Below are 55775 nucleotides of genomic sequence, written 5' to 3'. Positions count from 1 at the left end.
AAGGAGGCCACGATGGAACCGCCCGGGGCAAGCCCCAGTTCTGCCAGGGATTGCGCGGTCACGTAGGCCGCCAGGAAGAAGCCGCAATCCAGCTCCACCTTGAAAAAGGGTCCCCTGGGCAGGACCTTGGAAACGGTCCCGGGAAAGGCGTTCCGGGCACTGCTGGTTTTATCGGTTTGTAAAGACAGTGCCACGTTCTCGGGGCGGACGCCCACCAGGACCGTCTGGCCGGGCCGCGCTTCGCCGATGGCCAGCACTTCGTGGCCGCCCAGGCCCTTGCCGAGGCGCAGGGTCAGCAGGCCCTCGCCGCTGGCGGTCACCTGCCCCTTGAGGAGGGTCTCCATGCCCACGAAGGCCGCGACGAAGGGATCCTGCGGATGGTTCATGACCTCCCGCAGGCCCCCGATCTGGAGGAGGGTGCCTTCCTTCATCACCGCCAGCCGGTGCGCCAGGCGTGCGGCCTCGCCCTGGTCGTGGGTCGAGATCACGGCGGTACTGCCCGTCTCGGCGAGGATGTGGCCCAGATCGTCGAGCAGGCCCTCGCGGGCGGGCGCGTCCAGGGAGGCGAAGGGCTCGTCCAGGAAGAGGATCTCCGGGCCCAGGACGAAGGCGCGGGCCAGGGCGGTGCGCTGGGCCTCGCCTCCGGACAGCTGCCGGGCCGCTCGGTCCAGCAGGTCGCCGATGCCGAGGCGTTGGGCCCAGGCCTGCACCGCGGGCTCCCGAACCGCGGCCGGCACGCCGCGCAGCTTCAGGCCCGTGGCGATGTTCTGGGCCACGGTGGCGTCGAAGAGGAGGGGGTCCTGGAAGACCATGGTCAGGCGACGACGGAAGGCGTCCCGATCCGCCCGGGATCGGAGGGTCTCGCCCTTGAAGTGGAGGCTGCCCTCGGACAGGGGCAGGAGGCCTGCCAGGGTCAGCATCAGGGTGCTCTTACCCGCGCCATTGGGGCCCATGAGGGCCAGGACCTCACCGGCGCGGAGTTCCAGCGCAGGCACGTCGAGGACCTGGACGCGGCCCCGGTGGACCCGGAGGTTCCGCGCCTCCAGAACGGTCGCGCGGCTCATCGGGGACGGTTCCGCTGCTGGACATGGGTGAGCACGGCGTTGACCGTGAAGGCCAGGACCAGCAGCAGGATGCTGAGGGCGAAGGCCACCTCGAAGTTGCCCTTGCTGGTCTCCATGACCGTGGCCGTGGTGAGCACGCGCGTCTGGCCCTTGATGTTGCCGCCCACCATGATGGAGGCGCCCACCTCGGAGATGACGCCGCCGAAGCCCGCCATGACGGCGGCCAGCAGGGGCAGGCGGGCCTCCTTCAGCAGCAGCCACACCATCTGGGGCCGGGAGGCGCCCAGGGCCAGGATCTGCAGTCGCAGGCCGGCGGGCAGGTGCTGGAGGGCAGAGAGGCTGATGCCCGCGATGATGGGCGACGCGATGGCGGCCTGGGCCAGGATCATGGCCGAGGGTGTGTAGAGGATCTCCAGGAACCCGAAGGGCCCGTTTCGCCAGAGCAGCACGGTGACGAAGAGGCCTACCACCACGGGCGGCAGGCCCATGCCCGTGTTGAGCAGGGCGATGACCAGGCGCTTGCCCGGGAATTCGTTGAGGGCCACGGGGATGGCCACGCCCAGGCCGATCACCAGGCTGATGAGGGTGGCCAGGCCCGAGACCTCCAGGGAGAGCAGGGTGATCCGGAGGACCTCGGGATCCAGCGTGAGCAGCAGCTCCAGCGCCTTCCGCAGGCCCTCCCAGATCAGGTCCATAGACTCCTATTCTTGCTCGAGGAACGGGAACTTGATGTCCCGGGGTGGTGTGAAGCTCTCCTTGATGGTGCGCGGAGAGGTCCAGCGGATCAGGTTCAGGAAGCTCCCGGCCTTGTCGTTGGTGCCCGAGGCGCGGGCCCCGCCGAAGGGCTGGTGGCCCACCACGGCGCCCGTGGGCTTGTCGTTGATGTAGAAATTGCCGGCGGTATTGGCCAGGGCCTCGGTCAGCTGGTTGATGACGTAGCGGTCGCGGGCGAAGATGGCGCCGGTGAGGGCGTAGGGCGAGGTTTCGTCCAGGATCTTCAGCGTCTCGTCCAGCTTGGCATCGTTGTAGACATAGATGGTGAGGACGGGCGCGAAGATCTCCTCCTGCATGGTCACGAACTTGGGATCCGTGGTGAGAATGATGGTGGGCTCCACGAACCAGCCCTTGGACTTGTCGCCCTTGCCACCCACGAGGATCTCCGCGTCCTTGGAGGCCTTCGCCAGCTCGATGTATTTCATGGCGTTGTCGAAGGAGGCCTCGTCGATGACGGCATTGAAGAAGTTGCGAAAGTCGCGCACGTCGCCCATGCGGATTTCGGCCATCAGGGCGAGCAGGCGCGCCTTCAGCTCGGGCCAGCGGGACGCGGGGGCGTAGACGCGGGAGCACGCGGAGCACTTCTGGCCCTGGTACTCGAAGCTGGCGCGCACGATGCCGGCGGCGGTCTCGTCCACATCGGCGGAGGCGTGCATGAACACGTAGTCCTTGCCGCCGGTCTCGCCCACGATCCGGGGGTAGCCCTTGTAGCGCTCCAGGTTGCCGCTGATGGTCTTCCACATGCTGTTGAAGACGTTGGTGGAACCCGTGAAGTGGAGACCCGCGAAGTTGGGGTCCTCCAGCGCGATCTTGCCGATCATGGAGCCGCGACCGGGGATGAAGTTGATGACGCCGTCCGGCAGGCCGGCCTCCTTGTAGAGCTGCATGAGGTAGTAGTTCGACACCACGGAGGTGGAGGCGGGCTTCCACACCACGGTGTTGCCCATGACCGCCGGGGCCGTCGGCAGGTTGGCGGCGATGGCCGTGAAGTTGAAGGGCGTCACGGCGAAGACGAAGCCCTCGAGCGCACGGTAGTGGACACGGTTCCACACGTGGGGGTCAGAGATCGGCTGCTGCTTGTAGATCTCCTCCATGAACTTCGCGTTGTAGCGGAAGAAGTCCGCGGTCTCGCAGGTGCTGTCGATCTCCGCCTGGTAGGCGCTTTTCGACTGGCCCAGCATCGTCGCGGCGTTCAGGATGTAGCGGTACTTCCCGGAGATGAGGCTGGCCACTTTGTGGAAGATGGCGGCGCGGTCCTCCCAGGGCGTGGCCTCCCAGTCCTTCTTGGCCTTGAGAGCGGCGTCGATGGCCAGGCGGACCTCGGCCTCACCCGCCTCGTGGTAGTGGGCCAGCACGTGCTGATGATCGTGCGGGCAGACGGCCTTCTGGGTCTTTCCGGTGCGGACTTCCTGGCCGTTGATGATGAGCGGGATGTCGAGCTCAAGGGCGTACTGGCGCTCCAGCTCGGCCTTCAGGAGGGCGCGCTCCTTCGAGCCGGGGGCGTAGGCGAGGATGGGCTCATTGTGGGATTCAGGCAGGCTGAAGATGGCGTTGGACATGGGGCTTCCTCCGTCCGGCGGGCCTATTCCGGCTTGCCGGCATCAGGAAAGAATAACGGCGAGCCAAAAGTACCGATTCCGAATTCTTTGATGGTGGTCTGCACATCTTTTGACACCAGGAAGTCAGCAAATGCGCGGGCTCCGGGAGCATTCACCCTGGGATGCCGCGCGGGGTTTACCTCGATGACGTGGTAGACATTCAAGAGGGCGGCATCGCCTTCGCTGAGGACCTCCAGACCGAGTTTTTTGCGCAAGGCCAGGTAGGTGCCGCGATCTGACAAAGTGTAAGCCCGCTTTTCGGCGGCCACGGCCAGGGTCTGCCCCATGCCGAGGCCCGTCTGCTGGTACCAGGCCTGGCCCTCGGCCTTGACGCCCGCAGCGGCCCAGAGCTTCTTCTCCTGCGCGTGAGTGCCGGAGTTGTCACCCCGTGAAATGAACACGGCGTGGCCCGCGGCGATGGCCTGGAGGGCTGCGGCGGCGGCCTTCCCGCGCACGTGGGCGGGATCGGCGACGGGGCCGAGGAGAATGAAGTCGTTGTGCATGACGAGGCGACGGTTCACGCCGGAGCCTTCGGCCATCAGGGCCTTTTCCGCATCCGGCGAATGCACGAGCAGCACGTCCGCCTCGCCCTTCCTCCCCATGGCGAGGGCCTGGCCGGAACCGACGGCGATAGTTTTCACCACATAGCCCGTCTGCTTCTCGAAGCGGGGGATCAGCTCATCCAGCAGGCCCGAGTCCTGGGTGCTGGTGGTGGTGGCGAGGATGACGGCTTTCGTGACCGGGGGTCCGGCCTGGAGGCCCACGCAGGTCAGGGCGGCTGCCAGCAACCAGTCGCACCCGGGGAGTCTTGAGGTCCGCATGGTCGCCTCCGCAGCGATGGTTTCGTCAAGATACAACGATGAGATAGGTCCGTCCGGCCTGCCTGGCCGATTTGTGACGTCAGTCCAGCAGCCGCTTCCGGAAGGCCCGGACGTCGGCCTCGATGGCGGTGGCAGCCTTGGCCTGGATCGCCCGGAAACGCTTCAGGGCCTCTTCCCCGATGGGCGTCAGGTGGGCGCCACCGCCCTGGGTACCCCCCTTGGCCGCCAGCACCACCGGGGACCGGAAGCACTGGTTCATCTCGTCCACCAGCAGCCAGGCCTTGCGGTAGCTCATCTCCAGAAGGCGCGCGCCGGCCGAAATAGAGCCGGTCTGCCCGATGGCCTCCAGGAGGTCGGCCTTGCCCTGGCCGATGGCGATGTCGCTGCCGTAGGCGATGCGGATGCGGATGGAGGCGGCGGGAGAGGCGGGTTTGGCCATGGGGATCTCCGTCGGGGCCATTTCAGCACGAAGCCCAGCCATCGGACTCTGCTAGAAGGGAAGCATGGAACCCGTGCCCCAGGACAGACCCGCGCCGCGCACCCTCCTCCAGGTGCTCTGCCCGGAGTCGCCGCGGCACTTCCCCTGGGCGCGGCCTGCTCAGCTGGTGCTGCGCAGCCTCCACATCGCGGCCATGGCGCTGGTGCTGGGCGCCATTCCCTTCGGGGCGGGCTTCCACACCCTCCTGGTCCCGATCCTCCTTACGGTGGCCACAGGCGCGCTGCTCTTCGCCATCGACCTGGCCCGGGATGCCGCCATCCTTACCCAGGGCAGCGGCGTGGCCGTGCTGGTGAAGTTGGCCCTGCTGGGCCTGGGGGTTCTGCAGCCTGCCTCACGTCTGCCCTGGTACCTGGCCGCCACCCTGGTCGCCTCGGTCGGCTCCCACATGCCCGGGGCCTGGCGGCACTTCTCCTTCCTCCAGTGGAAGGTGATCAAGCATCCGGATTGAGGCCATGACCACTCCCGCCGAAGCCCTCCAGTTGATCCTCACCCGCGTGGCGCCCCTGCCACCGCGCACCCTGCCGCTGGCGGAGGCGCTTGGTCTGGCTGCGGCCGAGGCCATCACCTCCACCGAGCAGGTGCCCCCCTTCACCAATTCCGCCATGGACGGCTACGCGGTGCGGGCCGGCGACCTGGCCGCAGCCTCGCCGGAACACCTGGTCCGCCTACGCGTGCTGGGAGACCTCGCCGCCGGGGCCATGGCGGACCAGGCGGTGGCTGCCGGGACGGCCTGGCGCATCATGACCGGCGCGCCCCTGCCGGAAGGGGCCGACTCGGTGGTGCCCGTGGAGGACACGGAACGGGGCGCGGACTGGGTGGAGGTCCATCGGCCGCTCCGGAAGGGCATCCACATCCGCCTGGCCGGTGAGGACATCCAGGCGGGCCTGGCCCTGGTGGTGGCGGGCTGCGCGCTGCGCCCCGGCGACCTGGGCGTGCTGGCGGCGGTGGGCCTTTCCTCAGTGAACGTGCATCCGCGGCCGCGCGTGGCCGTGCTCACCACGGGGGACGAGTTGGTGGATGCCTCCGAACGGCCCGGCCCGGGCCAGATCCGCGACGCGAACATCCACGCCATCTGCGCCCAAGTGGCCGCCTGTGGGGCCATCCCGATCCCCTTCGCTCGGGTGCGGGACGACCGGGCCACGCTGACGGGTGTGCTTCGCGAGGCCCTGCGGGCCGACGCCATCCTCACCACCGGCGGCATCTCCGTGGGGGACTACGACTTCGTGAAGGCCATCCTGGAGGAGCTGGGCGCGGAGCGCGTCTTCTGGAAGGTGGCCCAGAAGCCCGGTGGACCACTGGGGTTCTGGAGGCTGGGAGACAAGCCCATCTTCGGCATCCCCGGCAATCCCGTGGCCGCCATGCTGATGGTGGAGGAGTACGTGCGGCCGGCCCTGCGGCGCCTGATGGGCTTCGCGAAGCTCCACCGCCCGGTGGCAGAGGCGCGTTTGGAGGGCGGCTGGAGCGGCAAGGCCGGCGACCACCGTACGACCTTCCTCCGGGTCATCGCCCGACGCGAAGCCGGTCACCTCCAGGCGCGGCTCACGGGCCCCCAGGGCTCCGCCATCCTTTCCTCCATGCTCCACACCAACGCGTTGGCGGTGATCCCCGCAGGCATGGATCTCGTGGAACCGGGCGGCGCGGTCACGCTCCACCTCACCGACGAGGCAGAGGACCACTAGGGGTCAGAGTCTCCGGATCGCGTTGGAAGAGAGCTGCCTCCCACCTGCGGCCCGTCTTCGGATCCCTCAGGGTTCGCTTGAGAACGAAGTCGAAGAGGAGCGGATTCCGTCGCCAGATCTCGTTGAGGGCCTTCCGCTCGTCGGGGGTGATCATCTTCAGCTGCACGAGACGGCGGGTCCAGATGATGAGGTTGACGCCAGGCAGGGGATAGTCGCTGCCGTTGAGCAGGCGCTGGTCAAGATCGGTGCGGGCGAGCAGCGTCCGCAGGGGCGCGGGTAGGCGGTTGATCTGAGTGATGGCGGACAGGTCACCGTAGAGGCGGCCCTGGTAATTTGGATCCGCCATGAGGCGCAGGAAGAGGTCGAAGTTCGTGGCGGTCTTCCCAGGTTGATCCAGATCCGCATTCCGCCCCAGGCTGGCGCAGTGGGCCACGATCACGGTGACGCCCAGGTCCAGGGGGCGGCGGAGGCGGAGGGGATTGCCCAGCGCCTGTGCCCCTTTGACCGCCACGGCCTTCTCCTCGCCGGCGTGCGTGAGCAGGACCATGCCGAGTTCCTGCATGCGGCGGTAGAAGGCGTCGTAGCGTGGGTCCGCGGGGTCGATGTTCTGGGCGTTGGGCAGCCACTTGAGCAGGCGGGCGCCCCGGGCAGCGCAGGCTTCCAGTTCCTGGATCGCGTCCTTGCGGGCCGGGTGGATGGAGACCACCGGCACGATGAGATCGGGTTGCAGCGCCGCCACCTCGAACACGTAGGCGTTGGGGACGTGGAACTCCGTGCGGACCGGATCTGGAGTGCCGTCGTCCCGGTAGGCCTGATCCATGGCCAGCAGGTGGATCTTCACGGGGCGGGGGAAGGCCCGGGCCCGGGCGATCAGCCTGTCCAGGTAGTCCCGGTCGAAGTGGGCCAGACCCTGCACGCCGGTGGCCTTGAGGTAGAGTCCGGTCTCGAAGCGCTTGAAGGGATGTCTGGGGCTGAGCTTCTTCGAGTTCACGGAGGTGCCGTCGCCGTCCTGCCCCAGGCCGATGGCGTGGACGTGCACATCCATCACGGGGCGCGCCGGATCCAGATCATCGAAGGCGCGATCGATGAGGTTCTGGGCCGCGGGTGAATAGGCCTGGCTGGCCTTCGGGGCTTTGGCCAGGGCCGGGAAGGCCAAGGCCAGGGCCAGAAGGAGGCAGAGTCGGGCTGGGCGGAGAGGCATCCGCCATTCTTAGCAGGCCTCGCCGCTTGAGCAAACGATGAAGCGCGGGTTCATGGCCTGCGCACCGCCGCGCGATGCTACAAAGGTTGGCGTGGCCGTGGAATCGGCTTCAAGGGAGGGCACCATGGCCATCCGGGTGGTTCGGCTGGGCAGTCCGCGAGTGCCGGGCGAGGGCCTGCGGATCGGAACGGTGCGCCGGCCCCCCCGGGGCGTGCCCAAGGCGGAGTTCGCCAGTCGGGATTACTACGACCTGTGGTTGCCTGAGGCGGCTCCCAGCGAGGAACTGGTGAAGCAGGCCCAGGCGGCGGAGAGCGACCGGGATTGGGCGGCGTTCAAGAAGAAGTACCGCACGGAGATGGCACACCCCGAGAAGGCCCGGCTCCTGGACTTGCTGGTGGCGTTGTCCCGGCAGGCGGATTTCTCCGTGGGCTGCTACTGCGAGGACGAATCGCACTGCCACCGCTCCGTGCTGCGGGACCTGCTGGCCGAGCGGGGTGCCGAGACCCGCTGAGAGGGCCGGGACGGAGACCATGGCACACTGAATCCCCACCTCGAGGTCCCCGATGGAAGCCCAGCTGTCCTTTCGCGAGAAGTACCATTTTCCTGCCAGCTACTGGAACGCAAACCTCACCGAGCTGTTCGAGCGGGCCGCCTACTACTCCATGGCGAGCTTCATCGTCATCTACCTCGGGCGGCTCGGCCTAGGCGACTACTGGCCCAGCACGCTGAACGGCGTGCTCTGGTTCCTGGTCTACTTCCTGCCAATCCTCAGCGGCACCATCGCGGATCAGATCGGCTTCCGCCGCAGCCTGCTCCTGGCCTGCGTGCTGCTGGTGGGGGGCTACTTCCTCATGGGCTATCCCGTCTGGTTCGGTGGGCAGACCCTGGCCCTGCAGGCCGGGAAGGAGGTCACGGCGGGCATGGGCGTGATGGTGCCCGTGGCGGCAGCCATCGTGCTGGTCGGCATCGGCGGCTCCTTCGTGAAGCCTTGCATCGCCGGCACCGTGCAGCGCACGCACCTGGGCAAGGCCACGCTGGCCTTCGCCATCTTCTACATGGTCATCAACATCGGCAGTGTATTCGGGCGCCTTACGGCCTTTTTCGTACGCACGAAGCTCGGCAAGCTCGACACCATCTTCCTCGTGTCCATGGCGGCTTCGGTGCTGGCCTTCCTGGTGGTGGCGCTGCGCTACCGGGATCCCGAATCGACGGTGGATCCCGGCAAGCCCCGGCGCACCATCTCCGAGATTTTCTTCGGCATGTTCAAGGTGCTGGGCAGCGGGCGTTTCGCGTTGTTCCTGTTGGTGAGCAGCGGCTTCTACTTCATCTACAACCAGGTCTACAACGTGCTGCCGCTCTACGTGAAGAAGACCGTGGAGCTGAGCCCGGCCATGGACCTCTACACCATGGCCAACCCCATCACCATCGTGCTGTTCCAGCTGCTCATCACGAAGCTCTTCGGCAAGCTACCCCCCATCAAGTCCATCATCGTGGGAACGGTGATCATCGGCCTTGCCATGCTCATCAACGTGGCCCCGCTCTACATGGCGGGTGGCGTGACCATGAAGCTTTGGCTCCCATTGGGCAGCCTCTTTATCGTGATGACCGTGGCCCTCATCGCTTTCGGCGAGCTGTTCGCATCGGCCCGTCTCTATGAATACATCGGCTCCCTCGCCCCAAAGGGGCAGGAGGGCCTCTTCCTGGGTTATTCCAATCTGCCCATGGCCATCGGCAGCCTGGTAGGGGGGCCTGCTGGCGCCTGGTTGTTCAACAAGGTGATGTGCGCCGGTGCCGTGCCGCAGGCGAACGGCCTGCTGAAGCTGGACCCCAAGGCCGCCGCCACCGGCTGGATCATCCTCACCCTGTTTGGCCTGGGCAGCGCGCTCAGCCTGTGGTTCTACAACCGCTGGTTGCAGAAGCAGGGCTGAAAGTACAAGGAACCGACATGAGCGGAGGAGAGCGGAGACAGAGAGGAAAGCGGAGAAAAATTGGCCGGTCTTTTCTCTGCTCTCCTCTGCCCCTCCGCTTATTGAATTCTTTTTGAGTGATAATGGATCCTCGCTCCGAGGTCCCCCATGTCCAAGAAGGAAACGCCGCTCTTCCCCCTGCGCAAAGGCCTGCACACGCGGCAGGCGCACGTGGACCTGCCTGCGGGGACCTTCGAGGAGGAACACGCGCGCAACGGGTTCTTCGGCCGCACCACGCACCTCTACCGCCTGCACCCGGTCACGGATTGGACCCGCATCGAGGGGCCTCTGCGGCCCCACAGCTACGACCTGAACGGCCTGGCGGATTCGGCGGACGCCAAGGTCCGGGCTTCCATGTTCGGCTCGATCGAGCCTACCTTCGCCCCCATCTGCATCCTCCACAACGGGGACGTGGCCCTGCACTGGGTGGCGCCCTCGGCCATGGACTTCTTCTACCGCAACGCCGACGGTGACGACGTCTACTACATCCACGCCGGCGGCGGGAAGCTGGAGACCACCTTCGGCGTGATCGACTACGCCACGGGCGACTACCTGGTGATCCCCCGGGGCACGACCTACCGTTTCCTCCCGGATGCCACGCCCCAGCGCTACCTGCTGATCGAGAGCTTCAGCGAGGTCACCATCCCCGACCGCAACCAGCTGGGCCCCAACGCCATCTTCGATCCGGCCATGGTGGACACCCCGGAGCTGGAGCCCTACGATGCGACTCCGAGGGAGTGGGCCGTCCACATCAAGCGGGAGAACCAGATCACGAAGGTCTTCTATCCCTTCAATCCGCTGGATGTCGTCGGCTGGAAGGGCGATCTGACCGTGTGGCGCATCAACGTGAAGGACATCCGGCCCGTTGTCAGCACGCGCTATCACCTGCCGCCTTCGGCGCACTCCACCTTCATCGCGACCAACTTCGTCATCTGCTCCTTCCTCCCCCGGCCCTTCGAGGAAGAAGAAGGCGCCATGCGCGTGCCCTTCTTCCACTCCAACATCGACTACGACGAGGTGCTGTTCTATTCGGCGGGCCACTTCTTCTCGCGGGACGGCATCGGCGCCGGGATGATGACCTGGCATCCCCAGGGCATCCACCACGGGCCGCACCCCAAGGCCATCCCCCTCAGCCGCACCAAGGACCGCACGGACGAGGTGGCCGTCATGGTGGACGCCTTCCGGCCGCTGAAGGCCACGCCCGCGGCGGAGCTGATGGAGAACATGAACTATTGGGCTTCGTGGAAGTAGTGCTGGTCTAAGGAGGCAACACTATGAAATGGGCTGTCATCGCCGTGCGCAGCCTGGTGGGGCTGCTGTTTCTCTTCGCATCCATCACGTTCCTGTTCAAGCTCATCACGCCGCCGCCGCCCACGGGTGCCATGAAGACCTTCAGCGACGGCCTGATGGCCTCCCGCTACCTCATGCCCACCGTGAAGGTCATCGAGTTGGCCTGCGGCCTGGCCTTCCTGTCGGGACGCTTCGTGCCTCTGGCCACGGTGTTGATCGCACCCATCATCGTGAACATCGTCCTCGTCCACGCTTTCCTGGGCCCGGAAGGGCTGCCCCTGGCCATCTTCCTCGTGCTGGCCAACGGCTTCCTGGCCTACCACCACCGGGAGAGCTACAGGCCCCTGTTCCGGGCCTAGCCTTCAGCGTATGCCGACGTGGGCGCGCACGGAGTCGATGAGCTTCGCTGTGTCGTAGCCCAGGCCATCCTTGAAGACCGTCACGACGTTCTCCAGGTCCTCGATCTTCGTCGAGGGGTCGCCCTTCACCACCACCAGATCCGCCTGCTTGCCGGGAGCGAGGGTGCCGATGCGCTCGAGGCGACCCAGGAAGGCGGCGCCGTTGGCCGTGGCGATGTGGATGGCCTCCACGGGGGTGAAGCCCGCCTCCACCAGCAGCTCCAGCTCCCGGTGGTCGCCGAAACCCGGCAGCACGCCGCCCATGCCTGTGGGATCGGGCCCGGCCAGCAGCAGGCCGCCGGCCTTCACGAAGGCCAGCTCGAAGGCCATCTCCTTCCGGAGGAGCTGCTCGGCGCGGCCGTTCGGCGCCGTTGGCACCTTGGCCCGGGCCGCCAGGTAGCTGGCTTTGGATTCCGCGGACATGGCCGCGAGCATCCGCGTCTGCAGGGGCGGCCGGCCGGGCACGCCCAGCTCGAAGACGGGGAGGGTGGAGGTGACGGCCACGTGCTTCGCCACCAGGTCCCGGATGAGGCCCTGCACCTCGGGGTCCGCCACGTTGAGCTTGAGCCAGGAGCCCCAGGACGCGGAGACCGGCGGGGCCACGTCAGGCTGCTTGCCGGGGGTGAATTCCGTATCCGTGTACACGGGACCATGCTCGAAGTCGTCGATGCCCAGGGCCATGGCCTCGGGCCAGGTGACGGAGCCCAGATGGCCCGTCACCTTGAGGCCGCGCTTGTGGGCCTCCTCGATGGCAGCGCCCAGGTCGGCCCGGGTGATGTTCATGTACGCCTTGAAGGAGGTGACCCCGGCGTCCGCCCAGTAGGCCACGAAGCGGCGGGCATCCTCGGGGCCGCGCAGGGCGTGCATCTGGGGCGTCATGGGCTCGAGGCCCTCGAGGTAGGGCCCCGTCACCTCCATCTTCGGGCCGGGCATGAGGCCCGCGTCGATCTGTCGCTTGAGGTTCAGGTCGGTGTAGGGCTCCAGGCTGCCGGTGGTACGGATGGTGGTCACTCCGCAGGCCAGGTAGAGGCGCGGGGCCGAGTAGGCGATCTCGGCGAAGAGCCGCCCGGGTGGCACGGCGGCGCCCTTTTCGTCGCTGTGGATGGAGTGGGTGTAGAAGAGGTGGTTGTGCATGCCCACCAGGCCCGGGAGCACCGTGTGGCCAGTGAGGTCCAGCACCCGGGCCTCCTTCGGGATCGCCACCCGGGAGGCCGCGCCCATGGCATCGATGCGGCCGTTCCGCAGGACCAGGGCCTGGTCCTCGAGAGCGGGCGCGCCGGTGCCATCCACGACCCGGGCATGCACCAGCGCCACCACCGGGGCGTCGACCTTGAGAAAGGAGCGGACCTCGGGGGAAAGGGCCTGAGCCCGGACCGGGAGCGCGCAGAGCAGGAAGGCGGCAAGGAGGCTTGCGTGGCGCATCGGATGCTCCCTGGGTCGAGACAGCCACGCTACTGGCGCCCAGGGGGACAGGCAAGGGAATTCGGGGCCCGAGCCTTGGTAGCCTGGAGGCAGGAGATGGCCGCATGGTTCTCGTCGATGGGATGTTCAGTTTCCTCCAGTCCTCGCCGGGAGGGGCCACGCAGCATGCTGGCCGGTTCCTGGGCTGGATGGAGCGGACCGGCTGGGAGAAGCTCCAGCACCTGTTCCTGGTGGCCCTGGCGGGGCTGGCCCTGCTGCTGGCCGTGAAGCTGGTCACCCGGGCCGTGCGGCGGGCCGTGGATGATGGCAACGAGGACGTGACCACCGACGCCGAGCGCCGGGCGGAGACCCTCGGCAGCGTACTCACCAACACGGCCCGGGTGCTCGTCATCGCCTTCCTCCTGCTGATGGTGCTGTCGGAATTCGGGGTGAACATCGGGCCCCTGGTGGCCGGCGCCGGCGTCGCGGGCGTGGCCCTGGGCTTCGGCGCCCAGAGCCTGGTGAAGGACGTCATCAGCGGCTTCTTCCTCCTGCTGGAGAACCAGTTCGGCGTGGGGGACATCGTGAACGTGGACGACAAGCACATCGGCACCGTGGAGCGCATGACGCTGCGCGTGACCCAGCTCCGGGATTCGGAGGGCCGCGCCCACTTCGTGCCCAACGGCTCCATCATTCGGGTGGTGGTGCTCTCCAAGGACTTCGCCCGGGCCCTGGTGGATGTGGAAGTGGACTACGACGCAGACCCCGACCGAGTTTTCGACGTGCTGAGAGAGCTGGGGCGGAAGCTGCACGCGGACCGCCCCGACCAGGTGCTGGAGCCGCTGGAGGTGAAGGGCGTGGAGGCCCTCGGGGCCAGCGGGTTCACCATCCGGACCTTCACCAAGACCGCGCCGGGTGCCCAGTGGGAAGTGGCGCGGGAACTGCGCCGGCGCATCCTCCTGGCCTTCCGTGAGGCCGGCATCGAGATCCCCTATCCCCAGCGGGTGGTGCACCATCGGGGCACCGCCGGGCTCGATCTGGACGCCGAGGGCTAGGCCCTCAGGCGCAACGCGGCCAGCCGCCAGGCTTCCTGCAGATCGTTCCGTTCAAGGGCCGCCTGCAGGGCCTGCTCCAGGTCCCCGGCGCCGTCAGGATCCCCGGGTCGCCCGGTCATGGCCTCCAGGTCCGGCAGGCCGGGGCTGTTGGCGAGCTGGCCCAGGTCGTTGGCGGTGAGGATGCGGCTCTGCTTCAGAGGTTCAGGCAGGGCGTCGTAGCCCAGGGGCCTCCCCGTGGGCTTGGGCACCTGGAATACGGCGGCCCCGCTGGCCCGCGTGTAGAAGGCGCCGCCGTTGCGGCCGATGAGATCGAGGGTATCCGGGTGGAGAAGGCCATCCACGAAGCAGTCCTCGCGCACGTGGAAGGCCAGCACCTCGCCGATGAGCATGAGGCCGGACCCTGGACCGCTGCCCAGTTCCACCACCTGCAGGAGGCGGCACTCCATCTGGAAGGGGCTCTCGGCCACGAGGGCGGGCCGCACGAGCTGCGCGGGCAGGGGTGTGAGGCCGCTCTTGGGGAACTCGTCCACGCCGTCCGGCCATTCGGCGCTGGCCACGTTCATGGGGTGCAGCATGGCGTGGCTCACGGCGGCGATGACGAATTCCCCCGTGGCCACGGCGTTCAGGTAGGTGTGCTTCACGGTGCCGTCGCGGCCCCGGCGGTTGGGCGCGAAGGCCACCGTGGGTGGGTTCGAGCCGAAGGCATTGAAGAAACTGAACGGCGACAGGTTCCGGATGCCGTCTTTCGAGATCGTGCTGGCCAAGGCGATGGGGCGTGGGGCCACGCCGCCGCAGAGCAGGGCGTTGGTCTCGATGGGCGTGAGGTCGCCGGGAAGGATGGTGCGCAGGGTCATCGCTGGTCCAGTCAGTCCCCGGCCTCGCCGCTGGGTGTACCGGCGTAGAGGTCTGGGAGGGTACCGCCCACCAGGGTCGGGGGCACATCCACCAGTCGTTCCGGGGCGTGGGTGATGGTGTTTACCAGGCGGCCCAGGCCCTCGATCTCCAGCACCACCTCGTCGCCGGCCTTGAGCCAGAGGTTGTCGGTGATCTTCGAGCCGTTCAGTTCCAGGAGGCAGCCCGTTCCCACAGTGCCGCTGCCGATGACCTCGCCCGGATGCATCTGGATGCCGTAGCTGGTGCGTTGGAGGATCTGGGCGAAGGTCCAGTTCATGCTGTCGGCGTTGCCATTCGACAGCCGATGTCCATTCACGTCGCAGGTCATGGAGGCGTGGAGCAGCTCGCCGGCGGCGGTCCGCTCCAGCTTCAGCTCATCCTTGGTCACCAACCACGGGCCCAGGCTCGTGGCAAAGTCCTTGCCCTTGCATGGGCCCAGCGAGAGCTTCATCTCCTCCATCTGGAGCATGCGGGCGCTCCAGTCGTTCATCACCATGAAACCGAAGATGGCCGCGTCTGCCTCCTCCAGGGTGGCGTTCTTCAGGGGGTGGCCCGTGACGATGGCCACCTCCAGCTCGAAGTCCAGGCGCATGAGGTGGTGATCCTGCACCCGCACTTCGCCGGGGCCCGTGACGGCCAGGTGGTTGGTGAAGTAGGTGACGGGGAAGAGGTCGAACTCGGGGATCATCTCCAGCCCGCGGTTGCGGCGCGCCGTGGCTACGTGCTGGCGGAAGGCGTAGCCGTCGCGCATGGACACGGGCCGCGGCACGGGGGCCAGCAGGCGGACGGACGTTTGGTCGATCAGGGCGGCGGCCGGCGGGGCAGCGGCGAGGGCCCGGGCCAGGGGCAGCAGCTCATCCTGGCGGCGGATGAGGGCCAGCATGTCCACGGCCAGGCGGGGTTCGGCGGCGGCGAAATCGAGGATACGGCCGTCCGCCATCACGGCGCCGATCTTCTCCGCATCGGCCTTCAGGAACGTCACCAGCTTCATCGGAATCTCCGCAAAGACCCAGTGTAATGCCGGGAAAACACGACTCTGGCATCGTCATTCGCCGGATGAGACGAGGTACACTTCGGGTTATGCGCGCCCTCCTTCTGGTCACGACCCTCCTTCTGCCGGTAGCCGCCATGACGCCACCCGCCCCGACCAAGGCCTCCCGCCTCGAACCCCTGCGCGTGGGCCAGCTGCAGGTGTGGCGGCTGCAGGACGGACGGATCTCCCTCGCCGCGTCGCTCCTCAAGGGCCTCGATGCCGCTGAGGCCCGGCGGATGCTGGGCGGGAAGGACGCCGCGGACACGCCGGTGAACGCGTTTCTCGTGCGGATGCCCGGCCGGACCGTCCTGGTGGACACGGGCATCGGCAAGGATCCCGAGGAGGACTCGGGCCACCTGACAGAGCAGCTCGCCGCCGCGGGCGTGGCGCCCTCGGACATCGACCTCATCCTCATCACCCACGACCACTTCGACCACATCGGCGGCCTGCTGAAGGCCGACGGTACCCGAGCCTTCCCCAAGGCGGTCCTGCGGGTGGCCCGCCGAGAGCACGCATTCTGGACGGAGGACCCCTCGCGCCTGCCCGAGCGCCTGCGGGATCGGGCGCCGAAGCTGAAGGCCCTCTTCGGCGTCTATGAGCGGGCCGGGGCCTTCCGCCCCTTCGACGACGGCGAGGAGCTCGCCCCGAGCCTCCGCGCCCTTTCGGCCCACGGCCATACGGGCGGTCACACCATCTATGCGTTCACTTCCGAGGGACAGGAACTCTGGTGCATCGGCGACCTCATCCACTTCGGCGCGGTGCAGTTCCGGCGGCCGGAGGTGGGCGTCGCCTTCGACTTGGACGGAGACCGCGCCGTGAAGATCCGCCAGGAGCTGTTCCGCGAGGCCGCCCGTCGGAAGGTGGTGCTGGCGGGCGCCCACCTGCCGCAGATCGTTCGCATCATCCCGAAGGGCGCAGGCTACGAAGCGGTGCCCGTGCCCTGATTCACCTATTCGCGGGACAGCAGGTCCAGCAGCGTCTCCGCGGCCTCGTGGATCCGCCCCGGGGGCGTGCTGAGGGGCGGCAGCAGGTAGAGGCAGTCGCCCATGGGGCGCACCAGCAGGCCGCGGTCCAGGGCCCGGCGGTGGAGGCGCCAGCCGAAGCGGTCGTCGGGCGGGTGGGCCGCGCCGGTGGCGGGATCCACCAGCCGGCAGGCGCCGATGGTGCCCAGCACGCGGGCTTGGCGCACGGCGGGATGCGCGGCGAGGGCGGTGAAGGCTGCCGTCATCGCTTCGTTCAGCGCGGCCGCGTTCGCCAACACGGGCTCGTCGTCGAAGAGGGCGAGGCTGGCGCAGGCGACTGCACATGCCGTTGCATTGCCGGTGTAGCTGTGGCCGTGGAGGAAGGCCCGGCCCGAGGCGGGCGTGCCCCAGAAGTGGCCGTAGAGCTCCTCCGTGGCCCAGGTCATGGACAGGGGCAGGGTGCCGCCCGTGAGGCCCTTGGAGAGGCAGAGCAGGTCCGGGGCCACGCCCGCCTGTTCGCAGGCCAGGAAAGTGCCGGTGCGGCCAAAGCCCGTGGCCACCTCGTCGAGAATGAGGTAGACGCCGTGGGCGTCGCACTGGGCCTGCAGCTCCCGCAGCAGTTCCGGCGGCCACATGCGCATGCCCCCGGCGCACTGGATGAGGGGCTCGGCGATGAAGGCGGCGAGGCGCTCTCCGTGCGTGGCGAAGAAGCCGGCCATGGACTGGCGGGCCGCCTCCAGGCGTTCGGGCCAGTCAGTGAGGTCGGGCGCCACCTCCCGGCGCGGATCCTCGGGCACCTCCAGCCGCTCGCAGGCCAATAGCAGGGGCCGGAAGAGGCCCGTCATGAAGTTGTCCAGCTCCCCCACGCCCACGGCGCCGAGCGTGTCGCCGTGGTAGCCGCCGCGCAGGGCGCCGAAGCGGTCGCGGCCCTTCTGGCCGCGCTGGAGATGGGCCTGGAAGGCCATCTTGAGGGCCACCTCCACCGCCGTGCTGCCGTCGTCGGAGAAGAAGGCGCGGGTGAGGTTCAGCGGGAGCTTCGGCCGCAGCCGCACCACCAGCTCCAGGGCGGGCTCGTGGGTGAAGCCCGCGAACATCACGTGGTCGAGCTTCGCCGCCTGGCGTTCCAGAGCGCTCACCAGCCTCGGATGGCCGTGGCCGTGGAGGCAGGTCCACCAGCTGGAGATGCCGTCCAGCACCCGCTCGCCATTGGCCAGCAGCAGGTCGCAACCCTCGCCGCCGACCACGGGCACCGGCGGGTCGGCCTCGTGCACCTGCATCTGCGTGAAGGGGTGCCACACATGGGCGCGGTCCAGGGCCAGGCGGTCGGTCCAGTCGGGGGGTAGGGGCGTCGGCATGCCTCCAGTCTAGGCCAGCCTCGTTCAGGTCTTGGGCGGATCACCTTTGACTTCGGGGTAGAGCCGCCGGACACAGTCGGGACAGATGCCGTGGGTGAAGTCGGCTTCCGTGTGCTCCGAGATGTAGGTCTCGAGCTGGTTCCAGGAGCCCTGGTCGTCGCGGATCTTCTTGCACGAGGCGCAGATGGGGATGATCCCGTGGAGGGTCTTGATGGTGTCCAGGGCGGTCTGGAGTTCCTGGGTGCGGGTGGTGACGCGCTGCTCCAGCGTGTCCTTCAAGTCGTTCAACTCGCGGAAGGAGACCCGGAGCGCATCGGTCATCTGCTGGAAGCGGTCGTTGAGGTGCTGGATCTCTTCGATGCGGCTGGGAGCCAGGGCCAAGTCGGCGCCCGGAGCCCCGCTGAGGCGTCCAGGGAAGGCGCGGGTGGCCTCCTCCAGGCGGGCGACGGCCCGGGTGAACCTCCGGCTGAACAGGTGGGCCAGGCCGATGGTCAGGAGGATGAGGAGCAGGAGCGTGCCGAGGCCCTGGATGGTGATCCGGCTCAGCCCCGCGATCAGCGGGGCCTGGGGGGATTCCACCACCAGTTTCCAGGGGAGCTGCGGGCTCAGGATGCCCTCCTGGACGATGAAGGACTCGCTCCAACGCTGCAGGGCGCTGCGCCCCGGCCTGGCCGGAGGGATGACGTGCCAGACTCCCTCACCGAGGGGGCGGCGCTCGCCGGGTGGCGGCGCAAAGACTGACATCATGGCCAGGTCCTTCCGGGTGCTGGCGACCACGTGTCCGGAGCGGTCGAGGAGGGTCAGCTGGGCGTCGGTGGAACTGGCGACGATGGCGAGGACTTCCTGGATCAGGCTGGCATCCACGATGCCGATGCAGTAGCCGTCGTACCGTCCATTCCGGACCACGGGGACCACGAGGGAGATGACCGGCTCCGGCCTGCCGATGCGGCCCATGACCACGTCGGCCACCCAGGGCCTGAGGGACTCCCGCAGGATCGGGATGTAGGGCCGATCGGAGAAGTTCCTTCCGAGAGAGGAATGCCCCAGGCTATCAACAAGGGGACTGAAGACAATGACGTCCGCATGGACATCCAGCACGCCGGCCCGCTTGAAGGCCGGCATGGCCGTCCGGATGGCCTCCACGACGTGCTGAAGGTCCTCCCGGCGCTGGTTGGGCTGGGAGGCCAGGCTCGCCAGGGTGGCGATGCTCTGATGGCGGTCCTCGATCCAGGTCTGCAGGACCTGGCGGGCTACCAGGTCCAGCCCGGCGCTCTGGCGCACCAGGTCCTGCTCGCCCCGGCGGACCTCCTGGCGGACGGAGACCGTCAGGTAGAGGAGGGCCGGAAAGGTCACCAGCGACACCATCGTGACGAAGACCACGGAGCGGAAGGCCGGGCGGGCCGCCCCGACCCCGCGGAACCGCGCCCGCCATGCCAAGTGGAGGATGCAGGCCAGCAGGGCGTTGATGATGCCGTTGACCGCCTGCTTCAGGAAGACCAGCGCCGTCGTCTGGACCGGGGTCAGCAGCACGAGGTGGTAGAACGCCCAGATCAGGGGGAACCCCAGTGCGCACCAGAAGAGGAGATCTGCGAGAAGGAGATCCCACGACCGGCGCCGTACGAGCCAACCCACGAAGAGGGCCTCGCCCGCGAGGATCACCATGGCCCAGGGATGATTCCAGAGAATCCAGGTGGCGCTGCCCGCAATCAGGGCCGCCACCACGCCGGGCCTCTCGCCGAGGTGGAGGATCGCGAGCATCACGAAGACCGATCCGAAAATCAAGTCCACGTTGAAGAAGATCTCGTAGCGCAGCAGGTTGACCAGCAGCCCCGCCAGCCCGAAGAGGAGCGCGGGCAACAATCGGTGACGGAACAAAGTGGGGGCTGGCATGAGACCCATTCCTGCGGGTGGAAAGGCTGGATCAACGATCGATCCGAGAGGTGATTCCACCTGGGCGTGGAAATCCAGAGCAGCCTCTGGCGGCTTGGCCCAGCAGAGGATAGTGCCTGGATCGGACGGGAACCGCCCGAAAGTTAGTTCAGGACGTGGACCGGGACGGGGAGGAAGGTCCGCAGGACGGACGCGTTCTCTTCGGTCGCCTCGGAACTGGTGCCGTCGGCCCCGGGATTGAGCAGCACAGTCTCAATCCGCCACCCGCGGAGCATGAGGGCCTCGGCGCTGAGCAGGGTGTGGTTGAGGGTGCCGAGGCCGCCCAGGGCCACCAGCACGCAGGGGATCTGGAGGTCCGTGGCCCAGGCCAGGAAGTGAACCTTCGGCGCCAGGGGCACCATGAGGCCGCCCACGCCCTCCAGCAGGATTCGTCCCTCGGCGGGGCGGCGGCACCAGGCCGCGGTGGCTTCCAGATCCAGCACGCGGCCTTCCCGCAGGGCCGCAGCCAGGGGCGAGAGCGGCGCCCGCAGGAGGACGTGGCTTTCGGCGGTGATGGCCGGACCTGCCACGGCGCTGGCGTCAGCTTCGGGATGATCCGGCCGGTCCACCCCGGTCTGGAAGGGCTTGCGGTAGCTCACGGGGTCCGAGGCCGCCCAGGCGCGGGCGATGCGCGAGGCTACGAAGGTCTTCCCCACGCCCGTTCCGGTTCCGAGGACCCAGAGCGGGCTGGGGAGGGCGTCGAGGTTCAGCATGGCCGAGCGCCGCAACGCCTCAACGGGGCATGCCGCCCTTGTTGAGCTGGGCCAGCAGCTGCCGGGCCTGGGTGGCCTGCTCGCTGTTGGGGGCAAGGACCAGCACCTTGTTGAAGGCCTTGGCCGCTTCGTCGGGCTTGTTGAGATCGCCGGCATACACAATGCCGAGGTTGAAAATGCTCGGCACGTGGGAGGGGTTGATCTTGCCGGCCTTCTGGAAGTTGGCGATGGCCTTGTCGAACTGGTTGAGCTGGCGGTACATCACGCCCTGGTCGGTGAGGATGTCGGGATCGTCGGGTTTCAAGGCCAGGGCCTTGGCGTAGGCGTCCACGGCCTTCTGGGGCTGATGGGTATCGAAATAGTCGTTGCCCAGGCCCACCCAGGCGTCACGGTTCTTGGGTTCGGCCTTCACGAGGCCTTCCAGCTTGATGATGCGGGCCTGCATCTCCGCATTCGGAAGGCCCATGCCCGGCGGGATCTGGCCGGGGGCCGCGGCACCGGCCGCGCCAGGTGCCATGCCGCCGCCCAGAGAGGGCGCGGGCAGGACCACGGCGGCGGTGGGCGCGGCCGTGGTGGGGCCGGCCTCCCTGGCGTTGCCGGAGCCGACGAAGTAGCCCACCAGAAATCCTGCGGCGAGGCCTCCAGCCAGGGCGAACATGATGTTCCGGTTCAAAAGCCACCTCCTGAAGACCTTCCGGTCACCTGCGATTCTCCCACAGGTCGTGTCTGCGGCCGGTTGGGCGAAGAAAAAAGACACGGGGCTCCCCGAAGAGAGCGCTCCATGCCAGGATTATTCCGACCCCATGCTCCCTGAGGTAATCGTGGCCGACCCTTCGTCCCGCCCCCCCGCCCCGGGTCGATCCCGGGCGGCGGTCGTGCTGGTGGTCGGGGTGGCCATGTCCCTGCTGGGTTTTTTCCTGGCCCGGGACGCCCACTACCGCCAGGTGGAGGCCCAGTTCCGCGAGGCGGCCCGCGATCGAGCGGAGAGTGTGGCCGAGGGGCTCCGTCATGGCTTCGAGGATGTCCTCGTGCTGCGGAGCTATTTTGAATCCAGCGATGAGGTGAGCCGGGCGGATTTCGACGCCTTCACGGCGCCCACCCTCGCCCTGCACCCCTACATCCAGGCCTTCCAATGGCTGCCGGAGGTGGGCCCGGAAAACCGGAGTGCCTTGGAGGCGGAAGGGCGGCGCTTCCAGCCCGGCTTCCACTTCTTCCGGCGGGATGAGGCGGGACGAAGCAAGCCTTTGCCTCCGCAGGCCCGGTTCTACGCGATCCAGTTCGTGACGCCTTTCCCGGGGAACGAGGTGACCCTGGGCTATTCGGCCGAGCACCTGGCCACCCGGCAGGAGGCCCTGGCAAGGGCTCTGCGCACGGGCGAGGTATGCGCCAGTGGCCGGATCCGCCTCCTCCAGGAGACGGGTGAGCAGGCCGGAATCCTGGTCATGGCCGCGGTGCGGGACCGGCGAGGCCGCACCCTGGGTGTGGTGCAGGGTGTCTTCCGGGCCGGGGATCTGGTCCAGAAGGCCATCGCCATCCTGGAGCCCCGGGGAGTGGACCTGAGCCTGATGGACGATAGCGCCCCAGAGGCCGAGGCCCTGCTGCACCGCGAGCCCTCGCCGCTCCCCCCGTCCGGCCAGGGCGGTCCATCCAAGCTCCGGCATGCCCTCGGTTTCGACCTGGCCGGCCGACGCTGGGAGGTGGTGGTGACCCCGGCGCGGGGACACTACGACCTGGGGGCCGGGTGGCGGGCCTGGAGCGTTCTGGCCGGAGGCCTGGCCTTCAGCCTGGTCCTCGCGGCCTACGTGCGGGGGTTGTTGGCCGGCCAGGCTCAGATCCGGACCCAGGTGGAAGCCCGGACCCGCGAGTTGGCGCAGGAGACGGAAAGCCACCGCCGCGACGCCCAGGCCCTGCGGGAGAGTGAAGCGCGCTTCCGCCACCTGGTGGAGGTGATGGGAGAGGGCATGTGGGTGGTGGATCCCCAGGGGAACACCACCTTCGTCAACCGCCGCATGGCCGAGATGCTGGGCTACGCGCCCGAGGAGATGCTTGGCCGGCCCCTGTCCGATTTCATGTTCGAGGCCGACCGCGCCACCTCGGATCGCAACCTGGCGCAGCGCCGGAACGGGATCGCAGCGCAGCATGACTTCCGGTTCCGGCGGAAGGATGGCTCGGAAGTCTGGACCATCGTGACGGGCAATCCGGTGATGGACGACGAGCGGCGGGTCGTGAGCGTGCTGGGCATCATCACGGACATCACCGAGCGGCGCCGGGCCGAGCAGGCGCAGCTCCAGAGCCAGAAACTGGAGAGCCTCGGGGTGCTCGCCGGGGGCATCGCCCACGACTTCAACAACCTGCTCACCGCCATCCTGGGGAATATCAACCTGGCGCAGATGTGCACCCCGCCGCTGTCCCCCGCCCAGCCCTATCTGGAGAACCTGGAGAAGTCGGTCCATCGCGCCACGAGCCTCACGCGGCAGATGCTGGCCTACTCCGGCAAGGGCCGCTTCACGGTCGCCCCCCTGGACCTGAACCAGGCGGTGGAGGAGATGTCCCACCTGCTGGGGGTGTCCATCTCCAAGAAAGTGACCCTGAGGTTCCAACTGCAGCAGGGACTCCCCGCCCTCATGGCCGAGGCCTCCCAGATCCAGCAGGTGGTCATGAATCTGGTCACGAACGCCTCCGAGGCCATTGGCGACCGGGAGGGCATCGTCTCGATCCGGACCGGAACGCAGGTCTTCCCGGAAACCACCCTGACCCGGGACTTCCCCGGCCAGGCCATCGAGCCCGGGACCTTCCTGACCTTGGAAGTTTCGGATACGGGGCAGGGCATGAGCCCCGAGGTGCAGGCCCGCATCTTCGAGCCCTTCTTCACCACCAAATTCACGGGCCGCGGCCTGGGGCTGTCGGCCATGCAGGGCATCGTCCGGGGCCACAAGGGCGGCATCCGGGTATACAGCGAGCTCGGGAAGGGCACCACCTTCAAGCTCATCTTCCCGGCTGGCCTGGATGCCGCGCCGGCCTGGACGGAGGAGGACGAACCGGCGGCCTGGACCGGGTCAGGCACCATCCTGGTGGTGGATGACGAGGAGGGCGTGCGGACCGTGGCCGATGCCCTCCTCCGCTCCATGGGATTCGATGTGCTCCACGCCAAGAACGGGCTGGAGGCTCTGGAGCAGTTCAAGGCGAGTCGAGACGCCATCAAGGTCGTGCTCATGGACCTCACCATGCCGCACATGGATGGAGCCGAGACCTTCCGCGAACTGCGGCGCCTGGATCCCCACTGCCGTGTGGTGCTGACCAGCGGCTACAACGAGCAGGACGCCATCCATGAATTCCTGGGCAAGGGCCTGGCGGCCTTCGTCCAGAAACCCTTCCACCACTCGGATCTGATGCGGGCCATGCGCAAGGCCCTGAACAGCTGAACGGCTGGGAGGCGAGGGGGGTGGATCGCCTCAGCGGGCCGGCTTCAGGACCGTGCACACCGAGGCGCAAATGGGGCCGCCGATGTTGAAGGTGACCGCGGCGCGGGCCCCGGGGACCTGGAGGTCCGCCGGCACCTTGCCGAGAAGCTGCCAGGCGGACCAGCCCACCATGGCGATGCCCGTGGCGCCCACGGGATGGCCCTTGGCGATGAGGCCGCCCGAGGTGTTGATGCCGCACTCGCCTTTGGGAGCGGCCTTGCCGTCCACCCAGTAGGCGGCACCTCGCCCCGGCTCGGCTTTGCCGATGACCTCCGTGCCCAGGGCGGCCATCACCGTGAAGCAGTCGTGGATCTCCGCCACGTTGATGTCCGCCGGGCACAGTCCCGCCAGCTCGTAGGCCCGGGCCATGGCGCGCTGGGCTCCCGCGGGGTGGAGCACGTCGCGGCCCGCCTTGAGCAGGGGATCGGTGGCCTGGGCGTAGCCGGCCAGCTCCACGCAGTCGGCCTTCGTCACGCCGAGGCGGGCCAGGCCCTCCTCCGTGGCGATGAGGAGGCCCGCGTAGCCGTCCGTGATCTGGGAGCAGTCATAGGTCTTCATGGGCAGCCCCTCGATCAGGTAGCGGTTGCGGTCGCCGATGGTGGCGGCCTCGTCGAGGGTGACCTTCACCTTCTGCATCTGGGCGTACGGATTGGCGTTCGCGTTGGCGTATTCCTGGACGGCGATGGCGGCCAGATCTCGCTCGGACACGCTCCAGTGCCTCATGTAGACGTCCATCACTTCGGCGAAGAGGTGGGGAAAGATGTAGGTCTTGCCAGGGCGTTCGTCCGGATGGGAGAAGTAGCCCAGCACCTGGCCGATGAGCTTGCCGTCCATCTTGCCTTCGTCGTCGCGCATCTTCTCGTAGCCGAGAGCCAGGCCCACTTCGCCGTCGCCGACCAGCAGCTTGTGGGCCACGGACAGGATGGCCCCGCCGCCGGACGCGCAGGCGTTCTCCACGGATTCGATGGGCTTGCCGCCCAGGCCGGGCACCATGGCCACGAGGCCCGACAGGAGGCCCTGGGCGTTCAGGGAGACGTTGCACACGGCACCCACGGAGGCCACGTCCACCACGGCGGGATCGGCGCCCACCTGGGCGACGGTCTCCGTGGCGGCCCGTTGGAGGATCTCCGGCACGGTCATGCCCAGCAGCTTCCCGAACTTGGACTGGTGGTAGGCGGCGATGTAGAGCTTCTTGCGCATGGAAGCCTCCGTGGCGTCAGGGGTGGTCCGTGCGGGCCTGGGACCCTAGGTGGAAGGATAGACAGAACGGGGCGGGCCGCGCCGGATTCAACCCCGGGACTCGCCCCTTGGGCGCCTGGCTCAGGGAAGGTCCAGGGCCTCACAAAGCGCGTCGACCTGGGCCTCGTCCAGGTGGGCGCCGGTGGTGATCCTCAGGCGCGCGGTGCCCTCCGGCACGGTGGGGGGGCGCACGGCGCGCACGTCGAAGCCGCGGGTCTGGAGGCGCGTCGCCAGGCGCACCGCTTCGGCGTCGGGGCCCACGGGCACGGGGACGATGGCGGAGGGCTGGTCGGGCTGCCCCAGCCTGCTCCGCAGATGCCGGGCGAAGGCCAGCGCCCGCTCACGCCGCCAAGGTTCGGTGCGGGCGAGGCGCACGCCCTCCAGGGCCGCGCCCACCACCGGCGGAGGCAGGGCCGTGGAGAAGATGAAGCCACGGGCGGTGTTCAGCAGGTGCTCCCGCAGCAGGCCTTCGCAGCAGATGAAGGCGCCAAAGGCTCCCAGGGCCTTGCCGAGGGTGCCCATCACCAGCGGCACCCGGCCGTGGACGCCCTGGAACTGGGCCAGACCAGCGCCATCGGCGCCTAGCAGGCCCGTGGCGTGGGCTTCGTCGATGAGCAGGAGGGCTTCGTGGCGCTCGCACAATTCGAGGAGGGCCGGCAGGTCCGCGGCGTCGCCGTCCATGCTGAACACGGCATCCGTGGCCACCAGGGCCAGGGCGCCGGCCGGGGCGGCAGATCGCCAGGCGGTCAGCTGGTCGGAGAGATCCGCCAGATCCAGGTGCCCGTAGATGCCTATGTGGGCCCCTCCGGCCCGGGCCAGGCGACAGCCGTCCACCAGCGAGGCGTGGTTGAGGGCGTCGGAGAAGACGGCGTCGCCGGAGCCCACCAGGGCGGGCAGGAGGGTGGCATTGGCCTGGAAGCCCGTGTTGAAGAGGAGGCAGGCCTCAGTACCCTTCCAGGCGGCGAGGCGGGCTTCCAGATCGTCGTGCAGGGGGGTGCTCCCCCGCAGGAGGCGGGCTCCGCCCGCGCCGGACCCGTGCTCGCGGGCGGCCGACGCGGCGGCCTCGGCCAGGCGGGGATCCCGCCGCAGGCCCAGGTAGTCGTTGGAGCAGAAATCCACTCCTGCGGGGGGGTGGATGGCCCGGTCCCGGCCCAGGGCCCGGCGGCGTTCGGCCTGCTGCCAAAGGCGTTGCCGCCAGGGGGAGGGGATCATGGAACCTCAGGGTCCTTGGAGGCAGGGTAAGGGTGGGGGAATGTTAGGATCTGAGGGGGATCCACCACGGGTCCCCCTTGGAGCGTGGCATGGATTATCAGCAGTCGTGGCAGGGAGCTTCCACCGGAGCGCAGTCCCGCGTCGATTTTGTCCGAAGCGTCTACTTGTGGCTCATGGGCGGATTTGCCGTGGCGGCCCTGGGCGCCCTCAGCGCGCCCCTGGTCGGGAATGCCCTGATCGCGGTGGCCGGCCGCTTCTGGTTCTGGGTCCTCTTCGGCGTCCAGTTCGGGTCGCTGATGTTCGCCTCCCGGGTCAGTCGGCGGAAGCCCCTCAACCGGGTGGCCTATGTGCTGTTTACCTTCATCTCGGGGGTCATCGCGGGCATCGTGGCCTTGACGCTGGCCCAGGGCGCCGGGTTCAGGCCCGTCTTCATGGCCTTCGGCCTCACGGGCGTGGTGTTCATGACCCTGACGGTCACCGCCTTCGTGTCCAAGAAGGATTTCAGCTTCCTGCGGAACTTCGTCATCGTGGGCATCGCCGTGATGTTCTTCGGCAGTCTGGCCGCGGCCATCTTCCACCTGGAGACCTTCAGCCTGATCATCTCCGGCGTGGCCGTCATCGCCTGCTCGGCCAAGCTGCTCTGGGACACGTCCGCCATGCTCCGCACGGACGACTTCGGCGACCCTGCCGGCTTCGCCCTGGCGCTGTTCGTGAGCCTCTACAACATCCTCATCTCCCTGATGAACCTTCTCGGGGGGCGTCGCCGCTAAGGCAGCCCTCACCTCAACCAAGGAACCCCATGCTCCGTGCCTCCCTGATCTCCCTGATCGCCCTTGGTGTCGTTGCGCAGGAGCCTGCGAAGGCGCCCGCCACGGCTCCCGTCCAAGTCCAGGCTGCCGCGCCCGTCCAGGCCCCCACCCCCAAGCCCGAAGAGGTGGTGCTGGCCAAGGTGGGCGGCGAGCCCATCACCGAGGCCGATTTCCAGGCTGCCTTCCGTTTGCTGCCCCAGCAGGAGCAGATGCAGATCCTCATGCTCCAGGGCGGCAAGGAGGAGTTCGTCAAGCGCATGGCCGAGAGCAAGCTCCTGGCCGTGAAGGCCAAGCGCATGGAACTGGACAAGACGCCCGAATTCCAGCGGGCCGTCGATCGCACCAGGGATGACCTGCTGGCCCGCGAGTTCCTGGCCAAGGAGGGCGAGGCCCTCCAGAAGAAGCTCGTGGTTTCCGAGGCGGATGTGCAGGCCTTCTACGAGAAGAACAAGGACCGCTTCAAGCAGCCCGAGCTGGCCAGCGTCCGCCACATCCTGGTGTCCGTGAAGCATGAGGGCGAGGCCACGGGGTTGACCGAGGCCGAGGCCAAGGCCAAGGTCGCGAAGATCCAGGCCGAGCTGAAGAAGGGGGCCAAGTTCGAGGCTCTGGCGAAAAAGTACAGTGACGACCCCGGCAGCAAGGAGAACGGCGGGCTCTACGAGGACGCCGATCCCTCCGCCTGGGCTCCCGAGTTCGGCGCCGCCGCTCGCACCCAGCCTCTGGGCAAGGTGGGCGCGCCCGTGAAGACGATGTTCGGCTACCACCTCGTCAAGGTGGTGAGCCGCAAGGCCGCGCGTCAGGTGCCCTTCGAGGAGGCCAAATCCGTGGCCGAGCAGGGCGCGCAGCGCGAGCGGCAGGCGGCGGTCTGGAGTGAACTGATGGAAAGCCTCCGGAAGGAGATCCCCTTCGAGCTGGCCAAACCCGCGCCCACGGAGAAGGCTCCGGCCCCCAAGGCTTCCGAGGCGCCGAAGGCCGCTCCCAAGGTGGATATCCCGACCGACCCCAAGACTGGGGAAGCCCCCAAGGGAGGTGCCCGTTGAAGGCACTGAACCCCATCCTGGCATTGGCGCTCCTGGCGCCCGCGGGGCTGATCGCCTCCGCTGAAGTGCGCGAGGAGATCCTCGTCATCGTGAACAGCCACATCATCACCCGCCGTGATCTCACCCAGGCCGTGGAACAGCAGAACGCGGCCCTCTACCGTCAGTTCTCCGGCAAGGAACTGGACGAGAAGCTGCAAGGCGCCCGGGAGAAGACACTGCAGGGGATGGTGGACGCCTACCTGCTGGAGGACAAGGGCACCGAGCTGGGTTCGCCGATCACAGACGAGTACGTACGCGCCAGCATTGACGGCATCAAGAAGGAGAACAACTTCGCCACGGACGCGGACCTGGAACGGGCCCTGCGGAGCAGCCTGGGCATCGGCCTCCCCGAGTTCATGAAGCGCCAGAAGCAGCAAGCCATTCAGCAGTATGTGCTTCAGCGCGAGGTCTACTCCAAGGTGGCGGTGGAGGACAACGAGCTGCGCGCCTACTACGAAGACCACAAGGAGGAGTACCGCCTCCCCAGCCGCTTCCGCATTCGCGAGCTGGTGCTGGCGAAGGGCGCCACGGCCGAGGAGCAGACCGAGGCCCGCAAGAAGCTGGAAGCCATCCAGGCCGAGCTCAAGGCCGGCAAGTCCTTCGAGGAGCTGGCCAAGCAGAACTCCGTGAGCCCCAGCAAGGCCACCGGCGGCGATTTGGGTTGGATGAACAAAGGCTTCCTCCGCGCCAGCATCGAGGACGCCGCGGTGAAGCTGAAGCCCGAGCAGGTTTCGGCTCCCATCGAGACCGACAAGGACCTCTACCTGATCCAGCTCATCGCCTTGGAGGACGCACCGGTGAAGGACTTTACCGAGGTGAAGGCCAAGATCCTCGAGAAGCTCCAGGAGCCCAAGGCCCAGAACGCCATCGAGCAGTACCTTTCGAACCTGCGGAAGCGCGCGAATATCCGTTACCAGGTGCCCAAGGAACAGATCCTGAAAGGCTGATGCCGTGCGCCTCGATGCCTTCCTCAAGAAGAGCCTGCTCATCAAGCGGCGCGAGCTGGCCAACCAGCTCTGCGACGAGGGCATGGTGCGTGTGAACGGTGTGCCCCGGAAGGCCAGCCACGAGCTGAAGGTCCAGGATGAGCTGGAGTTCCCGCTCTACAACCGGGTGCTAAAGGTCCGGGTGCTCTCTCTGCCCGAAGGCAATGTGAAGAAGGCCGACCAGTGGTCGCTCTTCGAGGTGCTGGAGGACAAGCGGCTGCCCCTAGACCTGGGCTACGGCGACGAGGATCCCTTTTCGCCGCCCTCCAAGCCTCCGCGCAATCATTGACATCCGCTGTCGCATCGGCCGCCCGAGCCTGATGGGACGCCAGGAGCATCCATGCCCGACCAGCCGATCCTCCGAACCCTGAAAGAAGGCGGCGCCTTCCAGGGCTTCCTCCTGGCCCAGGAGGCGGCGTACAAGATCAGCGCCAAGGGCAGCGAGTACCTGGAGCTGAAGCTTGTGGACGCCTCGGGTGACCTCAAGGCCTTCCTGTGGGATGTGCGGGCCATCGAAGGCGACATGGAGGCCGTGCGGGCCGATGTCTTCCTCTGGGTGAAGGGTTCGGTGACCAGCTACAACGGCCGCCTCCAGATGAAGCTGGACAAGGTGCGTTTCGCCCCGGACGCGGAGGTGGGCGATTTCTCCCGCTTCTTCCCCGTCAGCGCCCGTCCGGTGACCGAGATGCTCGCGGAACTGGATGGGCGCATAGCCTCTGTGCAGGACCCCTGGATCCGCCGCCTGCTGGAGGCGCTGTTCGTGGCGGATGCGGATCTGCGCGCCGCCTTCGCCCAGGCCCCGGCCGCCAAGTCCATGCACCACGTCTACCTGGGGGGTCTGCTGGAGCACACCCTCTCGGTGGCGGGCATGGCCGATCACGCCTGCCAGCACTACCAGGACCTGAACCGAGATCTGGTACTGGCCGGCGTCTTCCTGCACGATGTGGGCAAGACCGCCGAGCTGAGCTACCAGCGCAGCTTCGGGTACACGGATGCGGGCAACCTGCTGGGCCACATCGCCCTGGAGGCCGATTGGATCAGTGGGGCGGTGGGCAAGATCCCCGAGTTCCCGGAGGACCTGCGCCTGCAGATCCTGCATATTGTCCTCAGCCATCACGGCCGCCTGGAATTCGGGTCGCCGGTGCTTCCCAAGACCCCGGAGGCTCTGCTAGTCCACTACCTGGACGACCTCGACGGCAAGCTGGAGGTGATGTTCAGGGCCACCAAGGACGAATCGGACAGCGGTTCCTGGAGCCCCTACAGCCGGGCACTGGACCGCATGATCTACCGCAGGCGTTGGCCCAAAGTCGAGCCTGTCGAAAAGTGATCAATAACGAATTAGATATGGCCACTTGTGGTCATGTGTAAAGAGAATGAGCCTCATCTGGGCAGGTCCGGCTCGGCAGAAGATGAAAGGAAGTCCTGATAATGCAGGCAATGTGCTAAACATGCCGCGGCATTGATTCCCTGGCACGGCTCTGGCCCTAGAGGAAGGTCCCACCCTTCCGAGGTACGCCATGAAGCTGTCCCGCAAGGCCAAACGCTACGACGATTCCGTCCTGCCAGGTGAATTCCAGGGGTTCGAGACCTTCCGCCAGGCAGACCTGGAGTTGGACGGCACCCTGGAGGGCTTCCTTCGGCGGGGCGATGACGGGGTCCAACTGGGCGAGATGGTCCTGGAGTGCCATGCACCGAAGCGGCTCAGCTTCGCCAAGCTGAAGACCAAGGCCGAACGCCTGTCGGAGCAGGTGAACTACCTGAAGGAGCGGCTGGAGATCGTGGACCACGACCGTCGGGGGATGTATATCCAGCTCCGCAGCCTGCCGCCCTACAAGGACGACAACCAGATCCAATTCAATGAGATCAGCCTTGGGAAGAACAAGGTCGTGGTGAAGCGCATCGCCTTCTACCGCAAGGAGGAGGTGAAGCAGCAGGTGCCGCTCAACCTCTCCGAGCTGGAGCTCAAACGCCTCCTGTTCGATATTCGACAGGCCATTGCGTAGGGGGAGTACTGCTTTTTAAGTCTCGCTGTTACTGCAAAAAAGGCGCCGACAGCGCCTTTTTTGTATACGCTGCGTCGGGACATGGGATGGGATGGCCGACCTGGTCGTGATGCTCTGCTCGACGGATCTCAGGCTTCGATGGGGTGTGAGGCCTACCTGGGTGTGATGCTCTGCTCGACGGGTGCCCAAAAATGACGCTGCATTGCAGCGCCATTTTTGACCCGTCAGAGCATCGCCATCCAGCTGCCCGACTCCCCTCCGCGGATGGGGTTCTCGGGCAGATCGCTTTCCTTGAAGAGGAAGTGGTTGCTGTTCCAGCTGCCACAGCTGTCGCAGCGGTCCACATAGTCCTGGGTCTTGTGGCCGCAGACGGCACACTCGAAGCGGAGCTTGAGGACCCCCAGGTTGCGGAGCAGCTGCCGGTACTCGTTCAGGGCGGCGTCCAGGCGGCCACGTCGGCTGTGGATCTTGGCCATGAAGAAGAACAGGATTGGGCTGTAGACCACCTGGCTGCGCACTTCCTGGAACAGGTCCAGGGCCTCGTCGAGGATCTCCAGGCGGTAGAGCATCTTGCCCAGGAAGAACTTGGCGGTGGTGCCGTGCTTGGAGGTGGCGGCCACCTTGCGCATGAGGGCCAAGCCATCCTCGGGGCGGCCCAGCTGGATGAAGTAGTCCTCGATCTCCTGCAGGAAGGTGCCTTCCCCGGTCTTGCGGAAGCCCTCCAGCCAGATCTCCAGGCCCTGGGCCTCCTGGTCCTGGAGGATCATGCAGCGGCCCAGGCTGAGGTAGGCGGGGACGAAGTCGGGCTCGTCCTTGATGACCTGCTGGAAGATCTGGGCGGCGTCCTTGAACTGGTCCGCCTCCACTTTGGCGATGCCCACCTGGAAGGCGAGGGCGGCACCCTGGGCCTTCTCACCCTGGGTGAGGTCGCTGGCGAAGTGGGCCTGCAGCTTCTTCTGGGCCTCCAGGGCCTCTTCCCAGCGCTGGGCGTCCATGTGGATGGCCCGCAGGCGCCGCCAGGCGCGCAGCGCCTTCTTGGGATGGCTGGAGGCCAGCTTGCCCAGCACGGCGGCGGCGGCATCAGGATTCCGCAAGGCGACTAGGGCCTCGGCCAGATGATAGGCGGCCTCGACCAGGTCCGGTTCGTCATCACAGAGGGCCTGGAAGAGCTTCACGGCCTCATCCGTGCTGCCGGTCTTCAGGAGGACCTCACCCATGAGCAGGCGGGCGGGCACGTGTTCTTTGCGCTGATCGAGGATGCTCTCCAGGATTTCCTTGGCTTCCCGGGGCAGGCCGTGGGCCATGAGGTCGCGGGCGTCCTGCATGCGCTCGGAGATCCGCTTCACCAGCCGCGTGTCGGCGGAGGCGTTCAATCCGCGCACCAACCGCACCACTTCCATGATGCCGGTGTAGAGCACGTTCAACAGGAAGCCCAGCAGGAAGGCCAGGAGGATGACGCTCTGGATCTTGATGTCTTCGCCGAAGATGACGACTTCGCGCACCAGCAGGTCGTGGTTGGTCAGGTACAGGTTGCCCAGTACGAAGAGTACGAAGGCGAGGAGCACGAAGAAGAACACGTTCACAAGACGCATGGGCCGACCTCGAAAGCTGGGCCTAGCATGACACAGGTGGCCATTGGCTCTCAGCTACCGGGTGTCCGCTCCCGGCGGGTTGGCCCGTCCCGGCCCTCACCGCCTTCTTCGCCCTTCGGGTTCAGACCTCCCCCGTGTTGTAGTCGGAGGCTTGGGGATTACGCTCCTTCGGCCTTGTCCACCCACTCCTTCGCCGCCTTCAGGTCCTCCCACACGGCGCGACGCACATCCTGGGTGTACTGGCGCAGCACGTAGGCGGGGTGGAAGGTGGGCATGACCGGGATGTCGCGGTCGCCGATCCGGACGCGCTTCCACTGGCCCCGCACCCTCGTGATGCCTTCGCTGACGCCCACCAGCTCGCGCAGGGGCGTGGCGCCCAGCGTGACGATCACGGCGGGCTGGATCAACTCGATCTGGCGGCGCAGGTAGCCGAGACAGGTCCGGGCCTCGTCGGGGCTGGGCGTGCGGTTGTCCGGGGGCCGGCACTTGACCACGTTCGCGATGTAGGTCTCTTCGCGTTTCAGGCCGATGGCGCCGATCATCTTGTCCAGCAGCTCGCCGGCCTTGCCCACGAAGGGCCGGCCCTGCAGATCCTCATCCCGGCCGGGCCCCTCGCCCACGAACATGAGCCGGGCCCGGGGGTCCCCCTCCCCGAAGACGAACTTCAGGCGGTTTGGGCCCAGCGGGCAGGCGAGGCAGCCCCGGATGGCCTGCTCCAGCTCCAGGAGGGTGGTCGCGGCGGCCACGATCTCCGGCGTCGGGCAACCCATGGGGTCCGTGGGGGGGGTGTAGGCCACAGAGGGGGCAGGAGCGGGCCGGACCGTAGGGCGGGGTGCGGCGACGGGCCGGGGGGCCGCCGCCGGCAGGGGCGGCTCTGGGGCGGCGGCCATCGGCTCGCGGACGAAGCCCATCACCCCCAGTTCCTCGAGGGTGTCGCGCCAGGCTTGCAGGGGCGAATCCATGGACTCCAGCCTAGCCCGGAACTTCACCTCTGGTTGGTGCATCCTAGAACGTCGGAGCCCCGCATGGAGCAGTCCCCCCAGGAAACCCCGTTCGGCAGCGAGGAGGCGTTTCACAGCGCCTTTGCAGAGCTTTACCCGCGGCTGGTGAGTTATGCCCGCCGCTACGGGGCCACCTTCCCGGAAGACATTGCCCAGGAGGCCTTCGTCATCCTCATGCAGCGGGAGGTGCGGGTGGAACACCCCACCGCCTTCCTGTATGGCACCGTCCGCACCCTCTCCCTGACCGAGCGCCGCCCCATGAAGAACCAGAACCTCAGCCTGGAGTCCGTGTCCGAGCCCGGCTTGGCCGGAGGGGCCGACGACCAGGTGCTGAACCAGGAGGTCCGGGAGCGGATGCGTCTGCTTTCGCCCACCTTCCGCGAGGCGCTGTGGCTCTTCGTGGTCGAGGGCCTTTCCATCCGGGAGATCGCGGACATCCTCGGCATTCCCGAGGCCACCGTGAAGACCCGCATCCACCGGGCCAAGGCCCAACTCAAAGATCAGCTCAACCCCACTGGAGGCGTGCATGTCCTGGTCTGATCCAACCCGGCGTTTCGAACCCGCCGAAGATGTCCAGTTGCGGGCGGAACTCCGCGATCTTCTGGGCCTCGGGCCCGTGACCGCCAGCGCCCCCGCGGTGCCCAGTGTGGAACTCGCCGCCCTGGCCGACGATCTGCGCCGGGAGGCCCAGCGCCGCCGCCGCACGGAGCGCAAGCGCCCCACCTGGGGCCTGCTGGCCGCCGCGGCCCTGCCGCTCCTGGCCGTCCTGACCGGCCTGGGTGCCTGGGGCTTCCAGCAGAAGCAGCGGGCCGATGGGCTCGCCCTCCAGGCCCAGCACCAGGAGCAGGAGCTCAGCCGGATGGCTGCCTCCCATGCCGCCGAGGTGGCCAGGGAGCGCCAGGCCAAGGAGGAGGTCCAACAGCAGCTTCAGTTAGCCTCGAAGCAGGGTGGGCGCAAGACTGAGCCCTACCTGGTCATTCCCGTGGAGAAGCCCCTGAAATTCCAGGGCGACGACTACCAGCGGGTGAAGGTCAAGCCGCAGCAGTAGCCGCAGCACCGCGCCTCCGGGGGATGGGGAAAGAGAAGAGCCGGCAAAGCCGGCTCTTCTCTTGTCTCATCCTGCCTGGCTGTGGTTGGCCGGGGTCCAGCCGCGCTCGTTCAGGAGCTTCACGCCCTGGATGCGGGTGAGGCGGAAGGCCATCTCCTCCTGGTGGAGGTGGCAGAAGGCCAGCAGGTGGTCCTCCTGGATGGTGCGGGGGGAGACCCGCCGCAGCTGCGTGCGGTGGGCGGCCGGAGGCAGGTAGGTGAGTTCCACCATGAGCGTATGCCCCGCGGCGTATTCGAGGATGCGCTGCACCTCTTCGGCCAGCTGGTCCTCGCCACCCAGGTGGAGCATCGGGATGCGGCGCTGCACTTCCTGGTAGAGGGCCGGATCCTCGTCGTGGAGCTTCTGGAGGGCCGAGCGCACCATCTGCTGCACGGGTTCCAGGTGGTGGTTCATGCCCTTCTCGTCCACGAAGGCGAGTGCCGCCAGCGCCCAGAGGTAGAACTTCTCGTCCGAATCCACGCTCAGGGCCAGGAAGCGTCCGGGCTTGGGCATGAAGCCCGCCTGCTTGAGGAGGGCATGGGCATTGCCGTCGCCGCGCACCTCCAGGACAGTGTCGGACAGCGTGGCCAGCTTCAGGGGGGCCAGTTCAGGGCGCAGCTTCAGCTCGTCGGCCAAGTGGGCCGTGCGGGCGCGCACGAGCCGCACGCCCTGGTGCACCTCCACCTCGCCCACCCGGCGCGAGAGGTCCTCCAGCAACTGGAGCAGGGGCTGGGGCAGGGTCTGCGTGGAGGCGCCCAGGCGTTGGCCCAGCTCCTCGAGGAGCACGCCGGCGTCGAGGGCGCGCACCAGGGTGGCGTGGCTCACGCGGAAGGTGCCCATGGCGTCCAGGGCCTCGACATCCGCCAGCTGGGCCACCTGGAGCAGGCGGTGGGGGTTCTGCAGCAGGGGTGTCAGCAGCTCCAGCGTGGGCTGCAGGATCATGGGCTGATCGATCTCCAGGGGCTGCCAGTGGGCGGCGGTGCCCTTCAGGTCGCGCAGCAGGTACTCATGGGCCAGGGCCTCGCCGTGCTCCGTGAGGCGCAGGTGCGCGTAGCCGTCATCCCCCTGGATGATGCCCATCCGCCCCAGGAAGGGCAGGAACACCGTGCGGGTGCGCTCCTCGTCGAGGGGGTGGAGGGTCTTGAGGAAGGCCAGGAAGGGCTGGACGGCGAGGGTCTGGCTTCGGCGTTCCAGCAGATGCTGCATGAGGAAGTGGCGGTCTTCCGCGGGCGGCATGCCCCAGGCTTTGAGGTCGTGCTCCAGCAGACTGGCGAAGGCCCGCTCGGCCACCCAGCGGGGCGGGTGGCTCGTGACGGCGGGCAGCAGGGTCTCCACGCGCCCTTCGCGGCTCCACAGGAGGCCCAGGCGGTGCAGCAGGGTGAAGAGCAGGGTGGCGTCCTGTTCCTCCTGCAGCATGGCGTTGCGCTGCATGAGCTGGCCCAGCTCTTTTTTCGCGGGCAGACCGCCCTTCAAGACGCGCAGTCCCGCCACGCAGCGCAACAGGACGCTCGTGAGGGCCAGGGAGAACCGGAAGGGCTCGGCGGCCCGTAGCTTCACGCCCTCCGGAGCCTGGAAGGTCAGGGCGCCGTCATCGAAGTCATCCAGGGCATCAGCCACGCGCTCGGGCACGATCCAACCCTCGCCGCCGGGCAGGATCAGTCCCAGCCCCCGGAGAATATCAATCACGGGTTCGGAGGGCACTGTGCCCTCGTTCGCCAGGTGCTTCAGGGCGACCAGGGAACCGCTGTCCAGGTCGGCCAGGGTGTCGGACAGACGCTTATGGTCCTCCAGGTGGAAGACCATGGTCTTGAGCAGGCGGACCCGGCCCTCGGCCTCATCCTCCCAGCGCAGGGGAATGGGCAGGCGGCGGCGCTCGCAAATGGTCCTGAGCTGCTCATCCGAGCAGTTCGAAAGGAGCTGGTAGTGGTTGAACGGCATGGACACCTGGGTACAGATGATCCTCCAGTGTCCCACGGAACCCCGGAACGCTCACGCGGAAAAAACGCCCGACAGGCCTCGGGCGTTTTTCGCGGGGCGGGCGGGGATCCTGTCTACTCGGGAGTCTTGACCTGGAAGGCGCGTCCCGCCACGCCATCGCTGAGCGCCAGATCGAAGCGTTTCGCCCGGGTCGTGAACGTCTGGCGACCGCCGGTCAGAATGGCGATGACCTCGCCGGTGTCCGCATCGCGGACGAGGGCGGCGGGATGCACCGAGACGTCCCAGGTGAGCTGGACCTTGTCCGGCGAGAGGCGCTGGACCTCGGGTGCCGGGGCCACTCCGGAGGTGGCCCGGAGGCTGGTGAGGACCTTGCCGTTCTTGAGGACGTTCAACCTGGCCAGAGAATCGAGAACAGTCGCCTCGATGGGAAGCGCCATGACGAAGTGCCGCACGCGTTCCTTGGGCCAGCACCCGAGATCCATCAGCTCGAGGGGCGTGGTGAAGACGGGGAGGCCCTTCTGGTCCAGGCATTCCAGCGAGTAATCTCCGGCCTCGGACGCAGCGGACGGGAGTGCGCGGGTCCGGAAGGAGGGGAGGAACTCCACCTCGCCATTCTCGTGGACGATCCCCCGGACGATCAGGCACTCCCGGGCCGCGGCCTGTTCCTTGGGCAAGGGAGCGTCCTCGGCGCCCACCGCGAGGAAGCCGCCGGTGGCGCCCCGGAAATCAAGGATCTTCCTGTAGACGTAGTCGCTGACCCAATTGGGTGAGCAGTAGCCCATGATGTCGTTGTAGGCGCTGGGCGATTTCAGCTGGCTCGCAGTGGTGTCATAACCCCAGACGCCAATGAGTCCACCGGCATAGGGGTAGTTGGGATCGGGGTCGGCGGCACCGCCGCAGGGGCTGTGCGGACGGCCCATGTTGTGGCCGGTCTCGTGGGCGAAGACCTCCGGGAAATTGCCACCATCCTGGAAACCCGTCTTGTCCCACCCGATGGCGGTGCGGTATTTGAAAGAGCTGCTCGAAGATGGAACCCAGCCGAGGCCGGCCTCCCCGGAGTTGTAGGTGACTTTCAGGGCGCCAAAGTAGTAGCGATCCGTGGCGTTATCGGCCAGGTGCTTGGCCGTGAGGTCGTTGAGCAGGGTGTCCCATCCCGTGCCATCTGACTTGAGAGTCACCGAGGAGGTGAAGGTGGCACCCACGACGACATCCACGCTGGCCACGGGGTACATCTTCGCCAGCCGGGCGACCCATGCGCCCTTGTTGGCCTCGGTGATGTTGCCGGTGCCGGTGGAAAGCGTGACCGGGAAGATGGTGGTCCTGAAAATCGGGACCGTGGTGCCACTCAGGGCCACCGCCGCAGTGTTGTTGGTCTCATCGGCTTCGGGAATCGAGCCCCCAGGATCCACCATGGCCTGGAGGCTGTATCCGCTGCCGGTGGGCGTCGTCAGGTCGGTGCCAGCGACCGGCAGGTTCCAACTGTTGGTGAGCAGGGACTCGTTCAGGGAGAGCGGGGTGCTGCTGGCAGGGGAGGCGAGCGTCTTCGGATAGCCGCTCACGGGGAGGCCATTGTTCAGGAGGGTGACCTGGACAGCCGGAGCCGCGGAGTTCGTCTTGTTGGCGAGGACGAAGACCCGGATCAGACCATTTTTCCCGGCCACGATGGGGACCGAGTTGTCGAGGGTCTGCGTGCTCTGGGTGAATTGGATCTTCTCGATGTGGAGGTCCAGGGAGGTGCTGGCCGAGTTGACGGTGAAGGTCTGGGTCACCGTCCCGCCGGGCGTGCTGATGACCAGGTTGCCGGAGGTGGCCCCCGTGGGCACCGTGAAGGTGATCTGGGTGGCGCTCAGGCTGGTCGGCGGGATGGTCACGCCGTTCAAGGTCAGGGTCGTGCCTGGATAGCCCAGGTAGCTGCCGGTGATGACCACGGGCGTTCCGACGGGGCCCTGGGTCGGGTTCATGCCCTTGACCAGGGGAACGCCATAGATCACGGAGAAGGCCTGGCTGGAAACCCCGGTGCCCTGGGCGTTGGTCAGGCTGATGGGGGCGCTTCCGATGGTGGCGTTGATCGGCACTCCGACGGAAAGGCTTGTGCCATCGGTGAGCGTCGGAACGGCGCTGGCACCCCCGATGGTCACATTGGTCAGCCCGAAGAAGTTCATTCCGGAGATCTGGACGGTCACTTCACCCGCGATGCCGGAGGAGGGTGAGAAGCTAGAGATGATCGGCTTGAGATCCGCGGTTGGAGCGCCGATCTTGGCCACCACGTCGTCGAGCAGGAAGCTGGTGGCATTCTGGGCATCCTCCTGGCTCCTGAACGACAGGCGGATGACCTGTCCTTTGTAGGGGAGCAGGTCCACGGAATAGGCCGTGTAGTCGGAAGCATCGAGGTTCGTCTTGGTGAGCAGGGTACTGAGGGCTGTGCCGGAGGTGTCCAGCGCCTCGATGATGACGGAGTCCTTGGCCCCTCCACTGCTTGGCTCGGCGGTGAGGATCTTCAGGTAGAAGGTGGCCGTCGCGGATTGGGCCGACCCGGGGATGTAGAGGTCCTGGGTGATCTGATCCGATTGGATCGACCCGTACCCGCCCAGCCAGGCAAACAGCGTTCCGCCATGGGGAACCACGCCCGGGGTGCTGGCCGAGGCCCCCTGGATGATGCCGGTATCGCCCTTCCAGATGATGGGCGAAGCCTGCTCGAAGCCAGTGTTCATCAACACCTGGATCGCATTGCTCACGGTGTAGGCGGTACTGGAGGTGGCGGTGCCACCCGGGGTCGTCACCGAAAGGGTCCCAGCCGTCAGGCCGGCAGGCGCGATGGCCAGGATCTGGGTATCGCTGGTGATGGAGAAGGAGGCGGCTGCCACGCCGTTGAACCGCACCTGGGTGGCGCCCACGAAGTGCAGGCCTGTCAGGGTGACCACGGAACCGGGGCTGAGGACGGACGGTGCGAAGAACGTTAGGCTGGGAGGCTGGGCAGCATCCACCGAGAAGGTGGGGGAGGAGGCCGAGCCGGTGGGGGTGGTGACCCGGATGGCTCCTGTGGTGGCGTTGCCCGGCACCACGGCATCGATTTCGGAGGCACTCACCACCAAGAACGAGAAGGCGGGCTGTCCGTTGAAGGACACGGCGGTGGCGCCAAGAAGGTTCGTCCCGGAAAGAACCACCGGGGTGCCGGGGCTTCCGTGGGTGGGGTTGACGGCGCTGATGGTCGGAAGCGGTGGGGGGGGCGGAGTGGAAGACCCACCTCCGCCACCCCCGCACGCCAGGAACGTGATCAGAGCCACGAAGGTGAGGCATCGGACCGATAGGTGATTCATGGTGGCCCCGCAGCGAATCGCCGCCCGCATCCCTCAGCGGATGGATTCAGGCCCTACCTTACCTGACTTCCGCATGGCTGGTGGCCTTCTAATTCATCCTCAAGGCGGCGGGAGTTCGCCCGCTCAGAGTGCCCTCATTGGGTGGCGAGGGTGCCGACAGAGATCAGGATGGGCGAGACGATGGTGCCCGTTCCGTCGAGCACCTGGCACTTGGTGGCATCGGCGCTGAATGCGACGGCACCTGGCGGCTGAGAGGCCTTGAGATCGAGGGCGACCCGCAGCAGGGTTGCGCCCAGGGAGACGGGACTACCGGCGCCTTTCTGTGCCGCCGTGACCTGGAGGGTGCCGCCGCTGGCTTTCCCATGGAGGATCAGGGGCGCCGTGCCGAGGTTGAAGGCCATGCCGTTCTGGACGAAGGTGCCGGCGGGATCCGCGGCGGAGACGTTGACCCAGGCCACCCTCGCCGCGTCCCCGCTGAAGGTGGCGGTGATGCCGCTGCCTGTGCCGGAGGTGGGTCCCACGAGATCCAGGACGAGATGAGTGGCGGTGGAGAGCGCCGGGTTCTTCTTGAGCAGATAGGAGCCCGAGGTGGGGTCGGTATAGCTCAGGCTCGTGGCCGGAGGTGTGGGGGCCGGGGCAGAGGATCCGCCGCCGCCTCCGCCGCAAGCCAGCATGGCCGCCAGGGCCAGCCCAGCGGAACCGGTGAGGAAGGTCTTCAGGTAGGTCATGGTCGTTCTCCTCACAGGCCGGCGAGCAGGAGGGTGAGGTCCTTGTCGTCCACGACGCCGTCGCCGTTCAGGTCGCACGTGGCGTTGGCGGTGCCGTAGTACTTCGCGAAGAAGAGCAGGTCGCGCAGATCCACCACGCCATCGCCGTTCAGGTCGAGGTTCTGGGCGGTCCGGATCTCCCACACGCCCCGGCCGTAGGTGGCTGCACGGAGGAAGCTGCCGTCCGGGGCGACGTACAGGTCCCGCACGGCCACCAAGGGCAGGTTGCTGCCGAAGCGGCTCCAGGTGGAGCCCCCGTTGCTACTCACATACACGCCGAAATCGGTGCCGGCGTACACCTTCTGGGCGGTCACGGGATCGGGCTTCACCACATGGACGGGAATGCCGAACGGGAATCCGGCGCCGGTGTCGATGGCGGTCCAGCTGGCCCCGCCATTGGTGCTCTTCCACAGGTGGTTGGCCGTGGCGTTGGTGGCCACGGACCCCACGTACACCGTGGCGGTCGATGCCGGATCGAAGGCGATGCAGCTCAGGGAGGCCCCGGTCCCCGGCAGGGCGGCGGCCTTGCTCCAGGAGGACCCAGCGTTGGTGGTCAGGTAGACCCGGGACTGGTTGGCGGCGATGCCGAGGGTGTTGGCATTGCTGGGGGAGGCCGCCAGGTTCCGGATGAACAGCTCGGTCGTCGTGGTGGTGGAGGACATGTTCAGGGGCGCCGGCAGCCCGCCGGTGCCCATGGCCACCCAACTCGCCCCGAAGGCGGTACTTTGATAGACCTTCCCGTTGGTGGAGGTGTAGACCACGGCCGGGTGGGCGATGTCACCAGGGACCAGCTTGGGCGCGAAGGGGGCGAGGTCCTTGTTGTTCGCCTCGGTGATGCCGGAGATGGATTCGCCGAAGGTGCCACCGCCATTGGTGCTGCGGTAGATGTCTGTGTAGTAGATGCTGCCGAGCACCTGGGTTCCATCGCCAGGATGGAAGACGGTGGCGAAGCCGTCCCCACCGATCTCATCTTCGAAGACGCCCTCGGTGCTCGTGAGCGTTCCTCCGGGGGTGGTGGGCTGCCGGAGGCGCGTGCCGTTGTCCTGGAGGCCGAGGGAGACGCGCCACTTCGAATCCGAGGGGCTGGTCGCTGTGGTGGAACCCACGTTGTAGACCATATGTGAGGCCAGGCCTTTGTTGCGGCGGTTGTCCAGGAAGCCCAGGTCGTAAGAGGTGGTGGGGATGGTGGCGCGGAAGGGATCCCGCACCACGGCCAAGCCACCGTCGTTGGCCACGTAGAGCATGGACCCATCGGGCGACCAGGCCGTGGCGTGGAAGTCGGCGTGGGCATAGACATGGCCGCTGCCGTACCAGTGGGTCAGCTGAACCCAGCTCTGGCCGCCGTCGCTCGAGCGGTAGAGGGCGAGGTTGGCGCCGACGAAGATCCGTAACGGGTTGTTGGGGTCCACGGCAAGGCCGTGGTTGTACCAGCCCTGGCCCCCGTCGGTGGTCATGTCGGGTCCCGTGCCCTGGAAGAGGCCGCCACTCACTGTGGGGGCCGCCTGCCAGGTCCAGGTCACGCCCTTGTCGATGCTCTTCAGGACGCCCCGGGCGACCTTGGAGCTGCTGGCATTGGTGGGATCTTCGAGGATGGCGTAGGCCGTGGCGCCGTCGCCCGCGGCCCGGATGGTGATGCGGCCGGGCGTGAAGCTGAGGCTGGGGAGGGTGGCCAGGGTCCAGGAGGCGCCGGCATTGCTGGAGTAGTAGATGCTGCCGGTGCTGGTGGAACCATTGGTGACCTCCACCGAACAGAGGAGATCCGAGGCCGTGAGCTTCTGCAGCGACCAGACCTGGTCAGTGGCCGGGCCTCCCGTGGCGGTGACAAATGAGGAGCCGCCGTCCGTGGAGATCTTCAGGCCGTCGTTCGTGGCCCAGAGGATCCGGCTGGCATCCAGGGGGAGGATGGCGTAGGAGCGGGTGGCGGTGCCGAGGCTCGAGATGGGCGCGGCGGTCCAGGTCGTGCCTCCGTCCGTGGTCTTGAAGAACCCGCGGCCCTCAGCGTCGAAGAAGTCGCCGGCTCCGAGGTAGAGCGTGGTGGGACTGGCCGGGCTCATGGCCAGAGCCCCCACGGCGACATTGCCACCGCCGCTGCTGGCGGGCAGGGCATCCGTCACGGAATACCAGGTCCAATCGCCCGAGGCGGCCGGATCCGCGTTGTCGCAGCGGAACACACCCCCGCCGCTGGTGGCCAGATAGAGGGTGGGGGCCGTGGGGTGGGGCACGATGGCCACGGGTCGACCGCTGTCGATGTCCGGCGTCGTGCTGGTGAGCTGGGAGAAGGGCCCCAGGTTCGTCCAGGTGCCGCCCACGCCCGACGGGCCGGTGGCCAGGGCGTCCGGAAGGGCGGATCCGCTGGTGATCTGGAGGTGCTTGGGCGCCCAGATGCGGGTCTCCTGCCCCGCGAGCCGGTTCTTGTAGTCAAGGTAATCGGGGCTGGGCTTGCCGCTGAACCAGAAGAGGTTCCAGTCCCGCCGGAGGTCGGCCCGGTCATGGCCGCCGAGGGCATGGGGGCTCTGCCGGTAGGGCAGGTTCCGGCGGCGCTCGGCAGGATTCCCCTCCTGGGCGAGGAGGCCGGACAGGGCTGCGGACAGAATGAGGAGGGATACGGATTTGGTCGCCCGGCCGTTCATGGCGTCTCCAGAGAAGAAGCCCCGGAGGCCTTGGTGGGAAACGGAATCGGGGGCCGGGGGGATTTCAAACTATACGACAGGCAAAGGCACGTGCCAGTTGGCTTTTGCACCAAGGGTCGGGCCTTTGGCCAGAGGCCCGCATTGACCCTGCCGCCGTTGGCCCCTAGGCTGAAGGTTTGGGTCTGCCGCCACCGTGATCGCCCTCCGTCCCGACAATCCGCTGATCGTCCAGAGCGACCGCACGCTGCTGCTCGAGGTGGCCAACCCGGCGTTCGAGCAGGTGCGCGACGAACTGGCCCGCTTCGCAGAGTTGGTGAAGAGCCCCGAGCACATCCACACCTACCGCATCACGCCGCTCAGCCTCTGGAACGCCTCCGCCTCGGGCGTCGCATGCGCGGACATGATCGAGACCCTGAATACCTGGTCCAAGTACCCCGTACCGCAGAACCTGCTCCAGGAAATCGAGGACCATGGCACCCGCTACGGCAAGTTGCGCCTAGTGGCCAAGGGCGATCGCCTGGCCCTGGAGATGGACGATCGCGGCCTCTTCTGGGAGCTGGAGAACCAGAAGTCGCTGCAGGGGATGCTGGCCGAGCCCTACCCCGATGAGAAGGGCATATACCTGAACACCGGCATGCGCGGCGAGGTGAAGCTGCAGCTCATCCGCCTGGGCCATCCCGTGCAGGACATGGCCGGCTACAAGCCCGGCGATCCGCTGCCCTTCGAACTTTCGCCCATCACCAAGCAGAATGGCAAGCCCTTCGGCCTGCGTCACTACCAGCAGGCGGCGGTGGATGTCTTCCATGCGGGCGGCGGGCCCGACGGTGGCGCCGGCGTGCTGGTCCTGCCTTGCGGAGCCGGCAAGACCGTCATCGGCATCGGCTGCATGGGCACCCTGCAGACCCACACGCTGGTGCTCACCACCAACGGCACGGCCGTGAAGCAATGGAAGCAGGAGCTGCTGGACAAGACGACACTCACGGAAGACCAGGTGGGCCTCTACACGGGCGACACCAAGGAGATCAAGCCCGTCACCATCGCCACCTACCAGATCCTCACCTATCGCAAGAGCAAGACGGGGCCCTTCGAACACTTCAAGCTCTTCGAGGCCGCCAACTGGGGCCTGGTGATCTATGACGAGGTGCACATGCTGCCCGCGCCGGTGTTCCGGGCGGTGGCGGAGCTCCAGGCCAAGCGGCGCCTGGGCCTCACGGCCACGCTGGTGCGCGAGGATGGCAAGGAGGAGGACGTCTTCAGCCTCATCGGCCCCAAGCGGGTGGACGTGCCCTGGAAGATGCTGGAGAAGGACGGCTTCATCGCCACGGCTCACTGCCTGGAGATCCGCGTCCCCCTGCCCACGGACGAGCGCATGGAATACGCCGTGGCCGACCAGCGCCAGCGCTTCCGCATCGCCTCCGAGAACAGCCTGAAGATGGCCGTGATGGACGAGCTGTTGGCAGGCCATCCGACCGACAACATCCTCATCATCGGCCAGTACCTCGAGCAGCTCCGCATCATCGGCGAGCGGCTGGGCGCGCCCGTGCTCACCGGCCAGACGCCCGAGAAGGAGCGCGAGACGCTCTTCCGGCAGTTCCGGGAGGGCCAGCTGCGGGTGCTCATCGTGAGCAAGGTGGCCAACTTCGCCATCGACCTGCCGGACGCGTCCGTGGCCATCCAGGTGAGCGGAACCTTCGGCTCCAGGCAGGAGGAGGCCCAGCGCCTGGGCCGCATCCTGCGCCCCAAGGGCGAGCGGAACGTGAGCTACTTCTACTCGCTCATCAGCCGTGACACCACCGAGCAGGAGTTCGCCCGCAACCGGCAGTTGTTCCTCACCGAGCAGGGCTACCGCTACCTCATCGAGAGCCGCCACTTCGACGAGACCGGCCGCCTCAGCGAGCCCGCCGTGTGGAAGAAGCTGCGGGAAGAAACCGCCGGCTGAGGGTTGCTAGCGCCACATGCCCGGGTGCAGGAGCGACTGCGCGCCCAGCCAGCGGTCCAGAGGCCAGACGATCAGGGTGGCAAGAAGGCCGGCCAGCACGTCGTCCATCACCACGCCCCAGCCGCCGGGCAGCCGCTGGGCGCGGTCCACGACCCCGGGCTTCCAGATGTCGAAGAGGCGGAAGAGCATGAAGGGCGCCACCAGGCGGGCGGTCCAGAGCAGCCAGGGCTGGGGCTGGACGGTGACCGTGAACAGCAGGGGCGTCAGGGCGATCCATAAGCCGGCCCATTCGTCGACCACCACGAAGGAGGGATCCTTCTGGCCGGATTCCTTCACCACGCCATCCGCGGCCCAGACGGCCATCAGGGCGAGGGCCGGCGGGGCCGCCAAGAGGACCCAGGACGGGAGGGCCCAACCCCGGACGATCCACACCAGCACGAGCCAGGCCGCCAGGCCGGCCAGGCTTCCCCAGGTGCCCGGCGCGGGTTTCAGGTAGCCGCTGCCGAAGCCGGTGGCGAGCCACCAGGCGGGGCGAGGTGCCTTTCTCTGTCGGACCTGGTCAGGCGTCATCGAATCCATGACTCATGGTAAGGCACCGTCCCACTCGGGCGTGATTTTGAGCCTCCCCGGATCCCGACTTCGCAGGCTGCCCCGCAGCCTGCGAAGTCACCCGAGGGGCTCAGACATGTCTCAGGGCCTCCACGATGCGCAGACGCGCGGCCTTGAGGCCCGGGAACAGGGCGCTCAGCTGGAGGGTCGCCTGGAGGCCGAGAGCCACGATGGCGTAGACCGCGGGCACGAAGTGGATGTCTAGTTCGTAGCCGTGGCTGGTGCCGGGCGGGGCGGGCATCTGGATATGCAGGGCGTTGAGGCCTGCGCGGAGCAGCAGCGTCGCCACCAGGCCCAGGGCGCTGCCCAGGAGGCCCAGGAAGGCGCCTTCCCACTGGAGCAGCGAGACCAGCTGGCCGGGCTGCAGCCCCATGGCCCGCAGGACGCCGAACTCGCGGACGCGCTCCATGACGGACATCAGCAGCGTGTTGGCCGTCGCCAGCAGCACCACCAGGAAGAGCACCAGACCCATGAACCCAAAGATCGCGTAGTACAGCAGCTTGACCTGCCGGTAGAAGGAGGCCAGCTCGAACCAGGGCTTCACCAAGGTCTCCGGCAGGAGGGCCTGGATCCGCGCCAGCTCGGAGGCCGTCTCCTGAGGCCGCTTCAGCACGATGGACAGCCGTGATCGGGCCGGGCCTGCGTCCAGCAACTGGTTCGCGGTCGCCAGGCTCACGGTGAGGAGGCGGTCGTTCAGCTCCCTCAAGCCCAGGTCCTGGAGGCCGACCACCTCCACGTCCACCGCGTTGAGGGCGCCATCCCGCGTGGTGGACATGAGGGTGAGTGCGCTGCCCACGGAGGCGCCCAAACTGCGGGCCAGCCCCGCGCCGAGGATCACCTCACGGGTCGCCGGATCCGCGGACAGCCAGCGGGAACCCGCGCCGCCCGGGGCCTTGGCGCCATCCTTCAGCGCGCCGAGGCAGGCCATGTGCTGCGGTTCGAGCACGGGATCCACGGCGGTGCCCAGGAAGGCCACACTCCTCGCGCCGCTGGAGAGCAGCCCCATGAACTGCGTGCGGGGCAACACCTCCGCCACAGCAGGATCTTGGCGGAGCCGCGCCGCCAGGGCTTCGCCGTCGGGCAGGGCCTTCTCCAGGCTCTGGGCTTCATCGCCTTCCATGGCCCCGGGGGGCATCACCTGGAGATGGCCTAGGCCGCCGCGGATGGCCGAATCCGAGAGGCCCTGGAAGGTCTGGGCCATGAAGCCCCCGGCCAGGGCGAGGGCCAGGAAGCCCGCCACCACCACCATCAGGGTGAGGGCCGTGCGGCGCCGCTGGCGTAGCAGGTTGCGGAGGGCCAGGCGCGGGAGGATCACAGGTGCTCCTCCTCGATGAGCTTCCCGTCGGCCAGCCGGAAGACGTGGTTGGCCCGGGCGATGACGGCGGGGTCGTGGCTGGCCACGAGGAAGGTGGCACCGCGCTCGGCGGCCAGCTCGGCCATGAGGTCCATGAGTGGCCCGCCATGGGCATGGTCGAGGCTGGCGGTGGGTTCGTCAGCCAGCACCAGCAGAGGGTCCGGCGCCAAGGCGCGGGCGATGGCGGCGCGCTGCTGCTGTCCGCCGCTCAGCTGCCCCGGCCGGTGGTGCAGGCGGTCCGCGAGGCCTACGCGATCCAGTACCCGCTCGGCGCGGCTGCGGGCTTCGTCCTCGGCCAGGCCTTGGAGTTGCAGGGGCAGCATCACGTTCTCCAGGGCAGACAGCACGGGCACCAGATTGAAGGCCTGGAACACGAAGCCCAGGTGCCGCAGCCGCAGGTTGCAGCGCTCCCGCTCAGACAGGCTGGACACTTCCTGTCCGTCCAGAAGGACGACGCCCTCATCGGGCTGATCCAGCAGTCCCGCGAGCTGGAGCAAGGTCGTCTTGCCGCTGCCGCTCGGGCCAGCCAGCACGGCCAGGCAGCCATTCGGCACCTCCAGCGACACGCCGAACACGCCGGCACGTTCGCCGCCAAGCTCGTAGGCGCGGGTCAGGTTGCGGAATTGCAGCATCGGACCAGTGTAACGGTCCTCCGCCTCAGAACTGCATGGCGTAAGCCAACTTCGCGAAGAGGCCCCGCTCCACCATGCGCTCGGAGGGGATCACCGCCGTGGGATCTTGCCGCCGCTGGCCCGACCAGCCCAGGTAGGCGTTGGTGAAGGCGTTAGGCTGCCAGCCCACGAAGGCCTTGAGGAACTTGTCCACCCCATCGATCTCGGAGCCGTCGTACCGCACCACGAAGGCCTGGGCCTTCAGATAGAAGGCGTGGGGCATCTGGTAGGTGGCCGTGGTGGCAAGCTTCCGGGCCCGCACGAGCCGGAGATCGTCGGACTCGCGATTCAGTTCGGTTTTCTGGGCGGAAAGGTCATAGGACACGTCTCCGACCGCACCGTGGGAACTGAAGCTGGTGGTGCGGATGTTCGCCGGGGCACCAGAGGCCAGGTCGATGGTGCGTCCGGTCGTGGCCCGCACCAGCATCTGGGCCCAGATGAGTTTCTTCCAGCTCAGTGCCATGTTGATGTTGCGGGTGGCGTTCGAGGTCACCTCATCGTTGGCCCAGGTCCGTCCGGCGATATCCCAGTCCAGGCTCCATGCCCAGCGGTTGGCGGTCTCCACGTAGCTGCTCAGGCCCACGGCGCGGTCGAAGGGATTGCCATCCCACCACACCAGGCGGCGGACGCGCAGGTAGGTGTTCGCCTGGGAGAACCGTCCCCCGTTCCAGTTGCCCTGCCATCCGAAGGTTCCATTCTGCTGGCGGTAACCCCGGAGATCGGTGAAGCCCGACACCAGCACCAGGCCGGGGCTCGTGGTCTGGCTGACGGCCGAGCCGAACCAGTGGCGCGTGTTCCAGTCCAGCTCGGCGGAGGTCGAGGTCCCGCGCTGCGAGAGCAGGCTGCCGTCGACCTGGGGCAGGTGCGAGGTGGCGCTCATGACACTGCCGATGAAGTGGAATTCCGAACCCAGGTACTGATCCAGGTAGAGGCCCCCGCTCTGACCTCCGGTGGTGTCCGGCCCGCCCTGGAGGCGCTTGTCCGTGCCGAGGAAGGAGAGGCCTGAGCCCCGCCCGTCCAATTGGAGGCGCAGCGCGGCCGCCGTGTCCTGGGTGGGCAACCCCTCGACGCCCTGGGCGCCGTTGGCGCTCAGCATCAGGCCGCCGTCATCGTCCTTGGCATGGAGGAGGGTCCAGCTGGCCAGCGAGCCCTGCCCCGAGGCCTTGAGGCCGTACAGCGGGCTCTGGATGGAGCGGCTGAAGAACTGCCGCTGGGCCGCCGGGGGGGAAAGCAGGTCCATGCCTTCCAGGAAGAAGGGCCGGCGCTCCGGGTAGAACACCTTGAAGCGGCTGTTGATCTGGAGCGGGTCCACATCCGCGTCCGCCGTGGCGAAGTCGGGTCGGTAGGTGCCTTCGAACGTGAGGGCCGTGGTGGCGTAGCGGACGTCCATGCCCAGGCGGGCCTTCGATTCCACGGGCGCACCCGGGTTGGTCTCCAACGACTGGGTACGGGTGTAGGTGGCGAAGGGGATGACCAGGAAGGGCGAGCCCGGCTTGTCCACCGGGGCCCCGGATACCCGCGCCATCTGACAGATGTCGCACTGTACGTCCTTGCTCATGCGCGGCCAGGAGATGCCGTAGCGCCGCTCCCGCGGGATGATGCGCAGGATGCGCAGGGCCCAGTCGCCAGGTCGCCGGCGCAGGCTGCTGTAGGGGATGCGCATCTTCACGACATAGCCATCCGGCGTCAGCACTCCCGTGGAATCCCAAAGGCAGTCGTAGGAGGCGTTTTCTCCCGTGCTGTCCGTCATGATCTCGTCGATCTGGCCGCCCAGAGGGGTCACGAAGAAGCGGGCAATGCTTTGGCCCTTGCCGGAGGGGTCCAGGTCCACGCCCACGAAGTCGAAGTCGCCGTTGTTGGTGTCACGCATGTGGCGGGCGGCATGGATCTTCGAGGGCTCCGGGTCCTTGGCCTCCACGGCGACGTAGAGCGCATCGGGGCCCCAGCCCACATGGACGATGGTGGGCCAGCGGTTCTCGCCCTTGTCATCCGGCATGATCATGCCGAACTCGGTGATGACCTGGGCATCCTTCCAGGTGGAGAGGTCCGCGTCCCGAGTCATGGAGGGTGCCTGGGCCAAACGGGGAATGGCCAGGTGGGGCGGGTTGGGGGCCTGGGAGGCCAGGATGGGCAGGCAGAGCAAGGCCAAGGCCGTATGGCGCATGAAAGATCCCCGGAGAACGGTTCTCGAAGTCCTACGAGGCCCTTCGGAGTCCGTTTAGGCTTTCTTCAGCTGGTTGCCGGCCCCTCAGCGTTTGGCGGGAACCTGCTTGGCCGCGCCCTTGGCTTCCTTGGCGCGTGGATCGTCCAGCTTGGGGCCGATGGCTTTGGGGTCCTTCGCCTTGGGATCATCAGGCTTGGGACCGATGGCCCTGCAATCCTTGGCTCGGGGATCGTCGGGCTTGGGGCCGATGGCCTTGGCTGGGGCCTGGGCGGTCAGCGGGGTGGCCTGAAGGGCGGCGAGCATGGCGAGGCTGATCGGCAACAGACAGGCCAGGATGGCGGCTGGGCGCATGAAAGCTCCTCTGGAGGCTGGGTTGGGATGTGCACCCCAGGTTAGCCGGGTTCGCACCGAAGGTGCGAGCGGGGCCAGGCTGGGCTAGTCGACCTCGCCCTGGCTATTTCCAGGTTCGATGTGTTCAAGTGGTGGAACCCAAATCGAGGAATGCGACATGCCAGAAGCAGAGGAAGCTGCTGTCCCGGGACCTGGGACCGACCGTGTCAACCGGGCCTTCGCTGGCGTGGGCGCAGCCCTGGGCCTGTTCGTCTGGCTCAATTTATTCCCCCTCCCGCTGGTCATCGCTTCCGGCATTGCCAGCAAGTCCCACGCGCACCTTGGGTTCTTGCTCGGATTTCTGGCCATGCTGACGGTGGTTCCCGGGGTCCTCTGGGTGGCGAAATCCGCCTGGGGGGAGCACTGGCGCAGGGCCCTGCCCCTGGCTCCGGTGGGCCCGGGTGTCCTGGCGTGGACGGTCCTTGGTGTCCTGGCTCTCCTGCCGGTCGTGATGGCCTGGACCTGGGCCATCGACCGCACGGTGGGCTTGCCCAGCTTCCGAGATCCACTGGCTTCGGTGGGGGTGCTGGGAGTGGTGCTTGGTGCCCCCATCGCGGAGGAAGTTCTCTTCCGGGGTTACGGCTTGGCGCGGATCCGCGAACTCGGCGGAGAACGACGGGCCCTCCTGCTCACCGCCTTGGTGTTCGCCCTGGCGCATGGCAGCTGGGTCAAGCTCCCCGGAACCTTCGTCATTGGGCTTCTCCTGGGTTGGCTGGTGCTGCGCACCGGTTCCCTGTGGCCAGCCTTCCTGGGACATTTCACCAACAACGGAGCGGCCCTTGTCCTGGGTCGGCTGAATCCGATGCCCTCCTTCGACCCGGCCAAAGGATCCTGGACGGCCATCCTGCTGGTGGGGGCCGCGGGCCTCGCCGGCCTCGCCATCCTATGGTCGCCGCAGGTTCGCGGACGGATCAGGGGGCTGAACGCTTCGACCTGAAGGCCGCTTCATAAGCGGTGGTACTGGCCTCCAGGCCGCCCTCTTCGACCTCGCCGATGAGGTCGTAGGCGTGGGCTTTCACGATGCGCACCCGCTGGATGGTGTTCACCTGGGGGGCGCCATCCACCAGGAGCACGTTGCCGTCAATCTCCGGGGCCTGGCCCTGGTGGCGGCCCTTGACGAGCAGGTCCGTCTCCTCGTGGGCGCCTTCCACAAGCACGTCGATGACCTGGCCCACCTTCTCCTGGTTCTTCTCCCGGGCGATCTTCTGCTGCAGCTCCAGGAGGCGGCGCTTCCGGGTCTCCTTGGTGCGCTTGAGAACAGGATCGCCCAGGTCGAAGGCCGTGGTGCCCTCCTCGGGGCTGTAGGTGAAGACGCCCACGTGGTCGAAGCGGGCCTCCTGCACGAAGGCCTTCAGCTCCTCGAAGGCGGCCTCGTCCTCGCCAGGGAAGCCCACGATGAAGTTCGAGCGGATGGCGATGCCCGGCACGATGTGGCGGACCTTCTCCAGCAGGTTCAGGAACTGAGCCCGGCTGCCGCCCCGGGCCATGGCCTTGAGGATGGCCGCATCCGCGTGCTGGAGGGGCATGTCCAGGTAGCGCGCGCAGTTGGGGGTTTCGGCCATGGCGTGAAGCAGGCCGTCGGTGAGGCGGTTGGGGTAGGCGTAGTGGATGCGGAACCACCGCAGGCCCTCGACCTGGCCCAGGGCACGCACCAGCTTCTCCAGGGCGTCGGGATCGCCGAAGTCGCGGCCGTAGTCCGTGGTGTCCTGGCCCACCAGGCTGATCTCCAGCACGCCCTGGGCCACCAGGTTCCGGGCCTCGGCGACGACGCTTTCGACACTGCGGCTGCGCTGGCTGCCGCGCAGCTGGGGGATCACACAGAAGGCACAGGCGTGGTCGCAGCCCTCGCTGATCTTCAGGTAGGCACTGGCCTTGGGCGTGGTGAGCATCCGAGGGCTGGCCTCGGTGTAGAGGTAGTCGGGATTGGGATTCAACTCGAAGGCGGCGCCGGCGCCGATCACCTCGGCGATCTGTTCGATGTCGCGGGTGCCCAGGCAGGCATCGATCTCAGGCATCTCGGTCATGAGCTCGTCCCGGTAGCGTTCCACCAGGCAGCCGGCCACGATGAGCTTCTCGCAGGCGCCCTCCTTCTTCATGGACGCGGCCTGGAGGATGGCCTCGACGCTCTCCTGCTTGGCGGCGTCGATGAAGCCACAGGTGTTCACCACCAGCACCTGGGCCTCCTCCAGCACGGGGGTGATCTGGTAGCCCTTGAGCCGCAGATGGCCCAGCATGACTTCCGAATCCACCAGGTTCTTGGGGCAGCCCAGGGACATGAAACCGACTTTGGTCAACGGATCTCCAACCACCTGCTGGTGGAACCTCATAGAATACCGCGCCCTGCCTTTGCCGTCTGCCTCGCGTGCTAAACTCAATCCCCCCTCCGGATTGGCCATGAAGCTCACCCTCCAGGTTGATGGCGCTCTGCATCCCGTGACCCTCACGGAGGATGGCGTGACCATCGGCCGGGGCGACCAGGCCACCATCCGCATCCAGGCCAATGCCGTGAGCCGGGTCCACGCCCGCATCTTCCTCAAGGATGGCCTGCCCCACGTCATGGACATGAAGTCCCTCAACGGGACCTCCCTGAACGGCGCGACCCTCACGGAGCCCGCCCCGCTCCATCCCGGCGATACGGTGCTGCTGGGCGAGGCCATGGTGAGGTGGGTCCCTGACAACACGTCGCCCGCGCCCCCCTCGGGGATCAACACCACTCTGGCGCCGCGGCCCGGCACCTCCAGGATTTCCCTGGAGGACCGTGCCTTCGACGCCTCCGGGTCGATCCTCGTCCCCCACGCCAGCCTGGAAGCCATGCTGGCCCAGGCCAGCGGCCAGCACCCCGCGGGCGAGGCGGTGACCCTGTTCCAGCGCCTGGCCACCATGGCGGGCACCCTGCTGCGGGCTGCGGGACTGACGGAGCTGCTGGAATCCGTCATGAGCCTGGTGACCTCCCAGATCCCCTGCCAGCGCGGCTTCATCCTGCTCGCGGACGCGAACGGTGAGCTGGTGCCCGAGTTGGCCTGGGAGGAGCAGCCGGGCCTCAACCCCAACCCCATCAGCCGCACGATCGCCCGCACGGCCATGAAGGACCGGGTGGCCATCCTCACCACGGACGCCCGCATGGACCCCCGGTTCAGCGCGGGGGAGAGCATCAAGATCCACGGCATCACCTCGGCCCTCTGCGCCCCGCTCATCGTGGAGAACCAGTCCCTGGGCGTCATCTACCTGGAGACGAGCCTCAGCAAGGGCAGCTTCAAGCGCGAGGACGAGCACCTGCTCAGCGCCATGGCCAACTTCGCCGCCGTGGGCATCCAGCGCGAGCGGGAGGCCAAGTTCCGCCAGCGGCTCGAGCGGTACCACAGCCCCCAGGTGGTGGACCAGATCCTCAAGTCGAGCCAGAGCAAGGAGGCCCCGGTCCTCCAGGCGCAACGCTGCCAGATCAGCGTGCTCTTCGCCGACATCTCGGGCTTCACCCGCATGAGCGAAGGCATGGAACCCCTGGTGCTGGCCGGCATCCTGAACCGGACTTTCGAGGCCATGATCGACCAGATCTTCAGCCGCGGTGGCACCCTCGACAAGTACATCGGCGATGCCATCATGGCCTTCTTCGGGGCGCCGAACCCCGATCCCGACCATGCGAAGCACGCGGTGGAAGCCGCGGCGGCCATGCAGGAGACCCTGCGGGCCCTGAATGCGGATCGGCCCGAGGGCTATCCCGAGCTGAGGATGCGCATCGGGATCAACAGCGGTGAGGCCTTCGCGGGTGACATCGGCTGCGAGAAGCGCATGGACTACACGGTCATGGGCAGTACCGTGAACCTGGCCTCCCGCCTGGAGAGCGGCGTGGCCAGGCCCGGCCAGATCGTCATCGGTCCCCGCACGGCCGAGCTGGTGGGCCAGGAACAGCTCCGGCAGCTGGATGGCTTCCTGCTCAAGGGTATCGAGCAGGAGGTGCGGCCCTTCGAGGTGCTGTGGGAGCAATACTGTTCGACGGCCGACCAGGGACGGGATGACCAGAGGGCTCGTTCTTAAAAGAGGCCCACTCTCCCCGGCCAGAGTCTGACGTGGGCATCTTGTATCTCGCCTAAATCACAATTATGCTTTGGGTAGTCTTTCGTCTTGCGCCATTTTATTGATCGTATCTCCAGTGTGCGTTTCGCCTTTGTTGAGGAGGATTCATGTCTCATTCCGATTCCAGCGCTCTTGCCGCCTTGCTCGGCGGAGGGTGCCTGATCTTCGCACTATTGGCCGCAGCGATCGGCATCGCCGTCGCGATCTTCTACATCCTGACGATGCAGAAGGCCTTGAATCTGACTGGAGAACGTCACCAGAAGATGAACCCCAGCATGGTCTGGCTCATGCTCATCCCCCTGTTCAACCTCGTGTGGCATTTCTTCGTCGTGAAGAATGTCTCTGAATCCATCAAGAGCTGGGCGGCGGAGAACGGGAAGAATGTTGACGATGCGGGTTACACCATCGGCCTGATCGCCTGCATCGCGCAGTGCTGTGGCCTCATTCCTCTCGTGAATGTGCTTGCGGGCCCTGTCGCTCTCGTCTGCCTCATCATCTGGTGGGTCAAGATCGCCGGATTCAACAAGCTCATGAGCGCCCAAGCTTAGGTCTCCTGGCCCTAAATCTCGCAGTGATCACGAAAAAGCGGCGCACCTGCGCCGCTTTTTCGTGATCAGGCGATGCGCGGCCGCGCTACTCCTTCACGAAATCCTTCCACAGCATCGAGGGCTGAATGCCGGAATTGCGCTGGTACTTGCCGGACTCGTAGCTGTCGTAGCTGCCGCTGATGGTGTGGTAGAAGATCTGGCAGATGCCGACGCCGGCGTAGATGCGGACGGGCTGGATGCAGCTGATCTCCAGGGTCCAGAAGCCGCAGAAGCCG

General features: G+C 67.3%; 49 protein-coding genes (2 of these 49 cut by a window edge). 21 read left to right on the top strand and 28 right to left on the bottom strand.

Annotated features, from left to right (window positions below; all coding sequences use genetic code 11):
* The 5 genes from NOV65_RS12325 to NOV65_RS12305 all read right to left on the bottom strand — a co-directional run.
* Positions 1 to 1064 carry the 5' portion of an ABC transporter ATP-binding protein gene (locus NOV65_RS12325; protein WP_257306770.1) on the bottom strand. The gene continues 55 nt to the left of window position 1, outside the view, so 1064 of the gene's 1119 nt are visible here — the first part of the coding sequence; the start codon lies at positions 1062 to 1064; its stop codon lies beyond the left edge, outside the window.
* Positions 1061 to 1759, bottom strand: coding sequence for an ABC transporter permease (locus tag NOV65_RS12320; RefSeq protein WP_257306769.1), 699 nt, complete (start codon positions 1757 to 1759; stop codon positions 1061 to 1063). Before NOV65_RS12320 ends, NOV65_RS12325 begins: the two co-directional genes overlap by 4 nt.
* 6 nt (positions 1760 to 1765) lie before the next feature.
* Positions 1766 to 3397 (bottom strand): L-glutamate gamma-semialdehyde dehydrogenase, encoded by a 1632-nt coding sequence (pruA, locus tag NOV65_RS12315; protein WP_257306768.1) that lies wholly within the window; start codon positions 3395 to 3397, stop codon positions 1766 to 1768.
* Positions 3398 to 3420: 23 nt separating this feature from the next.
* Entirely contained in the window at positions 3421 to 4257 is an 837-nt protein-coding gene (locus NOV65_RS12310; protein WP_257306767.1) for an ABC transporter substrate-binding protein, read from the bottom strand.
* 79 nt (positions 4258 to 4336) lie between these two features.
* Positions 4337 to 4696, bottom strand: a complete 360-nt coding sequence (locus tag NOV65_RS12305) for a winged helix-turn-helix domain-containing protein (protein ID WP_257306766.1) — start codon at positions 4694 to 4696, stop codon at positions 4337 to 4339.
* A 64-nt stretch (positions 4697 to 4760) separates the two neighbouring features.
* Between NOV65_RS12305 and NOV65_RS12300 the strand changes: the two genes are divergently transcribed.
* Positions 4761 to 5204: a hypothetical protein gene (locus NOV65_RS12300; RefSeq protein ID WP_257306765.1), complete on the top strand. Its 444-nt coding sequence runs from the start codon at positions 4761 to 4763 to the stop codon at positions 5202 to 5204.
* 4 nt (positions 5205 to 5208) lie between these two features.
* Positions 5209 to 6435 carry a molybdopterin molybdotransferase MoeA gene (locus NOV65_RS12295; RefSeq protein WP_257306764.1) on the top strand — a complete coding sequence of 409 codons (1227 nt, stop codon included), beginning with the start codon at positions 5209 to 5211 and terminating at the stop codon, positions 6433 to 6435.
* Here NOV65_RS12295 and NOV65_RS12290 read toward each other — a convergent pair.
* On the bottom strand, positions 6410 to 7636 hold the full coding sequence (locus NOV65_RS12290; protein WP_257306763.1) for an amidohydrolase family protein: 1227 nt from the start codon (positions 7634 to 7636) through the stop codon (positions 6410 to 6412). The two genes, NOV65_RS12295 and NOV65_RS12290, sit on opposite strands and share 26 nt — an antisense overlap.
* Positions 7637 to 7760: 124 nt before the next feature.
* Between NOV65_RS12290 and NOV65_RS12285 the strand changes: the two genes are divergently transcribed.
* The 4 genes from NOV65_RS12285 (at position 7761) to NOV65_RS12270 (ending at position 11252) form a co-directional block, all read left to right on the top strand.
* Complete coding sequence (locus NOV65_RS12285) at positions 7761 to 8147, top strand: DUF488 domain-containing protein (protein WP_257306762.1); 387 nt, start codon at positions 7761 to 7763, stop codon at positions 8145 to 8147.
* Between the two features lie 52 nt (positions 8148 to 8199).
* Positions 8200 to 9564 (top strand): MFS transporter, encoded by a 1365-nt coding sequence (locus tag NOV65_RS12280; protein WP_257306761.1) that lies wholly within the window; start codon positions 8200 to 8202, stop codon positions 9562 to 9564.
* 147 nt (positions 9565 to 9711) lie between these two features.
* Positions 9712 to 10854 (top strand): homogentisate 1,2-dioxygenase, encoded by a 1143-nt coding sequence (locus NOV65_RS12275; RefSeq protein ID WP_257306760.1) that lies wholly within the window; start codon positions 9712 to 9714, stop codon positions 10852 to 10854.
* A gap of 23 nt (positions 10855 to 10877) precedes the next feature.
* Complete coding sequence (locus NOV65_RS12270) at positions 10878 to 11252, top strand: DoxX family membrane protein (protein WP_257306759.1); 375 nt, start codon at positions 10878 to 10880, stop codon at positions 11250 to 11252.
* Positions 11253 to 11255: 3 nt separating this feature from the next.
* Here the strand turns inward: NOV65_RS12270 and NOV65_RS12265 are convergent, their stop codons facing one another.
* Entirely contained in the window at positions 11256 to 12713 is a 1458-nt protein-coding gene (locus NOV65_RS12265; RefSeq protein ID WP_257306758.1) for an amidohydrolase family protein, read from the bottom strand.
* Positions 12714 to 12817: 104 nt separating this feature from the next.
* On the opposite strand from NOV65_RS12265, the gene NOV65_RS12260 reads away from it, so the two are divergent.
* A complete protein-coding gene (locus NOV65_RS12260) occupies positions 12818 to 13747 on the top strand; it encodes a mechanosensitive ion channel family protein (RefSeq protein WP_257306757.1) in 930 nt (309 codons plus the stop codon).
* Here the strand turns inward: NOV65_RS12260 and NOV65_RS12255 are convergent.
* Together NOV65_RS12255 and NOV65_RS12250 are read right to left on the bottom strand one after the other, a co-directional pair.
* Positions 13744 to 14601, bottom strand: coding sequence for a flavin reductase family protein (locus NOV65_RS12255; RefSeq protein ID WP_257306756.1), 858 nt, complete (start codon positions 14599 to 14601; stop codon positions 13744 to 13746). The genes NOV65_RS12260 and NOV65_RS12255 overlap by 4 nt on opposite strands.
* 11 nt (positions 14602 to 14612) lie before the next feature.
* Entirely contained in the window at positions 14613 to 15632 is a 1020-nt protein-coding gene (locus tag NOV65_RS12250) for a fumarylacetoacetate hydrolase family protein (RefSeq protein ID WP_257306755.1), read from the bottom strand.
* An 89-nt stretch (positions 15633 to 15721) separates the two neighbouring features.
* Here NOV65_RS12250 and NOV65_RS12245 point away from each other — a divergent pair, with 89 nt between their 5' ends.
* Positions 15722 to 16618 (top strand): MBL fold metallo-hydrolase, encoded by an 897-nt coding sequence (locus NOV65_RS12245; protein WP_257306754.1) that lies wholly within the window; start codon positions 15722 to 15724, stop codon positions 16616 to 16618.
* A gap of 5 nt (positions 16619 to 16623) precedes the next feature.
* On the opposite strand, the gene bioA is transcribed toward NOV65_RS12245, so the two are convergent.
* The 4 genes from bioA to NOV65_RS12225 form a co-directional block, all read right to left on the bottom strand.
* A complete protein-coding gene (gene bioA / locus NOV65_RS12240; RefSeq protein WP_257306753.1) occupies positions 16624 to 17991 on the bottom strand; it encodes an adenosylmethionine--8-amino-7-oxononanoate transaminase in 1368 nt (455 codons plus the stop codon).
* 24 nt (positions 17992 to 18015) lie between these two features.
* Entirely contained in the window at positions 18016 to 19881 is a 1866-nt protein-coding gene (locus NOV65_RS12235; RefSeq protein ID WP_257306752.1) for a hypothetical protein, read from the bottom strand.
* A 143-nt stretch (positions 19882 to 20024) separates the two neighbouring features.
* Complete coding sequence (bioD, locus tag NOV65_RS12230) at positions 20025 to 20633, bottom strand: dethiobiotin synthase (RefSeq protein WP_257306751.1); 609 nt, start codon at positions 20631 to 20633, stop codon at positions 20025 to 20027.
* A 19-nt stretch (positions 20634 to 20652) separates the two neighbouring features.
* Positions 20653 to 21306 (bottom strand): tetratricopeptide repeat protein, encoded by a 654-nt coding sequence (locus tag NOV65_RS12225; RefSeq protein WP_257306750.1) that lies wholly within the window; start codon positions 21304 to 21306, stop codon positions 20653 to 20655.
* Between the two features lie 130 nt (positions 21307 to 21436).
* On the opposite strand from NOV65_RS12225, the gene NOV65_RS12220 reads away from it, so the two are divergent.
* Positions 21437 to 24055, top strand: coding sequence for a CHASE domain-containing protein (locus tag NOV65_RS12220; RefSeq protein WP_257306749.1), 2619 nt, complete (start codon positions 21437 to 21439; stop codon positions 24053 to 24055).
* A gap of 30 nt (positions 24056 to 24085) precedes the next feature.
* On the opposite strand, the gene NOV65_RS12215 is transcribed toward NOV65_RS12220, so the two are convergent.
* Positions 24086 to 25294: a thiolase family protein gene (locus tag NOV65_RS12215; RefSeq protein WP_257306748.1), complete on the bottom strand. Its 1209-nt coding sequence runs from the start codon at positions 25292 to 25294 to the stop codon at positions 24086 to 24088.
* Between the two features lie 120 nt (positions 25295 to 25414).
* Complete coding sequence (locus NOV65_RS12210) at positions 25415 to 26545, bottom strand: aminotransferase class I/II-fold pyridoxal phosphate-dependent enzyme (protein ID WP_257306747.1); 1131 nt, start codon at positions 26543 to 26545, stop codon at positions 25415 to 25417.
* 89 nt (positions 26546 to 26634) lie between these two features.
* Between NOV65_RS12210 and NOV65_RS12205 the strand changes: the two genes are divergently transcribed.
* From NOV65_RS12205 to NOV65_RS12180, 6 genes are all read left to right on the top strand, one after another.
* A complete protein-coding gene (locus tag NOV65_RS12205) occupies positions 26635 to 27315 on the top strand; it encodes a Bax inhibitor-1/YccA family protein (protein ID WP_257306746.1) in 681 nt (226 codons plus the stop codon).
* A gap of 29 nt (positions 27316 to 27344) precedes the next feature.
* Positions 27345 to 28394: a peptidylprolyl isomerase gene (locus NOV65_RS12200; RefSeq protein ID WP_257306745.1), complete on the top strand. Its 1050-nt coding sequence runs from the start codon at positions 27345 to 27347 to the stop codon at positions 28392 to 28394.
* On the top strand, positions 28391 to 29380 hold the full coding sequence (locus NOV65_RS12195) for a peptidylprolyl isomerase (protein WP_257306744.1): 990 nt from the start codon (positions 28391 to 28393) through the stop codon (positions 29378 to 29380). The genes NOV65_RS12200 and NOV65_RS12195 overlap by 4 nt, the downstream gene beginning before the upstream one ends.
* A 4-nt stretch (positions 29381 to 29384) precedes the next feature.
* Complete coding sequence (locus NOV65_RS12190; protein ID WP_257306743.1) at positions 29385 to 29708, top strand: RNA-binding S4 domain-containing protein; 324 nt, start codon at positions 29385 to 29387, stop codon at positions 29706 to 29708.
* Between the two features lie 51 nt (positions 29709 to 29759).
* Entirely contained in the window at positions 29760 to 30746 is a 987-nt protein-coding gene (locus tag NOV65_RS12185; protein WP_257306742.1) for a 3'-5' exoribonuclease YhaM family protein, read from the top strand.
* Between the two features lie 190 nt (positions 30747 to 30936).
* Positions 30937 to 31422 (top strand): hypothetical protein, encoded by a 486-nt coding sequence (locus tag NOV65_RS12180; RefSeq protein ID WP_257306741.1) that lies wholly within the window; start codon positions 30937 to 30939, stop codon positions 31420 to 31422.
* A gap of 224 nt (positions 31423 to 31646) precedes the next feature.
* Here the strand turns inward: NOV65_RS12180 and NOV65_RS12175 are convergent, their stop codons facing one another.
* Positions 31647 to 33014 carry a tetratricopeptide repeat protein gene (locus NOV65_RS12175; RefSeq protein ID WP_257306740.1) on the bottom strand — a complete coding sequence of 456 codons (1368 nt, stop codon included), beginning with the start codon at positions 33012 to 33014 and terminating at the stop codon, positions 31647 to 31649.
* A gap of 158 nt (positions 33015 to 33172) precedes the next feature.
* Positions 33173 to 33976 (bottom strand): uracil-DNA glycosylase, encoded by an 804-nt coding sequence (locus NOV65_RS12170; RefSeq protein WP_257306739.1) that lies wholly within the window; start codon positions 33974 to 33976, stop codon positions 33173 to 33175.
* Between the two features lie 63 nt (positions 33977 to 34039).
* On the opposite strand from NOV65_RS12170, the gene NOV65_RS12165 reads away from it, so the two are divergent.
* Both NOV65_RS12165 and NOV65_RS12160 read left to right on the top strand, forming a co-directional pair.
* Positions 34040 to 34555, top strand: a complete 516-nt coding sequence (locus NOV65_RS12165) for an RNA polymerase sigma factor (protein ID WP_257306738.1) — start codon at positions 34040 to 34042, stop codon at positions 34553 to 34555.
* Positions 34542 to 35063: a hypothetical protein gene (locus tag NOV65_RS12160; RefSeq protein ID WP_257306737.1), complete on the top strand. Its 522-nt coding sequence runs from the start codon at positions 34542 to 34544 to the stop codon at positions 35061 to 35063. The genes NOV65_RS12165 and NOV65_RS12160 overlap by 14 nt, the downstream gene beginning before the upstream one ends.
* 66 nt (positions 35064 to 35129) lie before the next feature.
* Here the strand turns inward: NOV65_RS12160 and NOV65_RS12155 are convergent, their stop codons facing one another.
* From NOV65_RS12155 to NOV65_RS12140, 4 genes are all read right to left on the bottom strand, one after another.
* Positions 35130 to 37040, bottom strand: a complete 1911-nt coding sequence (locus tag NOV65_RS12155; RefSeq protein WP_257307278.1) for a WYL domain-containing protein — start codon at positions 37038 to 37040, stop codon at positions 35130 to 35132.
* Positions 37041 to 37153: 113 nt separating this feature from the next.
* Positions 37154 to 40357, bottom strand: coding sequence for a M66 family metalloprotease (locus tag NOV65_RS12150; protein ID WP_257306736.1), 3204 nt, complete (start codon positions 40355 to 40357; stop codon positions 37154 to 37156).
* 134 nt (positions 40358 to 40491) lie between these two features.
* Positions 40492 to 41085, bottom strand: coding sequence for a hypothetical protein (locus tag NOV65_RS12145; RefSeq protein WP_257306735.1), 594 nt, complete (start codon positions 41083 to 41085; stop codon positions 40492 to 40494).
* Positions 41086 to 41096: 11 nt separating this feature from the next.
* Entirely contained in the window at positions 41097 to 43754 is a 2658-nt protein-coding gene (locus NOV65_RS12140; RefSeq protein WP_257306734.1) for a dockerin type I domain-containing protein, read from the bottom strand.
* A 193-nt stretch (positions 43755 to 43947) separates the two neighbouring features.
* Here NOV65_RS12140 and NOV65_RS12135 point away from each other — a divergent pair, with 193 nt between their 5' ends.
* The gene (locus tag NOV65_RS12135; protein ID WP_257306733.1) at positions 43948 to 45693 is read left to right on the top strand and encodes a DNA repair helicase XPB; all 1746 of its coding nucleotides are present in this window, start codon (positions 43948 to 43950) and stop codon (positions 45691 to 45693) included.
* 6 nt (positions 45694 to 45699) lie between these two features.
* Here the strand turns inward: NOV65_RS12135 and NOV65_RS12130 are convergent, their stop codons facing one another.
* The 5 genes from NOV65_RS12130 to NOV65_RS12110 form a co-directional block, all read right to left on the bottom strand.
* Complete coding sequence (locus NOV65_RS12130; protein WP_257306732.1) at positions 45700 to 46272, bottom strand: phosphatidylglycerophosphatase A family protein; 573 nt, start codon at positions 46270 to 46272, stop codon at positions 45700 to 45702.
* Positions 46273 to 46372: 100 nt separating this feature from the next.
* Positions 46373 to 47617 carry an ABC transporter permease gene (locus tag NOV65_RS12125; protein WP_257306731.1) on the bottom strand — a complete coding sequence of 415 codons (1245 nt, stop codon included), beginning with the start codon at positions 47615 to 47617 and terminating at the stop codon, positions 46373 to 46375.
* Positions 47614 to 48288, bottom strand: coding sequence for an ABC transporter ATP-binding protein (locus NOV65_RS12120; RefSeq protein ID WP_257306730.1), 675 nt, complete (start codon positions 48286 to 48288; stop codon positions 47614 to 47616). Before NOV65_RS12120 ends, NOV65_RS12125 begins: the two co-directional genes overlap by 4 nt.
* A 25-nt stretch (positions 48289 to 48313) precedes the next feature.
* Positions 48314 to 50491, bottom strand: coding sequence for a DUF5916 domain-containing protein (locus NOV65_RS12115; RefSeq protein ID WP_257306729.1), 2178 nt, complete (start codon positions 50489 to 50491; stop codon positions 48314 to 48316).
* 84 nt (positions 50492 to 50575) lie between these two features.
* Positions 50576 to 50842, bottom strand: coding sequence for a hypothetical protein (locus NOV65_RS12110; protein ID WP_257306728.1), 267 nt, complete (start codon positions 50840 to 50842; stop codon positions 50576 to 50578).
* A gap of 157 nt (positions 50843 to 50999) precedes the next feature.
* On the opposite strand from NOV65_RS12110, the gene NOV65_RS12105 reads away from it, so the two are divergent.
* Entirely contained in the window at positions 51000 to 51818 is an 819-nt protein-coding gene (locus NOV65_RS12105; protein ID WP_257306727.1) for a CPBP family intramembrane glutamic endopeptidase, read from the top strand.
* Here the strand turns inward: NOV65_RS12105 and rimO are convergent.
* Positions 51793 to 53175: a 30S ribosomal protein S12 methylthiotransferase RimO gene (gene rimO / locus NOV65_RS12100; RefSeq protein ID WP_257306726.1), complete on the bottom strand. Its 1383-nt coding sequence runs from the start codon at positions 53173 to 53175 to the stop codon at positions 51793 to 51795. The two genes, NOV65_RS12105 and rimO, sit on opposite strands and share 26 nt — an antisense overlap.
* A 100-nt stretch (positions 53176 to 53275) precedes the next feature.
* On the opposite strand from rimO, the gene NOV65_RS12095 reads away from it, so the two are divergent.
* Together NOV65_RS12095 and NOV65_RS12090 are read left to right on the top strand one after the other, a co-directional pair.
* The gene (locus NOV65_RS12095) at positions 53276 to 54913 is read left to right on the top strand and encodes an adenylate/guanylate cyclase domain-containing protein (RefSeq protein ID WP_257306725.1); all 1638 of its coding nucleotides are present in this window, start codon (positions 53276 to 53278) and stop codon (positions 54911 to 54913) included.
* Between the two features lie 146 nt (positions 54914 to 55059).
* A complete protein-coding gene (locus NOV65_RS12090) occupies positions 55060 to 55500 on the top strand; it encodes a DUF4328 domain-containing protein (protein WP_257306724.1) in 441 nt (146 codons plus the stop codon).
* Between the two features lie 85 nt (positions 55501 to 55585).
* Here NOV65_RS12090 and dcd read toward each other — a convergent pair whose 3' ends face one another.
* Positions 55586 to 55775, bottom strand: the 3' portion of a protein-coding gene (dcd, locus tag NOV65_RS12085; RefSeq protein ID WP_257306723.1) for a dCTP deaminase. 338 nt of this gene lie beyond the right edge of the window; 190 of the gene's 528 nt are visible here — the last part of the coding sequence; its start codon lies beyond the right edge, outside the window — the gene reads right to left on this strand; the stop codon is at positions 55586 to 55588.

This window comes from Geothrix campi (assembly GCF_024609265.1).
Lineage (GTDB): Bacteria > Acidobacteriota > Holophagae > Holophagales > Holophagaceae > Geothrix > Geothrix campi.
This window is presented reverse-complemented; position numbering and strand designations above follow the sequence as displayed.

Excerpts from the sequence above, each read along its gene's own strand:
- NOV65_RS12130 (WP_257306732.1), bottom strand. The coding sequence starts at position 46,272 with ATGGATTCGATGACGCCTGACCAGGTCCGACAGAGAAAGGCACCTCGC.
- NOV65_RS12250 (WP_257306755.1), bottom strand. The coding sequence starts at position 15,632 with ATGAAGCTGGTGACGTTCCTGAAGGCCGATGCGGAGAAGATCGGCGCC.
- NOV65_RS12205 (WP_257306746.1), top strand. The coding sequence starts at position 26,635 with ATGGATTATCAGCAGTCGTGGCAGGGAGCTTCCACCGGAGCGCAGTCC.
- bioD (WP_257306751.1), bottom strand. The coding sequence starts at position 20,633 with ATGCTGAACCTCGACGCCCTCCCCAGCCCGCTCTGGGTCCTCGGAACC.
- NOV65_RS12150 (WP_257306736.1), bottom strand. The coding sequence starts at position 40,357 with ATGAATCACCTATCGGTCCGATGCCTCACCTTCGTGGCTCTGATCACG.
- NOV65_RS12270 (WP_257306759.1), top strand. The coding sequence starts at position 10,878 with ATGAAATGGGCTGTCATCGCCGTGCGCAGCCTGGTGGGGCTGCTGTTT.
- NOV65_RS12320 (WP_257306769.1), bottom strand. The coding sequence starts at position 1,759 with ATGGACCTGATCTGGGAGGGCCTGCGGAAGGCGCTGGAGCTGCTGCTC.
- NOV65_RS12245 (WP_257306754.1), top strand. The coding sequence starts at position 15,722 with ATGCGCGCCCTCCTTCTGGTCACGACCCTCCTTCTGCCGGTAGCCGCC.
- NOV65_RS12175 (WP_257306740.1), bottom strand. The coding sequence starts at position 33,014 with ATGCGTCTTGTGAACGTGTTCTTCTTCGTGCTCCTCGCCTTCGTACTC.
- NOV65_RS12095 (WP_257306725.1), top strand. The coding sequence starts at position 53,276 with ATGAAGCTCACCCTCCAGGTTGATGGCGCTCTGCATCCCGTGACCCTC.
- NOV65_RS12300 (WP_257306765.1), top strand. The coding sequence starts at position 4,761 with ATGGAACCCGTGCCCCAGGACAGACCCGCGCCGCGCACCCTCCTCCAG.
- NOV65_RS12160 (WP_257306737.1), top strand. The coding sequence starts at position 34,542 with ATGTCCTGGTCTGATCCAACCCGGCGTTTCGAACCCGCCGAAGATGTC.
- NOV65_RS12155 (WP_257307278.1), bottom strand. The coding sequence starts at position 37,040 with ATGCCGTTCAACCACTACCAGCTCCTTTCGAACTGCTCGGATGAGCAG.
- NOV65_RS12185 (WP_257306742.1), top strand. The coding sequence starts at position 29,760 with ATGCCCGACCAGCCGATCCTCCGAACCCTGAAAGAAGGCGGCGCCTTC.
- NOV65_RS12305 (WP_257306766.1), bottom strand. The coding sequence starts at position 4,696 with ATGGCCAAACCCGCCTCTCCCGCCGCCTCCATCCGCATCCGCATCGCC.
- NOV65_RS12210 (WP_257306747.1), bottom strand. The coding sequence starts at position 26,545 with ATGATCCCCTCCCCCTGGCGGCAACGCCTTTGGCAGCAGGCCGAACGC.
- NOV65_RS12115 (WP_257306729.1), bottom strand. The coding sequence starts at position 50,491 with ATGCGCCATACGGCCTTGGCCTTGCTCTGCCTGCCCATCCTGGCCTCC.
- NOV65_RS12170 (WP_257306739.1), bottom strand. The coding sequence starts at position 33,976 with ATGGATTCGCCCCTGCAAGCCTGGCGCGACACCCTCGAGGAACTGGGG.
- NOV65_RS12165 (WP_257306738.1), top strand. The coding sequence starts at position 34,040 with ATGGAGCAGTCCCCCCAGGAAACCCCGTTCGGCAGCGAGGAGGCGTTT.
- NOV65_RS12290 (WP_257306763.1), bottom strand. The coding sequence starts at position 7,636 with ATGCCTCTCCGCCCAGCCCGACTCTGCCTCCTTCTGGCCCTGGCCTTG.
- pruA (WP_257306768.1), bottom strand. The coding sequence starts at position 3,397 with ATGTCCAACGCCATCTTCAGCCTGCCTGAATCCCACAATGAGCCCATC.
- NOV65_RS12105 (WP_257306727.1), top strand. The coding sequence starts at position 51,000 with ATGCCAGAAGCAGAGGAAGCTGCTGTCCCGGGACCTGGGACCGACCGT.
- NOV65_RS12180 (WP_257306741.1), top strand. The coding sequence starts at position 30,937 with ATGAAGCTGTCCCGCAAGGCCAAACGCTACGACGATTCCGTCCTGCCA.
- NOV65_RS12285 (WP_257306762.1), top strand. The coding sequence starts at position 7,761 with ATGGCCATCCGGGTGGTTCGGCTGGGCAGTCCGCGAGTGCCGGGCGAG.
- NOV65_RS12260 (WP_257306757.1), top strand. The coding sequence starts at position 12,818 with ATGGTTCTCGTCGATGGGATGTTCAGTTTCCTCCAGTCCTCGCCGGGA.
- NOV65_RS12255 (WP_257306756.1), bottom strand. The coding sequence starts at position 14,601 with ATGACCCTGCGCACCATCCTTCCCGGCGACCTCACGCCCATCGAGACC.
- NOV65_RS12140 (WP_257306734.1), bottom strand. The coding sequence starts at position 43,754 with ATGAACGGCCGGGCGACCAAATCCGTATCCCTCCTCATTCTGTCCGCA.
- NOV65_RS12275 (WP_257306760.1), top strand. The coding sequence starts at position 9,712 with ATGTCCAAGAAGGAAACGCCGCTCTTCCCCCTGCGCAAAGGCCTGCAC.
- NOV65_RS12215 (WP_257306748.1), bottom strand. The coding sequence starts at position 25,294 with ATGCGCAAGAAGCTCTACATCGCCGCCTACCACCAGTCCAAGTTCGGG.
- NOV65_RS12310 (WP_257306767.1), bottom strand. The coding sequence starts at position 4,257 with ATGCGGACCTCAAGACTCCCCGGGTGCGACTGGTTGCTGGCAGCCGCC.
- NOV65_RS12220 (WP_257306749.1), top strand. The coding sequence starts at position 21,437 with ATGCTCCCTGAGGTAATCGTGGCCGACCCTTCGTCCCGCCCCCCCGCC.
- NOV65_RS12280 (WP_257306761.1), top strand. The coding sequence starts at position 8,200 with ATGGAAGCCCAGCTGTCCTTTCGCGAGAAGTACCATTTTCCTGCCAGC.
- NOV65_RS12120 (WP_257306730.1), bottom strand. The coding sequence starts at position 48,288 with ATGCTGCAATTCCGCAACCTGACCCGCGCCTACGAGCTTGGCGGCGAA.
- NOV65_RS12265 (WP_257306758.1), bottom strand. The coding sequence starts at position 12,713 with ATGCGCCACGCAAGCCTCCTTGCCGCCTTCCTGCTCTGCGCGCTCCCG.
- NOV65_RS12235 (WP_257306752.1), bottom strand. The coding sequence starts at position 19,881 with ATGCCAGCCCCCACTTTGTTCCGTCACCGATTGTTGCCCGCGCTCCTC.
- NOV65_RS12200 (WP_257306745.1), top strand. The coding sequence starts at position 27,345 with ATGCTCCGTGCCTCCCTGATCTCCCTGATCGCCCTTGGTGTCGTTGCG.
- NOV65_RS12090 (WP_257306724.1), top strand. The coding sequence starts at position 55,060 with ATGTCTCATTCCGATTCCAGCGCTCTTGCCGCCTTGCTCGGCGGAGGG.
- bioA (WP_257306753.1), bottom strand. The coding sequence starts at position 17,991 with ATGCCGACGCCCCTACCCCCCGACTGGACCGACCGCCTGGCCCTGGAC.
- NOV65_RS12295 (WP_257306764.1), top strand. The coding sequence starts at position 5,209 with ATGACCACTCCCGCCGAAGCCCTCCAGTTGATCCTCACCCGCGTGGCG.
- NOV65_RS12145 (WP_257306735.1), bottom strand. The coding sequence starts at position 41,085 with ATGACCTACCTGAAGACCTTCCTCACCGGTTCCGCTGGGCTGGCCCTG.
- NOV65_RS12110 (WP_257306728.1), bottom strand. The coding sequence starts at position 50,842 with ATGCGCCCAGCCGCCATCCTGGCCTGTCTGTTGCCGATCAGCCTCGCC.